The 57,671-nt window shown below is 69.7% G+C and carries 50 protein-coding genes and 2 pseudogenes (1 of these 52 running past the window's edge); 35 read left to right on the forward strand and 17 right to left on the reverse strand.

What is annotated here, in order from left to right; genetic code table 11:
- Positions 1 to 81, forward strand: a pseudogene (locus AB0B28_RS19445) (30S ribosomal protein S3); the annotation flags it as partial.
- Positions 82 to 117: 36 nt separating this feature from the next.
- On the opposite strand, the gene AB0B28_RS19450 reads toward AB0B28_RS19445, so the two are convergent.
- On the reverse strand, positions 118 to 1,827 hold the full coding sequence (locus tag AB0B28_RS19450; protein WP_360123194.1) for a DEAD/DEAH box helicase: 1,710 nt from the start codon (positions 1,825 to 1,827) through the stop codon (positions 118 to 120).
- A gap of 409 nt (positions 1,828 to 2,236) precedes the next feature.
- Between AB0B28_RS19450 and AB0B28_RS19455 the strand changes: the two genes are divergently transcribed.
- The 5 genes from AB0B28_RS19455 to raiA all read left to right on the forward strand — a co-directional run bounded on the left by AB0B28_RS19455 (position 2,237) and on the right by raiA (position 7,479).
- Positions 2,237 to 2,920 (forward strand): ferritin-like fold-containing protein, encoded by a 684-nt coding sequence (locus tag AB0B28_RS19455; RefSeq protein WP_360123197.1) that lies wholly within the window; start codon positions 2,237 to 2,239, stop codon positions 2,918 to 2,920.
- 80 nt (positions 2,921 to 3,000) lie between these two features.
- Positions 3,001 to 4,281, forward strand: coding sequence for a hypothetical protein (locus AB0B28_RS19460; protein ID WP_360123200.1), 1,281 nt, complete (start codon positions 3,001 to 3,003; stop codon positions 4,279 to 4,281).
- Positions 4,281 to 5,651 carry an ABC transporter permease gene (locus AB0B28_RS19465; RefSeq protein ID WP_360123204.1) on the forward strand — a complete coding sequence of 457 codons (1,371 nt, stop codon included), beginning with the start codon at positions 4,281 to 4,283 and terminating at the stop codon, positions 5,649 to 5,651. The genes AB0B28_RS19460 and AB0B28_RS19465 overlap by 1 nt, the downstream gene beginning before the upstream one ends.
- Before the next feature lie 112 nt (positions 5,652 to 5,763).
- Complete coding sequence (locus AB0B28_RS19470; RefSeq protein WP_360123207.1) at positions 5,764 to 6,402, forward strand: phosphoribosyltransferase family protein; 639 nt, start codon at positions 5,764 to 5,766, stop codon at positions 6,400 to 6,402.
- A 408-nt stretch (positions 6,403 to 6,810) separates the two neighbouring features.
- Positions 6,811 to 7,479 carry a ribosome-associated translation inhibitor RaiA gene (gene raiA / locus AB0B28_RS19475; RefSeq protein WP_360123210.1) on the forward strand — a complete coding sequence of 223 codons (669 nt, stop codon included), beginning with the start codon at positions 6,811 to 6,813 and terminating at the stop codon, positions 7,477 to 7,479.
- Between the two features lie 132 nt (positions 7,480 to 7,611).
- Here raiA and AB0B28_RS19480 read toward each other — a convergent pair whose 3' ends face one another.
- The 3 genes from AB0B28_RS19480 to AB0B28_RS19490 form a co-directional block, all read right to left on the reverse strand.
- Positions 7,612 to 8,754 carry an Ig-like domain-containing protein gene (locus AB0B28_RS19480; RefSeq protein WP_360123442.1) on the reverse strand — a complete coding sequence of 381 codons (1,143 nt, stop codon included), beginning with the start codon at positions 8,752 to 8,754 and terminating at the stop codon, positions 7,612 to 7,614.
- Positions 8,755 to 8,838: 84 nt separating this feature from the next.
- Positions 8,839 to 9,822: a GNAT family N-acetyltransferase gene (locus AB0B28_RS19485; RefSeq protein ID WP_360123213.1), complete on the reverse strand. Its 984-nt coding sequence runs from the start codon at positions 9,820 to 9,822 to the stop codon at positions 8,839 to 8,841.
- Between the two features lie 132 nt (positions 9,823 to 9,954).
- Positions 9,955 to 11,082: a GNAT family N-acetyltransferase gene (locus tag AB0B28_RS19490; RefSeq protein ID WP_360123216.1), complete on the reverse strand. Its 1,128-nt coding sequence runs from the start codon at positions 11,080 to 11,082 to the stop codon at positions 9,955 to 9,957.
- Positions 11,083 to 11,193: 111 nt separating this feature from the next.
- Here AB0B28_RS19490 and secA point away from each other — a divergent pair, with 111 nt between their 5' ends.
- On the forward strand, positions 11,194 to 14,103 hold the full coding sequence (gene secA / locus AB0B28_RS19495; RefSeq protein ID WP_360123219.1) for a preprotein translocase subunit SecA: 2,910 nt from the start codon (positions 11,194 to 11,196) through the stop codon (positions 14,101 to 14,103).
- A 4-nt stretch (positions 14,104 to 14,107) separates the two neighbouring features.
- Positions 14,108 to 14,584 carry a hypothetical protein gene (locus tag AB0B28_RS19500; RefSeq protein ID WP_360123222.1) on the forward strand — a complete coding sequence of 159 codons (477 nt, stop codon included), beginning with the start codon at positions 14,108 to 14,110 and terminating at the stop codon, positions 14,582 to 14,584.
- Here AB0B28_RS19500 and AB0B28_RS19505 read toward each other — a convergent pair.
- A complete protein-coding gene (locus tag AB0B28_RS19505; RefSeq protein WP_360123225.1) occupies positions 14,551 to 15,525 on the reverse strand; it encodes a hypothetical protein in 975 nt (324 codons plus the stop codon). The genes AB0B28_RS19500 and AB0B28_RS19505 overlap by 34 nt on opposite strands.
- A gap of 203 nt (positions 15,526 to 15,728) precedes the next feature.
- On the opposite strand from AB0B28_RS19505, the gene pruA reads away from it, so the two are divergent.
- The 17 genes from pruA (at position 15,729) to AB0B28_RS19590 (ending at position 34,811) form a co-directional block, all read left to right on the forward strand.
- Complete coding sequence (gene pruA / locus AB0B28_RS19510) at positions 15,729 to 17,354, forward strand: L-glutamate gamma-semialdehyde dehydrogenase (RefSeq protein ID WP_360123228.1); 1,626 nt, start codon at positions 15,729 to 15,731, stop codon at positions 17,352 to 17,354.
- A gap of 55 nt (positions 17,355 to 17,409) precedes the next feature.
- A complete protein-coding gene (locus tag AB0B28_RS19515) occupies positions 17,410 to 17,694 on the forward strand; it encodes a DUF397 domain-containing protein (protein WP_360123231.1) in 285 nt (94 codons plus the stop codon).
- A gap of 328 nt (positions 17,695 to 18,022) precedes the next feature.
- Positions 18,023 to 19,579, forward strand: a complete 1,557-nt coding sequence (locus tag AB0B28_RS19520; protein ID WP_360123234.1) for a S8/S53 family peptidase — start codon at positions 18,023 to 18,025, stop codon at positions 19,577 to 19,579.
- A 4-nt stretch (positions 19,580 to 19,583) separates the two neighbouring features.
- A complete protein-coding gene (locus tag AB0B28_RS19525; RefSeq protein WP_360123237.1) occupies positions 19,584 to 20,198 on the forward strand; it encodes a sigma-70 family RNA polymerase sigma factor in 615 nt (204 codons plus the stop codon).
- Complete coding sequence (locus tag AB0B28_RS19530) at positions 20,188 to 20,718, forward strand: carboxypeptidase regulatory-like domain-containing protein (protein WP_360123240.1); 531 nt, start codon at positions 20,188 to 20,190, stop codon at positions 20,716 to 20,718. Before AB0B28_RS19525 ends, AB0B28_RS19530 begins: the two co-directional genes overlap by 11 nt.
- A gap of 181 nt (positions 20,719 to 20,899) precedes the next feature.
- A complete protein-coding gene (locus tag AB0B28_RS19535) occupies positions 20,900 to 23,242 on the forward strand; it encodes a CHAT domain-containing tetratricopeptide repeat protein (protein ID WP_360123242.1) in 2,343 nt (780 codons plus the stop codon).
- Between the two features lie 96 nt (positions 23,243 to 23,338).
- A complete protein-coding gene (locus AB0B28_RS19540) occupies positions 23,339 to 24,577 on the forward strand; it encodes an MFS transporter (protein ID WP_360123245.1) in 1,239 nt (412 codons plus the stop codon).
- Between the two features lie 24 nt (positions 24,578 to 24,601).
- Positions 24,602 to 25,027, forward strand: coding sequence for a protein-tyrosine phosphatase family protein (locus AB0B28_RS19545; RefSeq protein WP_360123248.1), 426 nt, complete (start codon positions 24,602 to 24,604; stop codon positions 25,025 to 25,027).
- 90 nt (positions 25,028 to 25,117) lie between these two features.
- Entirely contained in the window at positions 25,118 to 25,840 is a 723-nt protein-coding gene (locus tag AB0B28_RS19550) for a DUF4129 domain-containing protein (protein WP_360123251.1), read from the forward strand.
- Positions 25,837 to 26,346 carry a hypothetical protein gene (locus tag AB0B28_RS19555; RefSeq protein WP_360123254.1) on the forward strand — a complete coding sequence of 170 codons (510 nt, stop codon included), beginning with the start codon at positions 25,837 to 25,839 and terminating at the stop codon, positions 26,344 to 26,346. Before AB0B28_RS19550 ends, AB0B28_RS19555 begins: the two co-directional genes overlap by 4 nt.
- Positions 26,346 to 27,344, forward strand: coding sequence for a MoxR family ATPase (locus AB0B28_RS19560; RefSeq protein WP_360123257.1), 999 nt, complete (start codon positions 26,346 to 26,348; stop codon positions 27,342 to 27,344). The genes AB0B28_RS19555 and AB0B28_RS19560 overlap by 1 nt, the downstream gene beginning before the upstream one ends.
- Positions 27,341 to 28,699 carry a DUF58 domain-containing protein gene (locus AB0B28_RS19565; RefSeq protein WP_360123260.1) on the forward strand — a complete coding sequence of 453 codons (1,359 nt, stop codon included), beginning with the start codon at positions 27,341 to 27,343 and terminating at the stop codon, positions 28,697 to 28,699. Before AB0B28_RS19560 ends, AB0B28_RS19565 begins: the two co-directional genes overlap by 4 nt.
- A complete protein-coding gene (locus AB0B28_RS19570; RefSeq protein WP_360123263.1) occupies positions 28,696 to 29,310 on the forward strand; it encodes a hypothetical protein in 615 nt (204 codons plus the stop codon). Before AB0B28_RS19565 ends, AB0B28_RS19570 begins: the two co-directional genes overlap by 4 nt.
- A gap of 11 nt (positions 29,311 to 29,321) precedes the next feature.
- Positions 29,322 to 30,707 carry an FAD-dependent oxidoreductase gene (locus tag AB0B28_RS19575; protein ID WP_360123445.1) on the forward strand — a complete coding sequence of 462 codons (1,386 nt, stop codon included), beginning with the start codon at positions 29,322 to 29,324 and terminating at the stop codon, positions 30,705 to 30,707.
- Positions 30,708 to 30,780: 73 nt separating this feature from the next.
- On the forward strand, positions 30,781 to 31,470 hold the full coding sequence (gene mtrA / locus AB0B28_RS19580; protein ID WP_030155693.1) for an MtrAB system response regulator MtrA: 690 nt from the start codon (positions 30,781 to 30,783) through the stop codon (positions 31,468 to 31,470).
- A 19-nt stretch (positions 31,471 to 31,489) separates the two neighbouring features.
- Positions 31,490 to 33,109: an MtrAB system histidine kinase MtrB gene (gene mtrB / locus AB0B28_RS19585; protein WP_360123268.1), complete on the forward strand. Its 1,620-nt coding sequence runs from the start codon at positions 31,490 to 31,492 to the stop codon at positions 33,107 to 33,109.
- Entirely contained in the window at positions 33,093 to 34,811 is a 1,719-nt protein-coding gene (locus AB0B28_RS19590) for an LpqB family beta-propeller domain-containing protein (RefSeq protein WP_360123271.1), read from the forward strand. The genes mtrB and AB0B28_RS19590 overlap by 17 nt, the downstream gene beginning before the upstream one ends.
- Before the next feature lie 149 nt (positions 34,812 to 34,960).
- Here AB0B28_RS19590 and AB0B28_RS19595 read toward each other — a convergent pair whose 3' ends face one another.
- Together AB0B28_RS19595 and AB0B28_RS19600 are read right to left on the reverse strand one after the other, a co-directional pair.
- Positions 34,961 to 35,188, reverse strand: coding sequence for a DUF3107 domain-containing protein (locus AB0B28_RS19595; protein ID WP_360123274.1), 228 nt, complete (start codon positions 35,186 to 35,188; stop codon positions 34,961 to 34,963).
- A 42-nt stretch (positions 35,189 to 35,230) separates the two neighbouring features.
- Complete coding sequence (locus AB0B28_RS19600; RefSeq protein ID WP_360123276.1) at positions 35,231 to 35,911, reverse strand: TetR/AcrR family transcriptional regulator; 681 nt, start codon at positions 35,909 to 35,911, stop codon at positions 35,231 to 35,233.
- Positions 35,912 to 36,087: 176 nt separating this feature from the next.
- Here AB0B28_RS19600 and AB0B28_RS19605 point away from each other — a divergent pair, with 176 nt between their 5' ends.
- The 6 genes from AB0B28_RS19605 (at position 36,088) to AB0B28_RS19630 (ending at position 43,234) form a co-directional block, all read left to right on the forward strand.
- On the forward strand, positions 36,088 to 37,986 hold the full coding sequence (locus AB0B28_RS19605; protein ID WP_360123279.1) for a hypothetical protein: 1,899 nt from the start codon (positions 36,088 to 36,090) through the stop codon (positions 37,984 to 37,986).
- A 5-nt stretch (positions 37,987 to 37,991) separates the two neighbouring features.
- On the forward strand, positions 37,992 to 38,981 hold the full coding sequence (locus tag AB0B28_RS19610) for an alpha/beta fold hydrolase (protein ID WP_360123282.1): 990 nt from the start codon (positions 37,992 to 37,994) through the stop codon (positions 38,979 to 38,981).
- Between the two features lie 69 nt (positions 38,982 to 39,050).
- Positions 39,051 to 39,902 carry a DUF3152 domain-containing protein gene (locus tag AB0B28_RS19615; protein WP_360123285.1) on the forward strand — a complete coding sequence of 284 codons (852 nt, stop codon included), beginning with the start codon at positions 39,051 to 39,053 and terminating at the stop codon, positions 39,900 to 39,902.
- Between the two features lie 99 nt (positions 39,903 to 40,001).
- The gene (gene moeZ, locus AB0B28_RS19620; RefSeq protein ID WP_360123288.1) at positions 40,002 to 41,180 is read left to right on the forward strand and encodes an adenylyltransferase/sulfurtransferase MoeZ; all 1,179 of its coding nucleotides are present in this window, start codon (positions 40,002 to 40,004) and stop codon (positions 41,178 to 41,180) included.
- 153 nt (positions 41,181 to 41,333) lie between these two features.
- Positions 41,334 to 42,221 (forward strand): serine hydrolase, encoded by an 888-nt coding sequence (locus AB0B28_RS19625; protein WP_360123291.1) that lies wholly within the window; start codon positions 41,334 to 41,336, stop codon positions 42,219 to 42,221.
- Between the two features lie 137 nt (positions 42,222 to 42,358).
- Complete coding sequence (locus tag AB0B28_RS19630; RefSeq protein WP_360123294.1) at positions 42,359 to 43,234, forward strand: hypothetical protein; 876 nt, start codon at positions 42,359 to 42,361, stop codon at positions 43,232 to 43,234.
- A gap of 49 nt (positions 43,235 to 43,283) precedes the next feature.
- Here AB0B28_RS19630 and ahcY read toward each other — a convergent pair whose 3' ends face one another.
- Positions 43,284 to 44,729 carry an adenosylhomocysteinase gene (gene ahcY, locus AB0B28_RS19635; RefSeq protein WP_360123297.1) on the reverse strand — a complete coding sequence of 482 codons (1,446 nt, stop codon included), beginning with the start codon at positions 44,727 to 44,729 and terminating at the stop codon, positions 43,284 to 43,286.
- Positions 44,730 to 45,096: 367 nt separating this feature from the next.
- On the opposite strand from ahcY, the gene AB0B28_RS19640 reads away from it, so the two are divergent.
- Positions 45,097 to 46,125, forward strand: coding sequence for a GNAT family N-acetyltransferase (locus AB0B28_RS19640; RefSeq protein ID WP_360123300.1), 1,029 nt, complete (start codon positions 45,097 to 45,099; stop codon positions 46,123 to 46,125).
- 70 nt (positions 46,126 to 46,195) lie between these two features.
- Here the strand turns inward: AB0B28_RS19640 and manA are convergent, their stop codons facing one another.
- The 5 genes from manA to AB0B28_RS19665 all read right to left on the reverse strand — a co-directional run bounded on the left by manA (position 46,196) and on the right by AB0B28_RS19665 (position 50,925).
- On the reverse strand, positions 46,196 to 47,344 hold the full coding sequence (gene manA, locus AB0B28_RS19645; RefSeq protein ID WP_360123303.1) for a mannose-6-phosphate isomerase, class I: 1,149 nt from the start codon (positions 47,342 to 47,344) through the stop codon (positions 46,196 to 46,198).
- A gap of 156 nt (positions 47,345 to 47,500) precedes the next feature.
- Entirely contained in the window at positions 47,501 to 48,697 is a 1,197-nt protein-coding gene (locus AB0B28_RS19650; protein WP_360123306.1) for an SIS domain-containing protein, read from the reverse strand.
- Between the two features lie 111 nt (positions 48,698 to 48,808).
- A complete protein-coding gene (locus tag AB0B28_RS19655) occupies positions 48,809 to 48,985 on the reverse strand; it encodes a Trm112 family protein (protein WP_360123309.1) in 177 nt (58 codons plus the stop codon).
- Positions 48,986 to 48,988: 3 nt separating this feature from the next.
- Positions 48,989 to 50,368 carry a phosphomannomutase/phosphoglucomutase gene (locus AB0B28_RS19660; protein WP_360123312.1) on the reverse strand — a complete coding sequence of 460 codons (1,380 nt, stop codon included), beginning with the start codon at positions 50,366 to 50,368 and terminating at the stop codon, positions 48,989 to 48,991.
- A gap of 92 nt (positions 50,369 to 50,460) precedes the next feature.
- Positions 50,461 to 50,925: a DUF3499 domain-containing protein gene (locus AB0B28_RS19665; protein WP_360123314.1), complete on the reverse strand. Its 465-nt coding sequence runs from the start codon at positions 50,923 to 50,925 to the stop codon at positions 50,461 to 50,463.
- Between the two features lie 121 nt (positions 50,926 to 51,046).
- Between AB0B28_RS19665 and AB0B28_RS19670 the strand changes: the two genes are divergently transcribed.
- Positions 51,047 to 51,478, forward strand: coding sequence for a metallopeptidase family protein (locus tag AB0B28_RS19670; protein WP_360123316.1), 432 nt, complete (start codon positions 51,047 to 51,049; stop codon positions 51,476 to 51,478).
- 577 nt (positions 51,479 to 52,055) lie between these two features.
- Here the strand turns inward: AB0B28_RS19670 and AB0B28_RS19675 are convergent.
- The 3 genes and pseudogenes from AB0B28_RS19675 to AB0B28_RS19685 form a co-directional block, all read right to left on the reverse strand.
- Positions 52,056 to 52,307, reverse strand: a pseudogene (locus AB0B28_RS19675) (WhiB family transcriptional regulator); the annotation flags it as partial.
- Between the two features lie 315 nt (positions 52,308 to 52,622).
- Positions 52,623 to 53,144: a hypothetical protein gene (locus tag AB0B28_RS19680; RefSeq protein WP_360123319.1), complete on the reverse strand. Its 522-nt coding sequence runs from the start codon at positions 53,142 to 53,144 to the stop codon at positions 52,623 to 52,625.
- 8 nt (positions 53,145 to 53,152) lie between these two features.
- The gene (locus AB0B28_RS19685; protein WP_360123322.1) at positions 53,153 to 54,241 is read right to left on the reverse strand and encodes a sugar phosphate nucleotidyltransferase; all 1,089 of its coding nucleotides are present in this window, start codon (positions 54,239 to 54,241) and stop codon (positions 53,153 to 53,155) included.
- A gap of 175 nt (positions 54,242 to 54,416) precedes the next feature.
- Between AB0B28_RS19685 and AB0B28_RS19690 the strand changes: the two genes are divergently transcribed.
- Both AB0B28_RS19690 and AB0B28_RS19695 read left to right on the forward strand, forming a co-directional pair.
- Positions 54,417 to 56,492 (forward strand): alpha-galactosidase, encoded by a 2,076-nt coding sequence (locus tag AB0B28_RS19690; RefSeq protein ID WP_360123325.1) that lies wholly within the window; start codon positions 54,417 to 54,419, stop codon positions 56,490 to 56,492.
- Between the two features lie 162 nt (positions 56,493 to 56,654).
- A complete protein-coding gene (locus AB0B28_RS19695; protein WP_360123327.1) occupies positions 56,655 to 57,032 on the forward strand; it encodes a hypothetical protein in 378 nt (125 codons plus the stop codon).
- Positions 57,033 to 57,087: 55 nt separating this feature from the next.
- On the opposite strand, the gene nucS is transcribed toward AB0B28_RS19695, so the two are convergent.
- Positions 57,088 to 57,671 carry the 3' portion of an endonuclease NucS gene (nucS, locus tag AB0B28_RS19700; protein WP_360123329.1) on the reverse strand. It continues 82 nt past the right edge of the window, so the window shows 584 of its 666 coding nt (coding positions 83–666); its start codon lies beyond the right edge, outside the window; it ends in the stop codon at positions 57,088 to 57,090.

A 57,671-nucleotide genomic window follows, 5' to 3' on the forward strand; every position in this document is an offset into this window, starting at 1 on the left:
GTCCAGCTGAACATCATCGAGGTCAAGAACCCCGACATCGATGCGCAGCTGGTCGCCCAGGGCGTCGCGGAGCAGCTGTCCGAATCCAAAGGATTCGAGGGCCGCTCCCGTTGCTTGCTAGCCGTCGGTTGACGGGCGGTCGTTTTCTCCGGTTGGGCGGCGGCGCCTGCGGCGGCGGCGGGCCGGGGCCTCGCCGTCTGCCGTGGGGGCTGTGGCCGGGGCCGGGTCTTGGGCCGCTTGCTGGCGGGGGGCCGTGGCCTCGGGGGAGGCGTCGGCTTCCACGCGGCGGCGGCGGCGCTGGCGGGTCCTGGGGGGCGCTTCGCCGCCCGCGGCGTCCGCGTCGCGGACGCTGGAGCCGCTCGCGTCGTTTCCGCGACCGTCGTTCCGGCTGTCGTTTCCGCGACCGCCCGACCTGCCGCCTTCGCGGTCCGGCCTGCGCTCACCTCGCTGACGATCCGAGCCGCGCCTGTCGCCGCCTCGGCCGCCACCGCGGTTGCCGCCGCGGTTGCCGCCGCGGCCGCGGCCCTTCTTGCGGGCCTCGCCTTCGACGTTCTCCTCGCGCTCGGCGCTCAGGCCGTCCCTCTTGCGCAGCTCGCTGGGAAGCGAGGCCGGAGCGCCCTCGGGGATGTCGAGGTCGGAGTACAGGTGGTCGGAGGTGTGGTAGGTCTCCAGAGGATCGCCGAGATCCAGGTTGTTGGCCTTGACGATGATCTTCCAGCGCGGCACGTCCTCCCAAGTGAGGAACGTGACCGCGATGCCCGTCGCGCCCGCGCGGCCGGTGCGGCCGATGCGGTGCACGTAGGTCTCGGCCTCTTCGGGCGCGTCGTAGTTGATCACGTGCGTGATGTCGGGGACGTCGATGCCGCGCGCGGCCACGTCCGTCGCCACCAGCACGTCGATCTTCCCCGAGCGGAACGCCCGCAGGGCCCGCTCGCGCGCGTTCTGACCCAGGTCGCCGTGGACCGAGCCCACCGCGAACCCGCGGAAGTCGAGCTCGTCCGAGAGCTTCTGGGCCGCGCGCTTGGTGCGGCAGAAGATGATCGTCAGGCCGCGCTCGCGCGCCTGGAGGACCCGGGCGGTGACCTCGGCCTTGTTCATCGCGTGCGTCATGTAGACCAGCTGGCGCGTGTTGTTCGCGGCCTCCAGGTCCGGGGCGCTCACGTCGGCGGCCACGGTCATGGGCCGGTGCATGTGGCGCCTCGACAGCGACATGATCGTGTCGGGCATGGTCGCCGAGAACAGCATCGTCTGACGCTGCGTCGGCAGCAGCTTGAGGATCTTCTCGACGTCCTCGGAGAACCCGAGGTCGAGCATCCGGTCGGCCTCGTCGAGCACGCAGTGCGCGATCTCGTCGAGCTTGATGTGCTTCGACTTGTAGAGGTCGAGCAGCCGCCCGGGGGTGCCGACGATGATGTCGACGCCCGAGCGCAGCGCCTCGACCTGGGGCTCGTAGGCGCGGCCGCCGTAGATCGGCAGGACCCGGATCGAGCGGGTCTTGCCCGCGTCCTCGAGGTCCCGGGCCACCTGGAGGCCCAGCTCGCGGGTCGGGACCAGGATCAGCGCCTGCGGCTTGCCGCTCGCGCCCTCCTCGGCGGAGGTGATCTGGTCGATGATCGGCAGGCCGAACCCGAAGGTCTTGCCGGTGCCGGTGGGGGCGCGGCCGATGATGTCCGAGCCGCGCAGTGCGATCGGAATCGCGTACTCCTGGATCGCGAAGGCCCGCTCGATGCCAAGCGCCGCAAGCGCTTCGACGGTCTCTTCTCGAATGCCCAGGGCCGCGAAAGTCGGCCCGTCGTTCTGGGGCCGGTCGTTGTTCACTTCGTTCACTCTGTTCACCTCGTGGCGGAGGACGTCACCAGATCCGGGGAACTCGGCGCCACATCATGTCTCGTTACACAGCGGCGACGACCGCCGGATTCGGAGAGTCGCCGCTTCGCAGGAGCGGATCGGCGCGAGGCGCCGACACCGCGTGAGGACCGCATTCGCAATGTCGAACTCCGGGGGCCTCGGCCCGCCGGTTTCACAAGGGGAACGCCACCTGGTGGCAGCGGTCGCTCCTGTCCATCGTACGCTCCCCGGACCCGATCGTCTCGCTGTGCCGCTGCGACCGGGGCCTCCATGCGGGCGGACTCACCCGTTCGTGTGGGTCCTGGCCTGCGAAGACGTCTCGCAACGTCCGGTTGGCGACAAGCCCGTGAAGGCGAAGGCCACTCCGGGCCAGTGGTAACCTGCCCCGGTGTCCGAGACTACTGAACCCGCCGCAGCGCAGGCCCCCTCCGCACCGGCCCCCGGCCGTGAGTCCGTCATCGATCTCCTTGGGCTGCTTGCCCTCGGCGAACTCCTCGCCTTCGAGCGGATGGTCTTCGACGCCCGACTGGCCCCCGACCTCGGCCGCCGCGCCGCGCTCTCCGAAGCGGCCGTGGGTGAGATTCGCAACTACCGGGCCCTCGCCGACCGCCTGACCGAGCTCGGCGCCGACCCCGCCGAGGCCATGGCCCCGTTCAAGGAGGCCTTCCGCTCCTTCGACGCCTCCACCTCGCCCCGCGACTGGCTCGAAGCCCTGGTCAAGGTCTACCTCGGCGACGCGGTCGCCGACGACTTCTTCCGCGCCGTGGCCGAAGGGCTCGAAGCGGGCGACCGCGCCCTCATCGAGACCGTGCTCGCCGAGACCGGCGCCGCCGACCTCGCCGCCGAGGAGCTCCGTGCCGCCGTCGAGGCCGACCCCTCCGTCACCGGCCGCCTCTCGCTGTGGGCCCGCCGCCTGGTCGGCGAGGGCATCAACCGCGCCCAAGGGGTCGCCGCTGCCAACGAACGCCTCACCGCGCTCATCGTCGGCGGCGAGGGCACCCTCGACGCGCTCCTGCGCCGCCTCACCCGCGCGCACCAGGACCGTATGAAGTCCGTGGGCCTGAACAACTGAGGCCGTTACCGAATCGAGACGATTCGGTCGCAACTCCACCCTTCCCTCCACGCGTCTTGGGGGCGGAGGAGGACACAAACATGCGGCTCACGAAAAGCCATGTCGTCAGCGGGGTGCTCGCCGTCGCGCTACTGGGCGCGACAGTCACCGCCTGGTACTTCGCGGCGCAGGCCCGAACCCCGGCGCAGCGCGCCGAGGAGACGAGCGAACCCGACGACTCCGTCATCAGCGTCCGGGTCGACCAGGACCAGCTGATCGAGACGATCGACTTCGACGCGGTGCTCGACCGGACCGGGGACTTCAAGGTCCCCGCGCCCTCGGCGCCCGAGGGGATCGAGACCGCGCTGGCCTCGAAGATCCCGCTCAAGGTCGGCGACGAGGTCAAGGCCGGGACGGTCTTGCTCGAAGTCTCCGGCCGCCCGATGATCGCCCTGGAGGGCGACGTGCCCGCCTACCGCGACTTGCAGGAAGGCGACACCGGCCCCGACGTCGAACAGCTCCAGTTGGCGCTCCAGCAGATCTACGGGACGCCCAAGACCGGCACGTTCGACTCGCGCACGGCCTCGGACCTGAAGAAGCTCTACGACCACGCCGGGTACACCCGGGCCACCACCGAGGAGGTCGTCCAGGACGACACCTCGGACGACGACGAAGGTTTCGTGGACACCGGCGACGACGCCGAGTCCGAGGGGAACACCGGCGGCGCGCAGACGTCCACGGTCGTCCGCGGCGCTCTGCCGGCCTCCGAGGTCGTGTTCCTGCCCGACCTGCCCATGCAGGTGGGCAAGATCAACGCCAAGCAGTCCGCGCCGCTCTCGTCCGAGGAACCGGTGATGGTCCTCGCCTCGGGCGACTGGAAACTGGAGGCCGAACTCCCCGACGCCACCGCCTCGGAGCTCTCCAAGCTCGGTGCCGACGCCGAACTCGAATTCGGCTCCGGCCCCTTCCAGGGCCTGCCGGTCGGCGAGTTCGAGCTCGAGACCCGCGAGGTCGAGGGCGAAGCAGACCGCTGGGGCGAAGGCGAGACCCCGATGGTGGAGAAGACCTTCGCGGTCTTCGCGTTCGACAAGAAGGTCATCGAAGAGGCCGACGACCTCGCCCCCGGCGAGAAGCAGAAGGTCACCCTCGTGCTCGCCCGCTCCGCCGAGGACGCGCTCATCGTGCCGCTCTCGGCACTGTGGACGGACGCCGAGGACCGGACCATGATCACCGTCCTCGAAGGCGAGAAGGAGACCGAGCGGCACGTCGAGGTCAACGTGACCCTGCGCCACGAAGGCCGCGGTGTGGTCGAGCCCGTCGACGGCGAGCTCGCCGAGGGCGACAAGGTCGTGATCGCCTGGCGCGACCGGGGCAACGGCTGATGGCACGCAAGCGCCGCGAGCCGGAGACTGACACCGAACTGCTCGAATACGTCTCACCGGACGCATCGGGCGACGGCGATGCCGAGGAGCCCACCGGCCGCGCGGCCCGCAAGGCCGCCAAACGGGCCGCCAAAGCCGAGCGCGCCGCCTCGAAGCAGGCCGCGAAGGACATTCCGAAGGCCCCGGGCCGCTTCGGCATCCGCAGCATGGGCATCGCCTACGAGGCGTTCCAGTCCCTGCGCGGGCGCTCGATGCGCACCTGGATGACCGCGATCGGCATCGCCTTGGGCATCGCCGCCACGGTCGCCACCGTCGGGCTCTCGTCCACTTCGGCCGCCGCGATCGCCGAGCGCTTCGACGCCACCGAGGCCACCCAGGTCACCATCTCGTTCTCCAACTCGATGCGCGACGCCGGATACGCCCCCGACCTGGAGGCCTCCGAACGCGTCCGCGGCATCAACGGGGTCGCGAACGCCGGGATCTTCTGCGCCTCGGGCGAGGACATCGACGCCTCGCGCACCGCCACCCAGGACTACGTCCGCGCCGTGCCGGTCTTCGGCATGGAACCGGGCGCGATGGACGCCTACGGCTTCGAGTTCACCCAAGGCGCGTCCTTCGACGCCGGGCACGTCGCCCGCGACGACCGCGTCGCGATCGTCGACGAGTCGGCCGCCCGCGACCTGGGCTACTCCTCGCTCGACGGCGGGCCCATGATCTACCTGGGCGGCGAGGGCTACGCGCTCGTGGGCATCTACAAGGCCCCCGAAGGCGAAGCCAAGCTCACCGGCGCGGTCATCATCCCCCCGACCCCCTGCACCGCCGCCGACAAGGAGTACGGGGCCGCGCAGGTGTTCATCCGCACCGACCTCGGCGCGGCCGACAAGGTCGCCGACACCGCCCCCACCGCGGTCTTCCCCGAAGGGGCCGACAACCTCTCGGTCTCCAAGCCCTCCGACCTCCGCTCCTTCCGCAAGGGCGTCGAGAACGAGATGCAGGCCCTCCTGCTGGGCCTCGCGGCCGTCTCGCTCGTCATCGGCGCGGTCTCGGTCTCCAACACCGCCCTCGTCTCGGTCATGGAGCGCCGCTCCGAGATCGGGCTGCGGCGCGCGGTCGGGGCCGCCAGACGGGCGGTGGCGATGCAGTTCGTGTGGGAGTCCACGCTCATCGGACTCATCGGCGGGCTCTTCGGCACGGTCCTGGGCGTCAACGTCACCGCGGCCGTCTCGCTCTTCCGCGACTGGCAGATCGTGTTCGACCCGGCCCTGTTCGCGGCCGGACCGGTCATCGGCGCGGTCGTCGGGGTCGTGGCCGGGGTCTACCCGGCCTGGCGCGCCAGCCGCATCCCCCCGGCGGTCACCCTCCGGGCCTGAGCCTGGACCCGGACGGTGGACGGGGCCTCGCATCCGAGGTGCCGCGACCACCGCCCGGGACCTTCGGGGCCGCCGGGCGGTCACCGCCGGTCCCGACCCTCGTTAGTCCCGTATGAGACTCATCGAAGGCGCCAGGGAACTGTTCCTGCCCGCCGCCTGCGCCTCCTGCCGGAGCGCGCCGGCGGCGGGCTTCGGTCTGTGCACCGGCTGCGACGCCGAACTCGCCGCCATGCGGCCCGTCCTGGCCGCTCCGCAGGCCGCCTCACCGCCCACCGTGGCCGCGGGGCCCTACGCGGGCGCTCTGGCCGAGGCCCTCAACGAGTACAAGGAACGCGGCCGCCGTGAACTCGCCCCGGCCTTCGCCGCGCTCCTGGCCAGGGCCCTCGCCGTCGTCGCGTCTGAAGTCTCCGGCGCGGTGCTCGTCCCGATCCCGTCCACCGGCGCGGCCCGCCGCGCCCGCGGCTTCGACCACGTGGCCGCCGCGTGCCTGGGCCTGGGGGACCTGCGGCCGTGCCTGCGCGCGCGGCCCCGTCCCGACTCGGTGGGCCTGACGCCGCCGGAGCGGGCCCTCGCCGCCCGCGAGAGCCTCCGCGCCGTCCCGGCCCGAGCCGGAGCGCTCGCGGCCTCGGGCAGATCCGCGATCCTCGTGGACGACATCGTCACCACCGGAGCGACGCTCGCGGCCGCCGCCGAGGCCCTCGACGCGTCAGGCGTGCGCGTGCGGGCCGCGATCGCCATCGCCGCAGCGTGATGCGGGTGTGGTTGGTGAGGCGCCCGATTGGGTACCTCTCGGTGTGTCAAGTAGCCGACAGACGGGAAGTCGACGGTTCGCCCATGAATGCGAAGAGTTATTTCGAGTACGCCGGAATTCGCACGCGCGCACCTCGCCGCATTGGAGAATTCCCGTAGCCGAAGGGTCGACTTTCAGTGATCGAGGGGATAGTCTCAAAATCTCAGATCGGTAACGAGACGGCTGAGGCCAGGTGGACTATCGCTTGACCGAAAGTGAACTCCCGCAGGGCGTTCCGGATCCCATGTCGTCCCTTCCGTGAGAGGAGGTCACTCCATCCGCCGTACCGGAACTTCGGCTCCGGACCCAGCAACAACTACGTCAGCATCGCCGCCGCACTCGCGCGGGATGCATCTGGGAGGTTCAGAGGTGGACATCGTCGTCAAGGGCCGCAACGTGGAGGTTCCCGACCACTACCGCGAGCTCGTAGCGGAGAAGATCGAATCCAAGATCGCCAAGTACCTCGCCCGGTACGACGGGGAGGCGATCGCCATCGACGTCGAGCTCTATCACGAGCCCAACCCCCGGCAGGCCGATCACGCGCAGCGCGTAGAGATCACGTGCCGTCCCAAGGGGACGGTCATCCGCGCCGAGGCCTGCGCCGGAGACTTCCGGTCCGCGTTCGAACTGGCCGTCACCAAGCTCGGCCACCAGCTCCGCAAGACCTCCGATCGCAAGCGCATCCACCGCGGCGGCTCCAAGACGCCGATGTCGGTGGCCGAGGCGACCTCGAACGGCAACGGACGCGGCCCCGCGGGCACGCTCCTGGCCGAGCGCGAGGGGACCGAGCGGGCCGCGGCCCGATTCGTGTCCGAGGACGTCGACCACTACGAGGGCCTGGTCGAAGAGCACCTTCCCGGCCGCATCGTGCGCGAGAAGATCCACCCGGGCGAGCCGATGACCGTCGACGACGCGCTCCAGAACATGGAGCTGGTCGGCCACGACTTCTACCTGTTCCACGACAAGGAGAGCGGACGCCCGTCCGTCGTCTACCGCCGCAGGGCCTTCGACTACGGGCTCCTGCGACTCGACCTCTAGACAGCCGCGCCCCGCTCAGGGGCGCAACGCCACACTCCCACGGTCTGGATGCATTGAGGGGTGGTATCCGGATCGGCCGCGGCCCCGGGCGAGAGCCCGGGGCCGCGGTCTTGACGTCACTTCAGGTCGACGCTAGAGCGCCGAACCCTCCTGCCACTCTTCCCAGGACATGATCCAGAAGCCCCAGCCGTTGTTCCACGGCATCTCGCGCGGGGAGCCGATCACGTCGACCGGGTCGCCGCGCTGGGCGATCTCGTAGAACCACTTGGCGTCGGCGTCGCTGGCGTTGACGCAGCCGTGCGAGAGGTTCGCCGAGCCGAGCTGGTTGTTCCACGGCGCGCCGTGGACGAACTCGCCCGAAGAGTTGATGCGGGTGGCCCACTTGACGTCGGTCGAGTAGTAGCCCTCGTCGCCCTCTTCGCGGCCGGGGGAGACCATCGTCTTGTCGGCGAACTTCTCCATCACCAGGTGCACGCCGGTGGCGGTGTAGTACTCCCACTCGGCGCCGGAGCCGCCGCTGATCTGGAGGACCTTGGCGACCTCGCCGTCGATCTCCACGGTCATGGTGTGCGCGTTCAGGTCCACCAGGGAGACCTGCGACTCGCCGATGACCATCTCGGCGGTGTAGTCCTCGCCGCCCCAGGTGTCCTCGCCGAGGTGCTCACCGGCGAACTGCGCGGTGAAGGTCACCGTCTGGTGCGGCTCCCAGTACTCCTTGGTGCGGTAGATGACCTGGGTGTCGCTGATCCAGTGCCACGCGCCCTCGTGGCCCTTCTCGGACTCGACGATCAGGTGGCGCTCGACCTCGGCGCGGTCGGGGGCGCTCTCGGAGAAGTTCACGATGATCGGCGCGCCGACGCCGACCTCTTCGCCTTCGACGACGGGGGTCACGTCGACGACCTCGAAACCGGAGCCCTCACGGGCCTCGGTGGTGAACTGCTGCTCGAACTCGGTCACGGTGCCGTCCGAGCTGACGGCCTTGGCCACGACGGTGTGCGTCGAACCGGCGTTGAGGATGCCGCTGGAGGTCCAGCTGGTCAGGTCGGAGGAGAAGTCGCCCTCGATGGTCTCGGAGCGGTCGGAGGTCACGTTGACCTCTTCGAGGATGCCGTCCACCACGGACAGGGTGAACGGCGCGGTCGGGTCCTGGTCTTCGATCGCGTCGAGCGCGACCACCGGGACGATCGGAGCGGGCGTGAACGTGCCGGTCTGGGGTGCGCCGCAGGCTCCCATGACGAGCACCAGGGACAGCACCGCCAGAGCACGCGCGGGCATGAGCTTCAAAGGGGGTTCCTCCACAAGGCGAAGTGACGAGATCACTATATCTTCGACGCCCAGGCAGGCCTTTCGGGTTGCACGTCAATCGCTACTTAGCGCAGCCCACACCAATGTGTCCCGTCTCCTGCCCGTGAGTGTCGGCAGACCGCCCCTTTCGAGGCCTTCGAGGCGGAATCCGGCCCTTCTGAGGACGGCCTGGGACGCGGTGTTGTGGATGTCGGTTCCCGCCCAGACCCGGTCGAGACCGACCTGCGCGAACGCCCAGGCCCGCACCAGGCGCACCGCCCGAGTCGCGTAGCCCTTCCCGCGGGCCTCCGGGCGCAGGTCGTAGCCGATCATCCCGATCCCGGTGACCCTCGCTACCTGGTAGAGCCCGATCGTGCCCTGGTAGCCGGTGCCGTCGTCGATGACCATCAAGGCGCTGTGCCCCCGCAGCCAGTCGACCGCGGCCCGCCACTCGCAGACCTCGCGGGCCTCGGCCGCGCTCGGCGGCAGCGGCAGGGCCGCGCCCGCGAACACGTCGGGGCTCGAGCGGTGGCGCAGGTGCGCCTCGAAGTCCTCGGGGACGAGCGGCCGCAGCGCCACCGGGCCGTCTTCGAGCCTCCCGCCGGGAAGGTCGGGCAGTATGCGCGGGAACGCGCCGGGTCCGTCCCCGGGCAGCAGCCCGAGCACCAGGGCGTCGGTCCCGTCCCAGGCCCCGCCCCTCGACACCCCGCCGTCGGGTCGGAAGCCCGCGCTCAAGGCGGCGCGGATCGCGGCCTGGTCGCGGACCGGGGGCCGGGCCTCCAGGCGGCGCGCGCCCGAGGTGAACAGCGTGGGCGAGGCGGCGCGCAGCATCGCGGCGGCGATCTGCCTGCCGCGCCGCTCGGGGGCGACCCAGCAGCGGACGCCGACCACGCCGTCCCATTCGTCGAAGGACAGCGCGCCCCAGACCGCCTCGTCCTCGACGCCCATCGCGGCCACGTCGGGGCGGAAGGTCCCGCCCGCGAAGCCGTCGATCTTCAGGGTCTCGGGGGCCGGACGCAGCGCGAACGCCGTCGTCTCGACGGGTTCGAAGAAATGCACGCACTCAGACAAGCAGGTCGGAGGCGGTGCGTCAACTGCCTGGGGGCCCGAAAGGTTCGCAGGCGCGGCTTTTCGCCCCGGCTCGGCCTCAGACCACCGACCCCATAGGATATATCCTATATCGTATAGGATTCAGGCGAGGTCGGCCGGGAACAGGCTGCCGACCCACGAGTCCACCCTGCCGTCCGTGCCGTGGCGCAGGCCCCGGCGCACGCCCTCGATGCTGAACCCGGTCTTCTCGGCGACCCGCCGGGACGCGTCGTTGCCGACCACGGCCCGCCACTCGATCCGCTCCAGGCCGAGATCGTTGAACCCCAGACGGCACAGCGCCCGCGCCGCGGCCGTGGTCCAGCCGCGACCCCGCGCCCACGGCGACGTGAAGTAGCCCAGCTCGGCCTCGCCGATCTCGCGCCCGCCGAGCATGAGCTCGATCGAACCGCAGTACCGGTCGTCCTGGTCGGCCATCACGTACAGCACCGAATCGCCGCGGTCCCAACGCGAGCGCACCACGCCGATCCACTCCTCGGCGTCGGCCCGCGTATACCCGCGCGGCAGCGGCACCCACCGCTGCACCTCGTCCTCGGCGCAGGTCGCGGCCAGATCGTCGAGGTCGCTCTCCTGGAGCGGGCGCAGCCGCTGCCCGGCCGCGCCGGTCTCCAGGACCGGCTGGTCGGCCAGGAAGAACCCGGCCTGGCGCTTGGCGAGGTCGTAGTGCGCGGGCGGGTCGCCCGCGTCGCGGATGTCGCCGGGGAGCATCCCGCCCACCCAGCAGTCGCGTGAGACCCCGCGCTGGGTCACCCCGCTGCGGGCGATGCCCTCCACGGTGAACCCGGCGCGGATCGCGGCCAGGCGCGAGGCGTGGTTGCCCACGATGGCGTCCCACGCGATCCGCTTGCAGTCCATGGCCTCGAACCCGAACCGGGCCGCCGCGCGGATCGCGCGCTGCGCGACCCCCCGGCCCCGGGCCCACGGCGCGGTCACGTAGGTGATGGTCATCTCGAACGGGAAGGACTTCGTGAGCGCCATCGACCCGACCAGCGCCCCGGTCTCGTCCTCGACCGCCCAGCGCGGGTTGCCCGCGGCCCAGCGCCGCTCCTGCGTCTCCACGTACCGGTCGCGCGCGTACTTGCTCCACGGCAGCGGCATCACCAGGAACCGCTCGATGAGCGGGTCGGCGTAGATCTTGGTGAGGTCGGCCAGGTGGCGTTCCTCCCAGGCGACCAGTCGCAGGCCGTCGGCTTCGAGGGTGACGGGATCCATAGCCACCGATTGTGCCGCACCGGCTGCGATGGGGGCCAGTCGCGTCCACGCGTAGTATTGGCCGGGAAATCCACCCGATCTGGTCAAGACGTTGCTGGGAGCTGATCTTCCGTGTCTCTGTTCGAGAAGGTACTGCGGGCCGGCGAGGGTCGCGCGGTGAAGCGGCTCAACGCCATCGCCGACGCGGTCGACTCCCTGGAGGACGAGTACGCGGCGCTGACGGACGCGGAGCTCCGCGGCCTGACCGACGAGTACAAGGAGCGTCTGGCCGACGGCGAGACCACCGACGACCTCCTCCCCGAGGCCTTCGCCACGGTTCGCGAGGCCGCCAAGCGCGTCCGCGGGATGCGGCACTACCACGTCCAGATCATGGGCGGGGCCGCGCTCCACCAGGGCAACATCGCCGAGATGAAGACCGGTGAGGGCAAGACCCTCGTCTCCACCCTCCCGGTGTACCTCAACGGGCTCACCGGCAAGGGCGTCCACCAGGTCACCGTCAACGACTACCTGGTGCGACGCGACGCGGAGTGGATGGGCGAGATCCACCGCTTCCTCGGCCTGAGCGTCGGCGTGGTCCTGCCCGGCGAGGGCTCGGACAAGCACCGCGAGGCCTACCTGGCCGACATCACGTACTCGACCAACAACGAGCTCGCGTTCGACTACCTGCGCGACAACATGACCTCCTCGGCCGACAACCTCGTGCAGCGCGGCCACAACTTCGCGCTCGTCGACGAGGTCGACTCGATCCTGGTCGACGAGGCCCGGACCCCGATCATCATCTCCGGCCCCGCCGAGCACTCCAAGCGCTGGTACTCCGAGTTCGCCAAGATCGTGCGCTCGATGAAGCGCGACGAGCACTACGAGGTGGACGAGGGCAAGCGCACCATCGCGATCTCCGAGTCCGGGGTGGCCCGCGTCGAGGACCGCCTGGGCATCGAGAACCTCTACGACTCGGTGAACACCCCGCTCGTGGGTTACCTCAACAACGCGATCAAGGCCCAGGAGCTGTTCGAGCGCAACCGCGAGTACATCGTCTCCGAAGGCGACGAGGTCCTCATCGTCGACGAGTTCACCGGCCGCGTGCTGCCGGGCCGCCGCTTCAACGAGGGCATCCACCAGGCCATCGAGGCGAAGGAAGGGGTGGAGATCAAGCAGGAGAACCAGACCTTCGCCACCACCACCCTCCAGAACTACTTCCGCATGTACGACAAGATCGCGGGGATCACCGGTACGGCCCAGACCGAGGCCTCGGAGTTCAACAACGTCTACGGCATGGGCGTCATCCCGATCCCCACCAACAAGCCGATGATCCGCCGCGACGAGTCCGACGTGATCTACAAGACCGAAGAGGCCAAGTACCAGGCCGTCGTCGACGACATCGCCGAGCGCCACGAGACCGGCCAGCCGGTCCTGGTCGGCACCGTCTCGGTCGAGAAGTCCGAGATGCTCGCGCACCTGCTCAAGAAGCGCGGCATCCCGCACAACGTGCTCAACGCCAAGAACCACGCCAAGGAAGCCGACATCATCGCGCAGGCGGGCCAGAAGGGCGCGGTCACCGTCGCGACCAACATGGCCGGTCGAGGCACCGACATCCAGCTCGGCGGCAACCCCGAGTACCTCGCGGCCACCGACCTGCGCAACCGCGGGGTCGACGAGGCCGAGGAGGAGACCTACGCCGCCGCGTGGGCCGAGGCCCTGGCGAAGTTCGAGGAGACCACCAAGGCCGAGGCCGAAGAGGTCAAGGACGCGGGCGGGCTCTACGTCCTGGGCACCGAGCGCCACGAGTCGCGGCGCATCGACAACCAGCTGCGCGGTCGCGCGGGCCGCCAGGGCGACCCCGGCGAGTCCCGGTTCTACCTCTCGCTCTCCGACGACCTGATGAAGCGGTTCAACGCCGACGCCGTGCGCGCCATGATGAACCGCCTGCGCGTCCCCGACGACGTCCCGATCATCTCCAAGATGGTCACCAAGCAGATCGAGTCGGCCCAGTCCCAGATCGAGGGCAACAACGCCGAGATCCGCAAGAACGTCCTCAAGTACGACGAGGTCATGAACAAGCAGCGCACCGTCATCTACGACGAGCGCCGCAAGGTTCTCAACGGAGAGGACGTCTCCGAGCAGATCGAGCACTTCCTCGACGACGTCCTGGAGGCCTACGTCGCGGGCGCCACCAGCGAGGGCTACGCCGACGACTGGGACCTCGACGAGCTCTGGAGCGCCTTCAAGCAGCTCTACCCGATTCGCGTCTCCCACAAGGAGGTCGTCAAGAAGGTCGGCGGCCTCGACAAGCTCGACGCCGAGAACCTCCTCGAAGCGGTCATCGAAGACGCCCGCGGCGTCTACGCCGCCCGCGAGGAGGAGTTCGGCGAGGAGGTCCTGCGCAAGCTGGAGCGCCGCGTGCTGCTCCAGACCATCGACCGCAAGTGGCGCGAGCACCTCTACGAGGTCGACTACCTCAAGCAGGGCATCAGCCTCCGCGCCTACGCGCAGCGCGACCCGGTCATCGAGTACCAAAAAGAAGCGTTCGAGATGTTCCAGACCATGCTGGACGGCATCAAGGAGGACACCGTCAGGTTCCTCATGAACGCCGAGCTCAAGCAGAAGTCGGACGACGCGGCCGCCGAGCCCGAGGCCCAGATCCGCGGCCTCGAACCGCTCCGCAAGCCCGAGCGCCTGCTCCAGTCCGCCCCGTCCATCGACGGCGCGGCCGGGACCGGCACCGCCCAGATGGAGGCCACCGACGAGGAGGGCACGGTCTTCAAGCGCCCGCCCAAGCCGGTCGCCGGACAGAAGCGCGACGTGCGCCGCACCCCCGGCGCGGGCAAGAAGGGCGCCGCCAAGGTCGCCCCCAAGTCCGCCCGCTCGGCCGGTCCCCGCAAGGCCGCCACCGCGCCTCCCGCGCAGCAGGCCAACCCGGGCCAGCGCCACTCCGAGAAGGTCGGCCCCAACGAGCCGTGCCCGTGCGGCTCGGGCAAGAAGTACAAGCGCTGCCACGGCGCTCCCGGCGCGGCCGCACAATAGGGACATGACAGCGAGAGGCGACCGGCGGGTCTATGTGCCCGCCACCGCGGCGATGGTGCGGACCCTGGCCGAGACCGGCGAGCTCAAGCCGGCCTCGGCGGTCCACACCGTCACCTCCTGGCTCCGGCGCGAAGCGCCCGGCGCCGACGACGAGGACCTGGAGTACACGGCGTTCGCCTACGCGGCGATGGCCTCACTCCCGCTGCTGGTCGGTGGTGTTCCCAGGCGCGTGGTGATCTCGGCCGATGTGCCCGGCGACCGCGTTGCCGAGCACGATGAGGGCACCGGAGCCGACTTCGACGGCGACGTCAAACGCAAGCGGGTCGCGGCGATCCACGCCGATGACTCAGGCGGCGCGGCGGCGGTGGCCGCGGCGCTGGCGGCCGAGGAACCGGACTTGGACGCGGTCGAGGCGAACGTGCTCGACTGGTACGCGCCCTCGGAGCTTCAGGAAGTCTTGGCGGTCTTGTCCGAGGGCTGATCCTTGTCGGGGAACGACACGATCGTGTTGACCCGCTTGATTTTCGGGGCCCTTGGGATGAGCAGCCCGTAGGCCAGGACCGCGCACAGGGCCCCGGCGAACAGGGCCGTCATCGACCCGTTGTACTGCCATTGGAAGCTCAGCGCGAGGAACGCCGCGTCGAGCTGCCCGAGTTCGCCGACCCCGATCCCGAGCACCACTTCGACGCCGATCTGGGCGACGATGGTGGACACGAGCCAGATCGCGCCGGGGATCGCACCCGCCACGAGGTGGCCCAGGAGCTTGACGCCGGACTTCTTGGCCCGCAGGTACGCGAACGCGGCGAGGCCGCAGGCCAGACCGGCCGCGAACGGGATCGCGCTGCCGAGGGCGCCGTACTGGTCGAGCGGGTCGGAGAACAGGCTCACCGAGGTGGCGGCCTCGAACAGGCCGCGCCCGAACATGAACGCCAGGAGCAGCAGCGTGGCGACGAGTCCGGCCGCGACCGTGACGCTGCGTTTGGGCAGCGCGAACAGTCCGCCGAGGACCGCCGAGCCGAACATGACGAGCCCGACCGCGAGTGCGATGTCGGGGTCGACGCTGAAGCTCGCGTAGGCCACGACGCCGCTGACCATGCCGATGAGGACGGCGCCGAGCATCGCGAACGCGCGGCGCGGGCCCTTGAAGACCCGCGTCATGACCAGGCCCGCCACGGCCCCGGCGTAGGCGGCGACGATGATGGGGCTGAACAGGCTGAACGCCAGGATCACGACCCCGGTCTCGTCGAGGCCGTCGGCCATGCCGGTGAGCTGGTACAGGGAGTAGACGACGCCGCCGAGGGCCGCGAGCGCGGCGATGCCGAGGACCCAGAGCGTGGGCCGCCCGGGCTCGGCCGGGGCCTGGCGCGCCGGTGCTTCCTCCCGCTGCGTTTCCTTGGTCTTGGTCTCCTGCGAGTTCGTCACCGGTCCAGCGTACGGACCGCCGCCGGTCGGGTCCTGCCCGGAGGCGCGGTTGTGGCCCGCCTTCCGGTGCGCGTCGATTTGTTCGCATCGCAGCAGGTCGCCAGGCGCGAACTGTGCGAGGATGGCGGGTGAGAGCACGGTCTTGTAACCTACTGATCAAAGACCTTCATCATCAGTAGCCATCGAATCAATGGGAGGGTGCGATGGACGCCTTGTTTACGGTACCTACGCCGGAGAATGAACCGGTCAATTCGTACGCACCGGGCACACCCGAGCGCGAGAGCCTCCAGAAGAAGCTCGCCGAACTCGCGGGAACCCAGCTCGACCTGGACCTCAACGTCTCCGGCGAATGGCGCCGCGGCGCGGGCGCCGAGCTCAAGGTCGTCCAGCCGCACAACCGGGCGCACGTCCTGGGCGTGACCCGCGAGGCCACCGCCGCCGAATGGGCCGACGCGGTGGCCGCGGCCAAGGCCGCCCGCCACGACTGGATCCGCACGAGCTTCGCCGACCGCGCCGCGATCTTCCTGCGCGCCGCCGAGCTCATCTCCGGTCCCTACCGCGACGTGCTCAACGGCGCCACGATGCTCGGCCAGTCCAAGACCGCGGCCCAGGCCGAGATCGACGCCGCGTGCGAGCTCATCGACTTCCTGCGCTTCAACGTCAGCTTCGCCGAGGGGATCTACCGGCAGCAGCCGAACTCCTCCAAGGGCCTGTGGAACCGCATGGACCACCGCCCGCTCGACGGGTTCGTGCTGGCGATCACCCCGTTCAACTTCACCGCGATCGCCGGCAACCTCCCCACCGCCCCGGCCCTCATGGGCAACACGGTCGTGTGGAAGCCCTCGGTGACCCAGCAGTTCGCCGCCCACTTCGTGATGCAGGTGCTCCTCGAGGCGGGCCTGCCGCCCGGGGTCATCAACATGGTCACCGGCGTGGGCGAGCACTCCGAGGCCGCGCTGCTCGACCCCGACCTGGGCGGCATCCACTTCACCGGCTCCACCAAGACCTTCCAGCACCTGTGGAAGACGGTGGGCGAGAACATCGCCGGGTACCGCACCTACCCGCGCCTGGTCGGCGAGACCGGCGGCAAGGACTTCATCATCGCCCACCCGAGCGCCGACCTCCAGACGCTCGCCGTGGCGATGGTGCGCGGCGCGTACGAGTACCAGGGCCAGAAGTGCTCGGCGCTGTCGCGGACCTACGTCCCGGCCTCGCTGTGGCGCTCGGGCCTCAAGGACGCCGTGGTCGGGATGACCGAGGACATCACCTATGGGGACGTCACCGACTTCACCAACTTCGGCGGCGCGGTGATCGACGAGCGGGCCTTCGCCAAGCACACCGCGCTCTTCGAGCGCCTGCGAGGGGACTCGAAGGCCACCGTGGTCACCGGCGGCACCGCCGACGACTCGCAGGGCTTCTTCGTGCAGCCCACGCTGGTCGAGGCCACCGACCCGACCCACGAGCTGTTCTCCGAGGAGTACTTCGGGCCGATCAACGGCGTCTACGTCTACGAGGACGCCGACTTCGACGCGGTCGTGCGCCAGGCCGCCGACATCGCCCCGTACGCGCTCACCGGCGCGGTCTTCGCCACCGACCGGGCCGCCATCGCCCGTGTGAGTGAAGAACTGCGCTACGCCGCGGGCAACTACTACATCAACGACAAGCCCACGGGCGCGGTCGTGGGCCAGCAGCCGTTCGGCGGCTCGCGCGGCTCGGGCACCAACGACAAGGCCGGGTCCTGGCAGAACCTGGTCCGCTGGGTCAGCCCGCGCTCGATCAAGGAGAACTTCGTCCCGCCGACGGAGTACCGCTACCCGCACCAGGGCTAGCCGAGTGACGTGAGGGGCCTGGACCGCGAGGTTCGGGCCCTTTATGCTTCGCATCATGACCAAGCGTGAGCACCCGCTCAAAGGCGAGTTCGACACCGCCACTGCCCGTTGGGAACGCACCACCCACGAGGACGGCACCCCGGCCGCACTGGAGATCGGCTACGCCGACAACGGCCTGGTGGCCCTGCGCATGGCCGAGGACCCCGAGGGCGACGTCCTCATCTACACCCCGGCCGAATGGGACGCCTTCGTGGCGGGCGTGCGCGACGGCGAGTTCGACCTGGAGACCTGGGACGAACCGGAGGCCGAGGCCGACGAGGACGAACCCGCCCCCAAGTAAGGGCCCCAACCGAATCCGACACCGCACGGCCGCTCCTCCCCGCCGGGGACGGGGCGGCCGTCCGATTTTCACCCCCGGTGCGAACGTGCCAACCCGAGAAACCCGGACGAAGCGTGTATCCGGCCGGTAAGTCACGTCTCTTCCCAGGTGAACGCCGCGACAACCGCCCACCAGGCGGTGATCGCGGCATTCAGAGCCCGAGTGCCACCCGACTATCGGAGCGGGCGTGTACCCCACGCCCGGCGCCGGGTGGGGAGAATCGTACGAGAGAAGATCCCCCTCCTCACCCGGACGACCGCATAGACCCCCAACGAGCAGAGGAGCTCCCATGCGATTGGTGTTCGCCGACCACGAACCCCATCTCAAGCCCAACCCCCGCCGCGATCACATGAGCGGCGTGCCCGAACTGTCGTACTCGACGCTGGACCGCCACGGCGGCAGGGTCCTGGCCCCGGGACAGGTGGTCCGCACGGCGGGCCGCTCGGCCCCTGTCGGGACGATCTATCGATACGACCGCCTGCTGGTCGACGAGTCGGTCATACGGGACGCCGAGGTTCGAGAGAAGCTCGAAGGAGCGATCCGCCCGACAGGCATGTCGCTTGAGAGCCAAGCGGCAAGCTCGATCGTCCCGGGCCAAGGCTCATACCGAGTTCCGGTGGTAAGCGGACACGGCGACCAGGCAGCCGTAGATGCCTGGTCACTGCTCCAACGGCTGCGCACCGACACGAGCGAATCCGGCCTCCCCGGTGGACTGCTCGACAAGGTTCGCCTGGAGCACTTGATGGTGTGCTCAAAAGGCGGCGGTTCCGGCATCGGCAGCGGTGAACCGCCCATCGGTGATGCACGATCGGCGTCGCTCGGTCGCATCCCCGTGGACATGGTCAATCCCATGCCCAGCCGCAAGAAGCTCGACAGGCGTATGCGCGTGGCGATCCTCGACACGGGGGTGCCGACCAAGCACTCGGCGTTCGACGTCTCGGATAGCTCTGAAGGTGATGACACTTTCGTGGTCGTCGATCATGCCTTCCAGACCAAGCTCGGTGAGCACTCGGACTCTCCGGCCATTCCCCTGGACGACCCTTGGGAGGGCCCGGTGCACGAGCCGACGCTCGTCGGCGAGGTCGCGAGCCACTTCGGCCACGGCACGTTCATGACCGGGTTGCTCCGGCAGATGTCGCCAGACGTTCAGGTGTACTCGCTCCGAGTCGTCCACAACGACGGCTTGGCGTACGAACACGAGGTCATCGCGGCCCTGCACCATGTCGCGGACCAGGTAGAGGCCGCTCGCCGGGGGGAGCCCAACGTGGTCGGCGTCGATGTGGTCGTTCTCGCGATGGGCTATGTGGACGAGAACCCGAACGACCAGCCCGGCGGCTGGATCGGCGAGGCGGTGCGACGCCTCGCAGTGTTGGGCATTCCTGTGATCGCCGCAGCCGGGAATCAGTCCTCCGACCGCCCGTTCTATCCTGCGGCCTTCGCGGCGCACCCGCAGCAGGATCGCGCTGCGCCCATCCTGAGCGTCGGAGCTCTGAATCCGAACCGGCACATCGCGATGTTTTCGAACGAGGGCCCGTGGGTCTCGTGCTACGCCACCGGGGCCGGGTTGGTGAGCACGTATCCGCGCGAGGCAAAGGGGTCGCGAATGCCGGACCGGCGGTCGAAGTCCACATTCCTCGATCGCCACAGGGAGAGCCATGATCCAGACGACTTCTCCTCAGGATTCGCGGTGTGGAGCGGCACTTCGTTCGCAGCGCCCCTCGCTGCGGCCTTCCTGGTGAACACCATGGCGGAAGTCGAGATGGAAGCGAGCGGGTCCGACGATTCCGTCAGGGCGTCCATGCGTGCCCACGAGGCCTTGAAACGGCTGAAGAAGCAGCTAGCCTGAATTCATGAACGCGACTTCGGCTCACTCGGTGGCCGCCGTGGATTACGACCGGCGCGCGCAGCTCTATCTCGCTGCGCGCGCCGGGGACCGCCCTGCGCAACGAACGCTCGTTGAAGAGCTCAATGGATTTCTTTGGCGGGCTGCCCGTCGTGCAGGCCTGGACCGAGAGAGTGCTTCCGACGTGGTGCAAACCGCGTGGCTTCGATTGTGGCACAACGAGAGAGATCTGGATCAACCTCGGGCACTGACCAAATGGATGTTGACGACGGTCAATCGCGAAGCCTGGAAACAGATCAGGCTCGCGAGACGAGAGGTCGCCGCCGACCCGATCGACATCCAGGAGCCGATCATCGACGGTATCGAGGACGGCTTGGTCCGCGATGCCGAACGGGAGGCGGTGCGCCGTGCCTTCCTCGCCCAATCCGAACGTTGCAAGCGCCTGCTCGCGATTGTGGCTGCGGCGAATCGACCCGATTATGAATACATTGCCGAATCACTGGGCATGAAGAGGGGGAGCATCGGACCCACCAGGGGCCGTTGCTTGGACAAATTGAGGGCGGCGCTTCTAGGCGACCCGTCCTGGGGTGAAGGTGAGGGGCAGGATGAACATGCGACCTGAATTCGAGGACCAGAATGAATACGGGCCATTCGACTCCTGCGACGAGCGGATCCTAGCGGTCATCAACGAGCTGCATCACCGTGATGACCCATTGCCTGAAGACCTCAATGAACGAGTGCTCTTCGCCCTCGAACTCGAGGCCGCTCTTGACGCCAGAGTCGCGAGCATTTCGCGACCGACAGCGCTTGTACTGACTCGAAGCGATACCGAACTGTCTGTGGAGCAGGGTGATCCAGCTTCGATTACCTTCGACTGCGAAACGGTGACAGTCATGGTCACGCCGCGGCCATCGACACTTCGTGAGTTGCGACTGGACGGATGGATAGGTCCAGAAGGGATTTATGAGGTGGAACTCAGAAGTTCCGAAGGGTCGAAACTCGCCTCTACCGACGAGTCCGGCCGGTTCGTTCTCGAAGGGCTCCCAGGGGGCCAGATGTTCCAACTCGTGATCCGCCCGGACGAGTCGCTTCAGCGAGACGGCCTGCCCGCCGTCGTTGTGACCCCGGCGGTCCGTCTGTAACATGTGAGGAATGCTTCATCGCGCTTGGCGCTTGTTCGCACGGGGTCAGCGTTTGAATCGCCGGGGCCGAGTCGCCGAGTCCGCAGCAGTACTGGAAGAGGCGCTGAACCTTCTCGAGTGGGACCTTGAGCGACCACCCAACGTTGGCACCGCCCGTGCCCGGCTGACCGCCAAGGTGCTTATGTTGCTCGCGATCAACCTCGCGAGCAACGGTCAATCCGGCGAAGGCCAACGGCTGCTCAAACAAGCCGACAAGCTCGTGTTTCCCGACGATCGGGGAACCCTGCTGCACCAGCGAGCCCTGATCCTTTGGCAGAGCGGTCGACTTTCCGATGCCCTCCGCTGGTTCGACGCGGCAGAGCCGCTGCTGGCGAGATACGGCCCCGACAACTTCTATGCGGCCCTGTTCCACAACCGAGCGCTGGTGTGGCGTGACCTCGGAGAGTTGCACGAGGGAATGGAGAGCATCCAGCGGGCGCTGGAACTCTATGACCGCATCGACGTCCCCGCGAATCGAGCCAAGGCCGCGCACCTGGAAGCGCTGTTGTGGCTGGACCTCGGCGAAGTCACCAAGGCGCTCCAAGCCTTCGATGAAGTGCGGGACCAATTTCGACTCTTCGCTCCGGAGCACGAGTCGTTCGTCGAGGCCTCCTACGCTGAGGCGTTGCTCAACGTGGGCATGTATCGGCAGTCGGCGAAGCGTTGGTCGGAAGCTGTTGCGGCCCAGCGACTAGCGGGTGATCATCGCAGCGCCGCAATCTCGGAGTTCTGGTGTGCGGTCGCGGCGTTCGAAGACAACCGGTTTGAAGTGGGCGAGCGCTGGGCTCGCCAGGCGATGGAGTCGCTCTACGAACAGGGCAATGAGCCGATGGCCGTTCTGGCCCGCCTGCTGATCCTCCAGGGGCAGTTCGACTCAGGACACGCGGGCCCGGATTTCGCCGACAAGGTGGTGCGGCTCTGCGACGCGCTTGAGCAGCGGGGATGGGCGCTTCGCCTCAACCAGGCGAAGATTCTCACGGCCCGCGCCAAGATCGAGGCTAAGACGTTCGAAGGCGTCGAAGAGTTGCTCAACGGCGGGTCCGGTGGCCCCGGGCACGACGCGCTGGCTGAGGACCTTGCCCGGTACCTCGCGAAGGCTGAACTCGCGATAGCGCGCGAACAGGACCCCGTGCCGGAATTGCTCGCTGGCCTTGACCTGCTCGACGGCTATCGGATGACCTTCGGTTCCGTCGAGTTCCAGGCCGGGGTTTCCGCGCTCGGGGTGCAGCTCTCCAATAAGGGATTGGGGTATGCCACGAGCCACGGCGGTCCGGCCGAAGTCTTGTGGTGGGCCGAGCGTTCGCGGGCTCAGTCGTTGCGTGTTCCGCCGGTGAAGTCTTCTGCTGACCCCGACGCCCGAGAAGCGCTCGGCAGGCTTCGTCAAGCTCGCCAAGAGCTCTGGGACCTTCAGGTCGAGGGGAAGGACGCCGAGGAGGCGCTTGCGCGTGTCTCCGAGCTTGAGACGGGGATCCGCGACTACGACCGAGCCAAATCCGGCCCGGGGGAGCAAGCGGTCCGGATCGCCCCAGAGAAGATCCACGAACTCGCGAACTCGCGGGACACCGTGTTGGTCAACATGTTCCACGTCGATGACACCTTGCAGGCCGTACTGGTCGGTGGCGATGGGTTCCGGCGTGTGGATCTCATGTCCCTTGAGGCGGCGATCGAACTCGAACGTCGCATCGGTGCCGACCTCGACGCGTTGAGCAGGACGTTCAAGTACCCCGAGCGGCTCCGTCGTAGCGTCGAGGGTTCGATGCGGCGCAATGCGTCGGCGCTCGCGGCCGGTATCTGGGATCCGATCGCCGAGTACGTCGGCGACCGGAGGCTCGTCGTGGTCCCGCACAGCAAGCTCGCCTGGGTCCCTTGGCCTTTGCTTCCTCCGCTTCGCGGGCGTCCGGTCACGGTGTCCCCTTCGGCCGAGGTCTGGTGGCGGGCGGTTCGACGGCCCGCGGCCACCGGTTCGGCGATCGTCGCCGCGGGGCCGCGGCTGGTCCGGGCGGACAGCGAGATCGCGTCGGTCGGCGCGCTGTACCCGGATACGGAGGTCATCTGGGCCGAGAGGTCCGATCCGGAGATGGTCCTCAAAGCCCTCGACGGCGCTTCCGTCGCCCATCTCGCCGCGCACGGCCATCACGAGCCCGACAACGTTCTGTTCTCGCGCTTGGACTTCGGGCTCGGCCCGCTCAACGCGTACGAGCTCCTCAGCCTCGACCAGCCGCCCACACATGTGGTGCTGTCTTCGTGTGACCTCGGCCGCTCGACCGTCGAAGTCGGGAACGAGACCCTCGGGTTCACCGCGGCGCTGCTCCACGCCGGAACCTCGACCGTCGTTTCCAGTCTTGCGAAAGTCCCCGACGACATGGCCGCCGAGATGATGATCGAGTACCACCGCCGCTGCGCCGCAGGCGCGACTCCCGCCGAAGCCCTTGCGGCCGTAGGCGAGCACCGTCCGTGGCACCCGTTCGTCGCGTTCGGGGCCTAAGCTCGGACTCGTCCCTGTCTTCCGACGCGCCCAACCGCCCCGAAATCCACCCCGCGAAAGGCCCGCCCCCGATGACCGTCCACCCCGGCTGATCCCGTGTTCCGCAACGCAGACCACCGACTCCTCTTCACCTCCGTCGCGACAAGCCAAGTGGGCCTTCAAGTCGCCTACTTCTCGATCTCGATCATCGCCGTCGTCGTCCTCGAATTCAGCGAGGCGCAGATCGGGATCCTCAACGCCATGGACCAGATCGCGCTGGTCATGTTCGGGCTCCTGGTCGGCGCGTGGGTCGATCGGGTGCGGCGCAGGCCGGTCGTGGTCGTGGCCGAGACCTGCAGAGCCCTGATCATGCTCAGCGTGCCGGTCGCGTGGGTCTTCGACGCGCTGACGCCCTGGCACCTGTTCGCGGTGATGTTCCTGCTCGGACTCGCGTCGATGTTCTTCGACATCGCGCAGGTCAGCTTCGTGCCCATGATGATTGACAACGACCGGCTCGCCGGGGCCAACTCGCGCATCCAAGGGATCAGGTCCGCGTCCGACACTGGCGGGCCGGTCCTGGCCGGGCCGCTGGTCGCTCTGCTCACCGCGCCCATCGCCCTCGTGGCGTCGGTGGTGACGTTCGCGGTGTCGGCGTTCGCGTTCTCGCGCATCCGGTTCCACGAGGCCGAACCGCAGCGGCAGGAGAAACCGCACCTGCGCACCGAGATCTCCCAAGGCGTCAAGTTCATCTTTCATGACCCGATCATCCGGACCGTGGCCTTCGCCAGCGCCTGGTGCAACCTCTCCGTAGGCGCCTACCAGGCGATGCTCGTGGTGTTCCTGATCCGCGACGGCGGGCACTCCGGTGCGATCGTCGGTCTGGTCCTCGCAGGCTCGGGCGTCGGCGGGATCCTCGCGGCGATGCTCGTCGGGCGGATTTCGGCGCGGGCGGGGATGGGGCCGACCGCCCTGGTCGCGCTCGCGTTGTCGGGGCCGGGCATGGCGGTGATCGCGCTGTCGGGTCCCGGCTGGGGTGCGGTGGTGGCGTTCGCGGGGCAGCTGGTGTACGTGGCGGCGATCGTGGTGTTCAACGTGAATGTGGTGAGCTACCGCCAAGCGGTCACGCCCGACACGATCCAAGGCCGAGTCAATGCGTCGCAGAAGGTGATCAGCTGGAGTTCGATGGCGGTCGGCTCGATCGGCGGCGGTTTCGCCGGCGAGGTCATCGGCGCCCGGTACGTGCTGTTCATCGCCGCCGGGATGCTCCTGGCCGGTTGCCTGGTCCTGCTGCGGACCCCGATCCGCACGCTCCGCGAACTCCCCGAGGAAGGCACCGGACTGATCGAGGTGCGGTAGGGCGCCCCGGAGTATCGTCGGACCATGACTTGGGAACCGGAAACCGTTGGGCTGCTGCGACTTCCGTCCGGTCGGCTGGTGCGGGGCCGCGGCCTCGGGCACCCGATGCCCGAAGGCCAGAAGCCGGAGTTCGCGCTCTACCTCTTGGGCAACGAGCCCCCGCAGGTCGAATGGGAGTCCGTGTGGGTCCGCTGGAAGGACTTCCGCCTCCCCTCCGACAAGGACGACTTCACCGCCGCCCTCCGCCGGGCCTGGACTCGCAGCGAGACCGAACGCGTCGAGCTCGCCTGCCACGGCGGCCACGGCCGTACCGGCACCGCCCTCGCCTGCCTGGCGATCCTCGACGGCGTCCCCGCCGCCGAAGCCGTCGCCTACGTCCGCGCGAACTACCGCAAACGTGCCGTCGAAACCCCCGGTCAGCGCCGCTTCGTGAAGCGCTTCGCGGCCTGAGGGCCCCGAGCGTGGACGGTGGGGCGGGTGGGGTTGGCATAAGGTGGGGCCCGTACCCCTTGCATCCGGTCTTCTCGTTGAGGTTCACATATGGCGCACCCCGATCGGCCCTCTCGCGGGCGGCTCTGGTCGCCCGTCCTCCTGGTCGTGGCCGCGCTGCTGGTGGTGGGCATCGCGGCGCAGGGAGCGGGCGTCGAATGGGGCGAGTCGAGCCTGCCCGAGGGGCTCGGCGGCACGATGGAGCCGCCGCCGCTCACTGAAGAAGAGTTCGAACTGCCGACCCGGGCCGAGTTCGACCAGACCCAGGAGGATTTCACGATCCCCTCGTGGGTCACCTGGCTCGTCCTCGGCGTCCTCGTCGGCATCCCCGCGCTCCTCATCCTGATCTTCCTGGCCCGCCGCCTCGTCGACTGGCTCCTGGGAGCCGACCCCGACGGCGGCAAAGAGGACCCCGAAGCCCAGTACCTGCACCGCGACATCGCGCTCGTCGAGGACGCCGTGGCCGCCGCGCTCGCCGAAGTCGACCTCGGCGACGACCCGCGCACGGCGATCATCGCGTGCTGGGTCCACTTCGAACGCGCCGCCGCGGCCGTCGGGATCGAACGCGAGCACTCCGACACCCCCGCCGACCTCGTACGCAGGCTCCTCGAACGCCACGACCTCGACGGCCGGGCGCTCACCCGCCTCTCGGAGGCCTACCTCAGGGCCCGCTACTCGCCCCACGACGTCGACGAGACCGACCGCGACCGGGCCCGCGAGGCGCTCGTGGCCCTCAGCGCCCAACTCGGCGACAGCGCGAAGGCGGCCCGGTGAAGGCATTCCTCGCCCCGTTCGGGCGCCTCAAGCTCTGGCCCGCCTTCGGCGCGGTCGCCGCGGCCGTGTTCTTCTGGTCGGTCGCGCTCGTCTCCGGCGTCGACTTCGCGCTCTGGCAGCTCGTGCTCCTCGCGCTGGCCGCGCTCGTGGCGGGTTCGATGATCAGCGGGATGCGCGCCGACACCGAACCGAACCCCGACCTCGTCGTCCGCACCGTCAACGAACCGAGCTGGCGGCCCTTCGCCGAGGTCAACCGCTGGGAGGACCGGTTCGTCTTCGCCGAGGCCAAACCCGGGCGCTTCGGCACCTCCAACGCGAAAGCCCAGATCGAAGAGGTCGCCGCCGAACGGCTGCGCCTGCGCCGCGGCCTGAGCCTCGCGGCCGACCCCGAGGCGTGCCGAGCGCTCCTGGGCGAGGCCACGTTCCACTTCCTGACCCGACCGGTCCCCGACTGCCCCAGCCCCCGGGAACTCGCCGAACACCTGAAAACCATCGAGGAGATCTAATGTCCGACGCGTCCCGCATCAGTCTCGACCAGGTCGCGCACCACGCCGGAGCGGTCCTCAAGTCCGTCCAGTCCGTCATCGTCGGCAAAGAGGAGCCCCTGCGCCTGGTCCTGGCCGGAATCCTCGCGGGCGGCCACATCCTCCTCGAAGACCTCCCCGGCCTCGGCAAGACCCTCACCGCCCGCTGCTTCGCCCAAAGCCTCGGCCTGGACTTCCGCCGCCTCCAGTTCACCCCCGACCTGCTCCCGGCCGACGTCACCGGCTCCCTGCTCTACAACCAGAAGTCCGGCGAGTTCGTCTACCGCAAGGGCCCGGTCCACACCAACCTCCTCCTCGCCGACGAGATCAACCGGACCCCGCCCAAGACCCAGTCCGCGCTCCTCGAAGCGATGCAGGAACGCCAGGTCTCGGTCGAAGGCGAGACCCACCTCCTGCCCGAGCCGTTCACCGTCCTCGCCACCTCCAACCCCGTCGAGTTCGAGGGCACCTACCAGCTCCCCGAAGCCCAGCTCGACCGCTTCCTCCTGCGCGTCTCCTTCGGCTACCCCACCCCCGACGAGGAGTGGGAGGTCCTCCAGCGCCGCATCCTGCGCCGCGTCGAGACCGTCGACCTCGCCCCCGTCATCGACGCGCCCACCCTCGTCGGGATGCAGCGCGCCCTCGAAGACGTCACCGTCGAGGACTCCGTGGGCCGCTACATCGTGGCCATCACCGCCGCCACCCGCGGCCACGCCCAAGTCCAGGTCGGCGCCTCCCCGCGCGGTTCGCTCGCGCTGCTGCTGGCCTCCCGCGCGCTCGCGGTCCTTGCCGGACGCGACTTCGTGACCCCCGACGACGTCAAAGGCGTCGCCGGAGCGGCCCTGTCGCACCGCATCTCACTCAAACCGGAACTGTGGATGCGCCGCATCGACCCCGCCTCGGTCGTGGCCGACATCTGCCGCGGCGTCGAAGCCCCGCAGACCGCCCAGTCCCCGACCCACGGCGTCCAGCCCCGATGACCCTCGCCGGCGACCCCGCGCTGCGGCTGCGCACCGACAACCCCCGGCCCGCGCGCCGGGCCGAGGCCGCGCCGCCGGTCACCTGGCGCCGCACCCCGGCCCTGACCCGGGCCGCGGCCCTGGTCGCGGTGTGCCTGCTCGTGTCCGTGGCCTTCGGCCGCGTCGACCTCGTGATCGTCGCCGCGCCCTTCGCGATCGGCACCGCGCTGCTCCTCCAGAAGCGCCCCGGCCCAGCCCCGCACGCCCGGATCGCCGCCCTCGACGACGCCTCGTGCGCCGAAGGCGCCACCGCCGCCGCGAGCCTGGTCGTGTCCAACGCGGCCTCGGTCCCGGTCACGACCGTCGTCACCGCCGCCGCCGACCCCTGGATCACCCTCCACACCGGCCGAGGCGACTTCGCCGAGACCATCCCCGCGGCCACCGCCCGCGACATGCTCATCGCCGGACGCGCCCGCCGCTGGGGCGGCCACCACCTCGGACCCGTCCACGTCCGCTCGATCGCCTGCGGCGGCCTCCTGGAGACCAACGTGCAGCGCCTCGCCGGAGCCACCGTCTGGGTCCTGCCGGTCCCCGACTGGTTCGAGTCGGCCGAATCCCTGCCCTTCGCCGACGGCGTCACCGGCGTCCACCGCTCCCGCCGCGGCGGCGACTCCGGCGAACTCGCCGAAGTCCGCCTCTACCAGCCCGGCGACCGCCTCCGCCGCATCGACTGGCGCACCTCCATGCGCAGCCAGGACCTCTACGTCAACGCCACCCTCTCCGAGCGTGACACCGACGTGGCCCTCATCCTCGACCTCCAAGTCGAAGCCGGAACCTCAGGCGGAGTGGACGGCCAAGCCTCGATCGCCGACCTCACCGTGCGCGCCGCCGGAGCCGTGGCCTCCCACTACGCCCTCCAAGGCGACCGCGTCTCATGCTTCGAATTCGGCGCCCACGCCCGCCGCCTGCGATTCGGCGCAGGCAGACGCCACGCCGCCGCCGCGCTCCACTGGCTCGCCGCCGTCGACATCCCCGCCGACCCCGTCCCGCCCTCGCCCGAACTCATGCGCCGCCAACTCGGCAACCACCGCGGCCTCACCGTGGTCTTCACCCCGCTGCTGACCGCCCGCGCCGTAGGCCTCCTGGCCTCCCTCGCCCGCGCCGGACGACCCGTGCTCTGCGTCGACACCCTCCCGCCCCACGTCACCCCGCCCCGGCGCACCCACTGGTCCGACGTCGCCCAGCGCCTCTGGCGCCTCGACCGCGCCAACACCGTCATGGAACTGCGCGACCTCGGCATCGCCGTCGAACCCTGGCGAGGCTCGGCCTCCCTCGACAACGTCCTCGCCGAACTCAACCGGAGGCGCCACCGATGAGCGACACCGAGCGCGGCCTCTGGCGAGCCGTCGCCGAAGGCACCCGCGACCGGGCCAGGGCCGGAGGCCGCCGCACCCGCACCTGGGCCCGCGGCATCGCCCCCGCGCCGACCCTCCTGCGCGTCACCGTCCTCCTCACCGTCTTCATCGCCGCCGAGATCGCCGTCCCCGTCGAATGGGCCGCCTCCGGCGCCTACATCGCCGTAGCCGCGATGTGCGCGCTGGCCGCCGCGCTCCTGCCCGGTGGCGCGGCCCCGCTCACCGCGATCGCGGTCGTGCTCGCCGCCTGGGTCATCAGCGGCCTCCTGGCCGGAACCGACCCCTCCCTGTGGACGGCCACGGCGCTCGCCTGCCTGCTGTACACCGCACACGCGGCCGCCGCGATCACGCAGCGGTTCCGAACGACTACCGCAATGGACGGTGAGATCATCCTCACCTGGGCGCGCCATGTCGGCCTCGTCCTGGCGTCGACAGTGGGCATCGCGCTGACCCTGGCCCTGTTCACCGCCTATTTCACCGGTCTCACCGCAGGTCTGGCCATCGGCGCGGGCATCGTGGCGGCCGTCGCCGTGATCTACGTCCTTGCGCGTTCACTACACAAGCAACCCTGAGCAAGGCCAGAATTGAACACGTGAAACGTATAGTCGTGATAGGTGCCGGTCACGTCGGTTTTTACGTTGCCGAACGCTTGAGCAAGCTGCTGAAGGGCGACATCAAGCGCGGTCAAGTTGAACTGATGGTCATCGACCCCAACCAGCACATGACCTACCAGCCGTTCCTCCCCGAGGCGGCTGCTGGATCCATCTCCCCGCGACACGGTGTTGTGCCGCTCCGACAGGCCCTCAAGTACTGCACCATCCTCACCGGTGCGGTCACCGAGATCAAACACGCCGAGCGCAAGCTCACCGTGCAGCCTTTCGCCGGTCCCACCCGCGAGGTCGAGTACGACGAGGTCATCGTCGCCCCCGGCTCCGTTTCCCGGCCCCTTCCCATTCCCGGCCTGGCCGACACGGCCATCGGCATCAAGTCGATGGGCGAAGCCATCTGGCTGCGCAACCACGTGCTCCAGCGCTTCGACATCGCCGCCACCACCGAGGACCCGGACGTGCGCCGCAAGGCCCTCACGTTCCTGACCGTCGGCGGCGGCTTCGCGGGCGCCGAGACCCTCGGCGAACTCGAAGACCTCACGGCGAACATCGTCAAGAACTACCCGATGCTCGACGCCTCCGAGATCAAGTGGTACCTCGTCGAGTACGCCAACAAGATCCTCCCCGAGGTCGGCCCCGAGATGGGCGCCTACGCGGCCCGCGAGCTCACCAAGCGCGGCGTCGATATCCGGCTGGGCACCACGCTCAAGTCCTGCGAGGGCGGCCACGTCGTCCTCACCGACGGCGAGGAGTTCGACTCCGACACCATCATCTGGACCGCCGGCGTCATGCCCCACCCGCTGGTCAAGCAGTCCGACCTGCCGATCGGCCCGCGCGGCCACCTGGAGTGCAACACGCGCCTCCAGGTCGCCTCCGGCGTCGAGGCGGGCAAGGACACCCTCGGCGAGGTCATCGAAGGCGCCTGGGGCGCGGGCGACTCCACGCAGGTCCCCGACACCTCGGACTTCCCGATGGACTGGTGCACGCCTTCGGCGCAGCACGCCGTCCGCCAGGCCAAGGTCCTCGCCGACAACGTCTACGCCAAGCACGTCGGCCGCGCGCTCAAGCCGTACGAGCACAAGTACATCGGCTCGGTCGCCGGCCTCGGCCTGTACAAGGGCGTGGCCAACACCTACGGCTTCAAGGCCAAGGGCCTGCTCGCCTGGCTCATGCACCGCGGCTACCACCTGTCGCGCGTGCCCGGGACCGGCCGCAAGGGCCGCATCCTCGCCGACTGGATCGTCGGGTTCTTCACCAAGCGCGAAATGGTGCAGCTCGGTGAAATCCAGGCGGGACGCGAGCCGTTCGAGGCCATCGCCGCAGGCACCGACCCCGCTCGGGCGGTCAAGTCCGTCGGTTAGTCGTTACAGTTAGAGCACCACGGGTGTCCACCCGTGGTGCTCTGGCCTTTTGCGAGGTGGAAAACTGGTGTCCATGAGAGCACGTGTACTCGTCGTAGACGACGACCCGGCCCTGGCGGAGATGCTCGGCATCATCCTCAGGACCGAAGGCTTCACCCCCACGTTCGTCACCGACGGGGAGAAGGCGCTCGCTGCGTTCAAGGAGCACCGGCCCGACATCGTCCTGCTCGACCTCATGCTCCCGGGCATGAGCGGCATCGACGTCGCCAAGGCCATCCGCGGCGAGTCCGGCGTCCCCATCGTCATGCTCACCGCCAAGTCCGACACCGTCGACATCGTCCTCGGCCTCGAATCGGGCGCCGACGACTACATCGTCAAGCCGTTCAAGCCCAAGGAGCTCGTGGCCCGCATCAGGGCGCGCCTGCGCCGCGGCGACGACGTCACCCCCGAACGCCTTGAGATCGGCAAGCCCGGCCTCCAAGTGCAGATCGACGTCCCGGCCCACCAGGTCACCCTCAACGGCGCCGAAGTCAAGCTCACCCCGCTCGAATTCGACCTGCTCGTGGCCCTGGCGCGCAAGCCCCGCCAGGTGTTCACCCGCCAGGTCCTGCTCGAACAGGTCTGGGGCTACCGGCACTCCGCCGACACCCGCCTGGTGAACGTCCACGTCCAGCGTCTGCGGGCCAAGATCGAACCCGACCCCGAGCGCCCGCAGCTCATCCAGACCGTCCGCGGCGTCGGCTACAAGGCCGGCCTGGGCTGATGCCCTACCGGAGCACGCATTGACCGAGCGCCAGGACCGGCTTCATCCGAAGCCGGCGAGGATCAGACGACTCGCGCGTTCGTTCACCGGCTTCGTCGGCCGCGTCTCCGGGCCGCTCGTCGACCGCTTCCGCGCGTCGCTGCAACTGCGCGTGGTCGCCTCGACCCTGATCGCCTCCACGATCCTGGTGCTCATCTTCAGCTTCGTGGTGGCCGGATCGTTCACCTCGCGCCTGCTCGACGAGCGCCGCGACACTGCCGTCGAGGAGACCGAGAACGCGGTCGAGCGCGCCGCCGAACAGCTCGCGACCTACACCTCCACCTCCGACAACGCGCTCGCGATGACCATGCAGCGGATCGTCAACGAACTCGGCGAGGACCCGGTCTACGCGCCGTACATCCTGCTGCGCACCGGAGACGAGGCCGTGGCCAAGACCCACCCGGTCTCCAACGGCGTCGAGCCGCCCGCCGCGCTCCAGGCCGCCGTGGCCGAGCACAAGATCGCGACCCAGTACGAGACGTTCTCGGTCGACGGCGACGACGCGGCCCCGTTCCTGGTCGTGGGCTCGTTCATCGACCTCAGCGTCGACTACGAGCTGTACGCGTTCTACCCGCTCGACTCCCAGCAGGACGCGATCAGCCTCCTGCGCACCAACCTCGCCCTCGCGGGCGTGGCCCTGGTGCTGCTCCTCGGCGTCATCGCCGCCCTGGTCACGCGCCTGGTCGTGACTCCGGTGCGCGAGGCCGCGCGCACCTCGCAGCGCCTGGCCGCCGGGCTCCTCCACGAGCGCATGGAGGTCCGCGGCTCCGACGACCTGGCCAGGCTCGCCGGCTCGTTCAACCTCATGGCCGAGAACCTCCAGAGCCAGATCAGACGCTTGGAGGAGATGTCGATGATGCAGCGGCGGTTCACCTCCGACGTCTCCCACGAGCTGCGCACCCCGCTGGCCACGATCCGCATGGCCGCCGACCTGCTCTACGACAACCGCGACGACTTCGACCCGATCACCAAGCGTTCCACCGAGCTGCTCCAGCACGAGATCGACCGCTTCGAGGACCTGCTCCAGGAGCTCCTCGAAGTCTCCCGGTTCGACTCGGGCTTCGCTTCGCTGGAGGTCGAGGCCGTGGACGTGGGCCGCATCGCCCACGACGTGGTCGAGGCCCTCGCGCACCTGGCCGAGGACTGCGGGGTGAGCGTCAGCCTCACCAAGCCTCCCCGGCGGGTCATCGCCGAGGTCGACCCCAGGCGCGTCCACCGCGTCCTGCGCAACCTCGTGTCGAACGCGATCGAGCACGCCGAAGGCCGCCCGGTGGAGGTCACCGTGGCCGAAGGCGACACGGCCGTGGCCGTGGCCGTGCGCGACCACGGGGTGGGCCTCAAACCCGGGCACGCCGAGCGGGTCTTCGACCGGTTCTGGCGGGCCGACCCCTCGCGGACCCGCCGCACCGGCGGCACCGGCCTGGGCCTGGCGATCAGCCTGGAGGACGCGAAGCTCCACTCGGGCACGCTCCAGGTCGTGGGCGAACCCGGCGAGGGCACCCTGTTCGTGCTCACCCTCCCGCTCCAGTCGGGCAACCGCGTGATCTCCTCGCCGATCCCTCTGCGTCTGAAGGAGGCCCCGCATGCAGCGCAGGACTAGCCTCGCCGCGGCACTCGCCGTGAGCACCGCGTGGGCGCTCGCGGCCTGCGGCATCCCCTCCGGGAAGGCCCCCGAGATCGTCGGGGACGCGCCGAGTGACTTCGACCAGTCCACCGGCACCGAGGTCGAGCCGTTCGCGCCGACCACCGAACCCGACAGCACGGTCCAGAACTACCTCAAGTCCGCCGCGGGCGACCCGGACGGCCTGCCCGACCGCCTGTACGCGTTCACCACCGACGACCGGGTGTTCTCCGACGCCGCCTCGGGGATCGACCTGCTCTCGCGCGTCGAGGTCACCACCGTGACCAACACCGTCGAGGCCGCCACGGTCCGCGTCACCGGTTCGGTGATCGGTCGCTACCTGCCGGACGGCTCGGTGCGCATGAGCGCGGCGCCGCGTCAGTACGAGGAGGAGTTCGCGCTCGACCGCGAGGGCTTCCAGGACGTCTGGAGCATCACGTCCCTGCCCACGCAGGTGATCCTCGACTACGGGCACTTCGACGCCACGTACGATCCCGCGCCGCTGTACTTCCAGGCCACGCAGGAGGAACTCCTGGTGCCCGACCTGCGCTGGGCCTACAACGACCTCAGCGCCGACGCCGACCGGCGGCTGCGCCTGGGCTGGCTGCTCCAGGGCCCCTCGGACTTCGCGCGCTTCTCGGCGCGCAACGCGATCCCCGAGGGCACGATCGGCAAGCCCTCCACCGGCGAGGGCGGCGAGGTCCACATCGAACTCTCGCCGGGCGAGACGGTCGAGCCCGACACGGTCGACGCGATCGCCGCGCAGATCGCCTGGAGCCTGGGCCTGGAGTCCGACTTCGTGCTCACCGTGGACGGCCAGGACGTCTTCGAAGGCAGCCTGAGCGACTGGCGCACCTGGAACGCGATCCCCGACGACGTGCCCGAGACCGGGTACTTCATCGCCGAGGAGACCGTCTGGGAGTACACGAGCAGCAGACCGGTCACCACGGTCTCGGCCGAGCACCCGTGGGTCGGCTTCCACGTGGACGGGCTGCGGCAGGTCGCGGTCGGCCCGGGATCGCAGATCGCGGCGATCGTGCAAGGCCCGGACGGATTCGTGCTCCAGGTCGGCACCGACGAGGAGTCGATGCGCACGATCGACGGCCTCAGCGCCGACCTCGCGTCCCCGCAGTGGCTCGCCGACGGCACGGTCCTGGTGATCGACGCCGGGGTCCCCACCGCGGTCGACCCGATCTCCCGCTCCAAGCAGGTCCTCCAGGTCGGCGAGGGCGTGACCTCGATGGCGATCAGCGCCGACGGGCTGCGCCTGGCGTTCGTGGCCGACGGCTCCGCGTGGGTCGCACCGCTCAGCGTCGACCTCGACGGGAACATCCAGGCCGGCGAGCCGCGACTGATCGGCCCGCAGATCACCGCCGTGACCGCGGTGGCCTGGAGTTCGGAGAACTACCTGTGGGTGGCCGGGGTCAGCGGCGACGACCGCCTGTTCCGCGTCGCGCTCGACAACTCGCACATCGAGCCCCAGACGGGCACCGCGGGCCTGGTGTTCGCCCAGATCGCGGCCAGCCCGGCCGACCCCGAGTCGCCCACCAACAACCGCGGCGAGCCGGTGCTCGTGGTCGCGAACTCCTCGCTGTACCGCGTCCACACCACGCTTCAGGTGGTCGAGAACGATTCGCAGGCGGTCGCGGCGACCGCGCCGTTCACGGTCCTCAACTCCTAGACGAAAGGCCCGGGGCGCGAGCCCCGGGCCTTCGACGTCATCGCTCTACTTGTCGACGGTGCTGTGCCTCTTGTTCACGGCCCGAGCCCTCGCAAGCTCAGGCGTCGACCGTGCTGTGCCTCTTGTTCACGGCCCGAGCCCTCGCAAGCTCAGGCGTCGACCGTGAAGCCAACGGACCGCACGGTCGAGGCGGCGATCTCCACGTACGCGATCTTCTCGACCGGGACGATCACCTGGCGGCCCTTCTCGTCTTCGAGCCGGAGGACCCCGCCGTTCGTGACGGCCTGGTCGATCGTCTCGGACAGGTCCTTCGGCGAGAGCTTGCTCTCCAACACCAGTTCGCGCGGGGCGTACTGGACACCGATCTTGACCTCCACGGGCCCTCCTCAATCGAAATACTCCTGGACGCCCCAAGCCTACTAGCGGCGAGCGCCCGCCACCCGCACGGCGCAGTGCGCCGAGAGCGAACGCGGGACCCGTAAGGCGGGTTCTCCCTCTCTGGGGAAGTGAGAGATCCCGCGCCATGCCAGCGAGCTCATCAGCTGCACGGCCTCTTCCTTGGGGATCGCGCGGCCCGAGGCGATCCACTTGCGGGCCGCGACTTCGGCCGCGCCGACCAGGCCGGTGGCGAGCAGTTCGGCGCGGGCCTTGTCGACGTGGGCGTCGGCCATGATCGTGTCGGCCATCGCGGCCACGCACTCGGCCTCCATGCGCAGCACCCGCTCGGCGACCTCGGGGTCGTTGCGCTGGTCGGACTCGAACACGAGCCGGAACGCCTCGCCTTGGGCGTCGACGAAGTCGAAGTAGGCGCGCATGGCGCCGTTGACTCGTTCCTTGTTGTCCTCAGTGGACTCGATCGCCTCGCGCACGTGCCCCACGAGCTCGTCGGCCCGCCCGTCGAGCAGCGCCAGGTACAGCTCCAGCTTCGACGTGAAGTGCTGATACAGCACGGGCTTGGACACCCCGGCATTGTCGGCGATGTCGTCCATGCTGGTGTTGTGGTAGCCCTTGGAGACGAAGATGTCCTGAGCGGCCCGCAGCAACTGCGCCCGGCGTTCGCTCCTGGGCAGTCGGACCCGCCCCTCACCAGCGCTGTTCACTCCGGCACCTCGATTCCGCTCATGTCGGCCATCCGTCAGTCGCGGGCTCTTGCGACCTGAAGGAAGTTTACGGAAGCCTGAATACAGTCTCCCAGCGTACGGGGGCGACAAACGCGGGTTCGAGTCACTGGGCGCGCCACGGTACCTTGAGGGCGGGAATATGAAGGAGTTGTCTAGTGGTGTATGACCAGAACCGTCCGGATGAGCCGCAGCGTCCGAGCGGGGAGGACCGTCCGGCCCGCAGGCGCATCGGCAGGTCGTGGGGCCCGCCCACCGAGGAGGCTCCCGACCCCGCGGAGGAGGCCCGCCAGCCGATGGGGCAGGCGCCCGAGCAGTACCGCTTCGATCCCGACCGCGGCCGCCGCCACCGCTACAGCGAGGACCCGACGGGGCAGATGCCGAACGTCGAGATCGCCGAGACCGGCCCCAGCGTCCCCGCCACCCGCCGCCCTTCGCCCGGCGACCAGTTCGAACCCATCCCGCAGGCCCCCCAGACGCCGCAGGCCCAGCACCCGGAGCAGCAGCCGTCGCCGTTCGCGCCGCCAGGTGCGAACCAGGAGCGGAGTGCGCCGCCAGGTGCGAACCAAGAGCGGAGTGCGCCGCCTGGTGCGAACCCGAACGGCTCCGGTCCGATCCAAGATCGGAACACCCCGCCGGCGGCGAACCCGAACGGCTCCGGTCCGATCCAAGATCGGAACACCCCGCCAGCGGCGAACCAGAACGCCCCCGCCTCGAACCACGACCGCCCGGCCCCGCCCGCGGCGCAGTCATTCGCGCCCCCGCAGCAGGACCAGGCCGCCCCGGATTTCGGTGCGCCCCAGCAGCACCCCGGTTACAGCGCCCCGCCCGCGTCCGCCGACTTCACGCCCCAGCAGCCGAACCAGGCCCCGCAGCAGGACTTCGGCGTCCCCCAGCAGCCCGCGCCGGACTTCGGGGTCCCGCAGCAGTTCAGCGCCCCCGCGCCCCAAAGCGCGCCGCCGCAGAACTTCGCGCCTCCCGCGACGCCCGCGAACCCGCAGTACAGCTCCCCGCCCGAGCCGAGCGCGCCGCAGACCTTCGCCGCGCTCCCCGGCGCCGCGCAGGAATACAGCGCCCCGGCCCCGCCCACTCCGCAGGAGGCCCCGGTCCCGCCGCAGGTCGACCCCCACACCGGCCCGATCGAGATGCCGCCCCAGCAGCCGCCGGCCGTCCAGCACACGCCGGTCCACCAGTTGCCGATCCCGGCGAACGAGCAGCAGACCGACCAGTTCCCGATCGTGCAGCAGCCGGTCACCGAGGTCTCACCCGAGGCCGTCCCCAGCCCGCCGGTCACCGAGCAGGCCGCGCTGCGCACCCCGCCGCAGCACCGGCCCCCGGTCGCCGAGCCCACCCCGCCCGCGACGGTCGAGAAGCCCGCGCCCCTGCCCGCCCCGGCCGAGGACCCCGAGTCCGCGCGCCTGGTGGACGCGGTCCGCGGCGTGCCCGGTGTGCGCGATGCCTTCCACGTCACCGGCCCCGACGGCGCCTCCAGTCTCAGGCTCGAACTCGAAGAGGGTGTCGACCCCGACGAGGTCCACGCCGTGGTCTCGCGCGTCGTGGCCGAGCAGCGCGCCGTCGAACCCGGCCCCCAGTCCGCCGACGAACCCGGCAGGCAGATCCAAGGCGCGCAACTGCACACGCCCGTCGAGACCACCGCCGAAGTCGACCTCCCCGACGTCGGCCCCGTGGAACTGCGGCGCGTCGAGATCGAGTCCGCCGGCCTCGAAGCCGAAGTGAGCGTCACCCTCGCCCTCGGCGGCGGCGAGTCCACCGGCAAGGTCGCCGTACCGCCGATCGACTGGCACATTCAGCACGCCGCCGCGCAGGCCACAGTGGAGGCGTTGCGGCCGCGCCTGGGCGCGAACGACGTGCGCGTCGAGGTCGAGCACGCCTCGATCGTGGCCACCGGGCCGGTCAAGACCGCCGTGGTGGTCATCCTCTGGCTCGACGGCCAGGCCGTGCGCCGCCTCTCCGGGGCCTCCGTGGTGACCGCGGAGCGTTCGCGCGCAGTCGTTTCGGCTACTTTGGGCGCGCTCGCCGCCGAGGTGGCACACTAGCTCCCATGAAACGGGCACGGCTGGCAGACGCCGACGGGGTGCGCAACCCCGAGCGTCCGCACCCGCCGTGGCCCGGTATAGAACACCAGCTCAGCCGCCGCAGGCTCTTCATCAGGCACACCCCGTCGACCGCGCCCGGCGCGGAGCCGGCGGTGTTCGTGCACGGCCTCGGCGGCTCGGCGCAGAACTGGACCGACCTGGCCGACGCGCTCTCCGACCGCCTCGCCCCCGACGCGGTCGACCTGCCCGGATTCGGCCACTCCGCGCCGGCCCCGCGTGTCACGATCCCGCTGCTGGCCCGCGACGTGGCCGCCTGGATCGAGGAGTCCGGACGCGGCCCGGTCCACCTCGCCGGGCACTCGCTCGGCGGCGCGGTCGCGGTCTACCTCGCGGCCACGCGGCCCGCGCTGGTCCGCACCCTCACGCTCATCTCGCCCGCGATGCCCTTCGCGAACCCCCGCCGCTCCCACCAGTCCCGCTTCGTGCCGATGCTGGCCGTGCCCAACATGGCCTGGTTCGCCGACCGCGCGATGCGCTCGCGCACCCCCGAGCAGGTCGTCGACGACATCATCCTCGGCACCTGGGCCGATCCTGACCTCATCCACCCCCAGCGCCGCGAGGAGGCCATCGAGGAGGCCCGCCGCCGCCTCTCGGTCCCCTGGAACTCCCGCGCCTACATCCAGACCTACCGCGGCCTCATGGCCTCGTTCTTCCAGGCGTTCGTGCCCGGCACCCACTCGCTGTGGCGCCTGGCCCGGGAGCTCCAGTGCCCCGCGCTCGTGGTGTGGGGCAAGCAGGACCGCGTGATCGACGTGCGCCAGGCCCCGCCCACGGCTCTGGCGATCCCCGACTCGCGGCTGCTCATCCTCGACCAGACCGGCCATGTGGCGATGATGGAGCGCACCCAGGCGGTCGCGCGCGCGATGGCGGCGATGTTCGACGAGGTCAGCGACGGTGTAGCAGACGATTCGCGTGACGTGCTGTCCGCATTGTGAACTCGAATCAGACCACACAAAAACCGGGGCCGGGCCTGTCAGGGCCCCAGTTGTCCTAGACTCGCCGGTGTGACCGAAGGACGGCTGGATCGCAATCGCAGGCTCCGCAGGAGGCGCCGTTTCGTGTTCTTCGCGATCCTGGTCCTCATGGCGGGCGCGGGCCTCTACTTCGCGCTCGGTCCGACCGACGACGAGCGCCCGCAGGCCCTCGACGAGGACGAGCAGATCCCGCCCAGCTCGGTCGCGGCCCCGCTGCCTTCCGAGGACGGCGTGCTGCTGGCCGAACCCGAGCCCGAACCGGACGTGACCCCGCCGCTGTACTTCTCGGGCTCCGGCACCTGGACGTACGCGACCCCGGCCGACGCCGAAGTGTTCGGCACCGCCGGGACGCTCCTGACCTACGACGTGGCCGTCGAGAACGGCCTCGAACTCGACGCCGCCGAGTTCTCCGAGTTCGTGCACGCCACGCTCGCCGACCCGCGCTCGTGGACCGCCGGCGGCGGCTGGCGCTTCCAGCAGGTCCCCGGCGGCGGCGGCGCGGACTTCACGATCTACCTCGCCAGCCCCGAGCAGCGCGCCTACCTGTGCGGCTCGCAGAACACCACGGTCTCGTGCCGCAACGGCGACAACGTCGTCATCAACTCGGCCCGCTGGATCACCGGCGTGGACCACTGGGACGACACGCTCGACGCCTACCGCCAGTACGCGGTGAACCACGAGGTCGGCCACCGGCTCGGCCTCGGCCACGAGGTCTGCCCGGCCGAAGGCGAGCCCTCGCCGGTGATGGCCCAGCAGACCTTCCAGCTCGCCGGCTGCACCGGGAACTCCTGGCCCTTCCCCGACGGCGAGACCTACCTGTCGGGCCCGGCGGGGGACTACAACGGCCCCGACCTCCCGCCCGACGACTTCGTCGACCGCTAGCGTCCCACAGAACGGGACGATCCGTCCCACGCGCGTGAAGCGCCGCACACCGCGCTTCCCGGTGGAATATCCACACCGTGGACGGGCATTATTGGAGGCATGAGTTTGCCGCCGCTGGTCGAACCAGCCTCCGAGCTGTCGGTCGACGAGGTGCGCCGCTATTCGCGCCACCTCATCATTCCCGACGTCGCCATGGACGGTCAGAAACGACTCAAGAACGCCAAGGTGCTGTGTGTGGGCGCGGGCGGCCTCGGGTCCCCCACCCTGATGTACCTGGCCGCGGCCGGGGTCGGCACGATCGGCATCGCCGAGTTCGACACGGTCGACGAGTCGAACCTCCAGCGCCAGATCATCCACGGCCAGTCCGACATCGGGCGCCCCAAGTCCGAGTCCGCGGCGGCCTCGATCCGCGAGATCAACCCGTACGTCGACGTCGTCATCCACAACCAGGTGCTCGACAACGACAACGTGTTCGAGGTCTTCGAGCCGTACGACCTCATCATCGACGGCACCGACAACTTCGCCACCCGCTACATGGTCAACGACGCGGCCGTCCTGTCGGGCAAGCCCTACGTGTGGGGCTCGATCTTCCGCTTCGACGGCCAGGCCAGCGTGTTCTGGGCCGACCAGGGCCCGTGCTACCGCTGCCTCTACCCCGAGCCCCCGCCGCCGGGCATGGTGCCCAGCTGCGCCGAGGGCGGCGTGCTCGGCGTCCTGTGCGCCTCGATCGGCGCGATCCAGACCACCGAGGCCATCAAGCTGCTCACCGGCATCGGCGACCCGCTGGTCGGCTCGCTCATGGTCTACGACGCGCTCGAGATGACCTACCGCAAGATCAAGGTCCGCAAGGACCCGAACTGCGCGGTGTGCGGTCCGAACGCGACGGTCACCGAGCTCATCGACTACGAGGACTTCTGCGGTTCGGTCACCGACGAGGCCGCCGAGGCGGTCGTGGGCTCCACGATCACCGCGCGCGAGCTCGCCGAGTGGATCAAGGAGGGCCGCGACATCGACCTCATCGACGTGCGCGAGCCCGCCGAGTACGAGATCGTGCGCATCCCCGGTTCGCGGCTGATTCCCAAGGGGGAGATCGTGTCCGGTGCGGCGCTGTCGCAGCTGCCCACCGAGCGCCAGGCCGTGTTCTACTGCAAGGCGGGCGTGCGCTCGGCCGAGGCGCTGGCCGCGGCCAAGGCCGCCGGCCTCAAGAACGCGGTCCACGTCCAGGGCGGCGTGCTCGGCTGGATCAACCAGGTCGACCCGAGCCTGCCGGCCTACTAGAACCACTCCACAAAGGGCGTACAGCTTTCGCTGTACGCCCTTTGCCGTGCTTTCGGTTGCTTCGAGGCGGTATGAGATTCCAGACAGGCTCCGTGCGTCGAATCCGCTCGTGAGGCATTGACTCCTCCTTGACCGATTCCCTAGCCTTGCACGATGATCCGCAAAAGTGAAGCAAGCTCTCTTCGCCTGCGCCCGTCCCGTCGCGCACTCCTGCTCGGCGTCCCCGCGGCGGCCGTCCTCATCGGAGGCGGCGCGGTCGCCACGGTGGCGGCAAACGCGGAGGACGGCCTCGGCTCGATGTTCGGGCCCTCCCGTGAGGAACTCGAAGCGGAGCTCGCGGCCCGGATCGACGAGTACCTGGCCCAGAGCGGCACCGCGGTGGAGGCCTCGGTCGCGATCGAGCGCGGCGACGTGCGCCTGGACTACAACCCCGGCCAGACCCACATCACCGCCTCCATCGTCAAGGTCGAGATCCTCGCGATGGTCCAGCAGTACTGGGGCTCGGTGGACGCCATCCCCGCCGACCACCGGGACCTGTTGGAGCGCATGATCACCGAGTCCGACAACGGCGCGGCCAACACGCTCTACAACTACCTCGGCGGCGCGGCGGCCCTGGAGGCCGCCCACGAGCGCTACGGCCTCTCGAACACCACATTGGACCCCGACGGCCGCTGGGGCGTCGGCTGGTCCAGCGCTTCCGACCAGCTCATCATCACCGACCTCAACCTCTACGAAGGCGTCCTCGACACCGCCCAGACCGACCTCGCCAGGCATCTCATGGGCAACGTGATCGAAGACCAGGCCTGGGGCATCTCCGCCGCCGCAAGGGAAGGCGAGACCGTCTGGCTCAAGAACGGCTGGGACGTCGAAGCCCAACTCGACGGCCTCTGGGTCGTCAACTCCATCGGCGTCCTCGCCGGAGACTCAAGCACCCCAACCAAACTCGCCATCCTCACCAGCGGCGCGGTAGACGACATCGAAGGCATCCCAGTAGTAGAGGAAATCGCCAAGATCGCCAGAGAGGTCATCGAAACCGCCTGATCGGATTCGGCGCGAGCGGGCGGCCTGCCACCCCCGCTCACGCCGAATCGGCAGGGTCCCCATCAGACGGAAGAATCGGCCCTTGATTGGCCACACGGACTATTGTGAGAATTGCACGGATTCCGTAGCCTGGCTTGATGATTCGGCACGACCACCCCCACGCACTCCTTCAGCGCCCCCGCCCCTCTCGGCGTCTGGTACTCAGGTCCGTCCTGCCCGCGGCCGCCGCGCTCGCCGGCGCGACCGCCTGGCAGAGCGCGGCACAGGCTCAGGGCCCCACCGACGCTGCGCTCTCCGTGGAGCTCTTCGAACGCGTCGAGGCCTACCGCGCGACCACGGGCACGCAGATGGAGGCCTCGGTGGTGGTCTCGCGCGGATCGCGCCTGGTGAGCACCTACGCCCGCAGAATCCACGACACGGCCTCGGTCGTGAAATTGGAGATCCTGCTGATGCTCCTGGAGAAGTACAGCTCGATGGCCGCGATTCCGCAGCTGAGAAAAGACCAGGCGCGCAACATGATCGTCTGGTCGGACAACGACGCGACCACGGCGCTCTACAACTTCCTCGGCGGCTGCGACGCGCTCAAGGCCGCGCATGTCCGCTACAAGCTCACGTACACGAAGTCCTCACCGGACTGCCGGTGGGGCCTGACCACGACCAACGCGGGCGACCCGATCCTGGTGCTCAAGGAGCTGCTCTCCAAGGGCCGGCTCTCGCAGGAGAAGGTCGACTACGTCCGCTGGCTCATGGGCGGCGTGGCCTACGTCCAGGCCTGGGGCATCCGCGCCGCCGTGCGCGAGGGCGAGAAGTCGCTGGTCAAGAACGGCTGGGACACCCGGGCGTCCCTCGGGGGCCTGTGGGTCGTCCACTCTGTCGGCGCCATCGCCAGGCCGGGTAAGGAGGACATCCGCATGTCGATCCTGACCAGCAAGGCTCCCAACCAGACCAAGGGCATCGCGATGGTCGAGGAGATCGCCAAGATCACCCGCTCGGTGATCGACAAGGCGGTCTAGCGGCGAAACGGCCCGGACCGAATGGTCCGGGCCGTGTGTCGCTATAGGACTAGTAGCGGTAGTGGTCGGGCTTGTAGGGGCCCTCGACCTTGACGCCGATGTAGTCGGCCTGCTTCTTGGAGAGTTCGGTGAGCTTGACGCCAAGGGCGTCGAGGTGGAGGCGGGCGACCTCTTCGTCGAGGTGCTTGGGGAGCGTATAGACGCCCACCGGGTACTCGTCGAGCTTGGTGTGCAGCTCGATCTGCGCCAGCACCTGGTTGGTGAAGCTGTTGCTCATCACGAAGCTCGGGTGGCCCGTGGCGTTGCCGAGGTTGAGCAGGCGGCCTTCGCTGAGCACGATGATCGAACGGCCGTCATCGAACTGCCACTCGTGGACCTGCGGCTTGACTTCGAGCTTCTTGACGCCGGGCTCGGCGGCGAGGCCGGCCATGTCGATCTCGTTGTCGAAGTGGCCGATGTTGCCCACGATGGCCTGGTGCTTCATCCGGCGCATGTGGTCGATCGTGATCACGTCGCGGTTGCCGGTGGTGGTGATGAAGATGTCGGCGTACTCGACCGCGTCTTCGAGCGTGAGCACCTGGTACCCGTCCATCGCGGCCTGGAGCGCGCAGATCGGGTCGACCTCGGTGACGATGACGCGCGCGCCCTGGCCGCGCAGCGCCTCGGCCGAGCCCTTGCCCACGTCGCCGTAACCGCACACGACCACGGTCTTGCCGCCGATGAGCACGTCGGTGGCCCGGTTGATGCCGTCGGGCAGCGAGTGCCGCACCCCGTACTTGTTGTCGAACTTCGACTTGGTCACCGAGTCGTTCACGTTGATCGCCGGGAACGGCAGGCGCCCTTCGCGTTCGAGCTCGTACAGCCGGTGGACGCCCGTGGTGGTCTCCTCGGTGACGCCCTTGATCTCGGCGGACTTGCGGGTGAACCGGGTCGGGTCCTCCTTGAGCGAGCGGGCCAGCAGTGCGAGCACCACGGCCTCCTCCTCGCTCTCGGCCGAGGCCGCGTCCGGCACGGTCCCGGCGGCCTCGAACTTCGCGCCGTTGACCACGAGCATCGTGGCGTCCCCGCCGTCGTCGAGGATCAGGTTCGGCTCCTCGCCGCCCCAGTCGAGCGCGCGCTCGGTGCACCACCAGTACTCCTCCAGCGTCTCGCCCTTCCAGGCGAACACCGGGACGCCCTGCGGCGCTTCGGGAGTGCCCTGGCCGACCGCGATCGCGGCGGCCGCGTGGTCCTGGGTGGAGAAGATGTTGCACGAGGCCCAGCGCACCCGCGCGCCGAGCGCGGTGAGCGTCTCGATGAGCACCGCGGTCTGGATCGTCATGTGGAGCGACCCGGTGACGCGCGCGCCCTCCAGCGGGCGGGACGCGCCGAAGCGCTCGCGCAGGGCCATCAGGCCGGGCATCTCGTGTTCGGCCAGACGGATCTCGTGGCGGCCGAAGTCGGCCAGCTTGAGATCGGCGACCTTGTAGTCGTCGGCTCGCAGCGTGTTCGTCATGCCTGAAATGCTACGCGCCGCCCCCGGAGTCCCCCGCCAACGCCGCAGTGGCGGCCGACACGTACGAAACCGCAGGTGAGAGCCACGTCAATCCCTGAGGCGAGTGACACGGAAAAAATATCCGGCGCAACCCGTGTTTCTGCTTGACACTGCTGAGGCGTTGAGTAATATTGCAGATACGCAGCGTCACGGAGATGCGGGAAGGCCCACAGGGTCGGAACCTTCACCGAGACGCCGGGGAATACCAAACCGGGGGGAGTGCCGGGCGGTCTGGGGTGGCCGCCCGGCACATTTTCGTGCCCGGGCTTCTCCGTGTTCCCGTAATTCGATTGCGCCCACCTCTCGGGTACGAGACCGTACAGGGACCATGAGCGACATTGAAATTCTCCCGATCGATCCTCTCGACGCCGAACTCGTCGGGGCGTGGATCACCATGCAGAACGCCGTCATCGCGCACGACACGCCCGGCGACGCTCCCTACGCCGTCGCCCACCAGCGCCTGCGCCTGGCCCTGCATCCCTCCGCCGTCGACGTCGAACGCTACGTGGCGAGAATCGACGGCAAGGTCGTCGGCGCCACCGAACTGGTCCTGTTCCTCGCCGACAACCAGCACCTGATCGGATTCGAGCTCGAGGTCCACCCCGACCACCGCCGCCAGGGCATCGGCACCCGCCTCCTCGAATTCGTCGAGCGCCGCGCCGCCGAGACCGGCCGCGACACCCTCCTGACCGGCGTCGTCGACTCCGTCGAAGACGGCCCGAAGATGGACCACGCGGGCCAGGCGTTCGCGGGGGCCCGCGGCTACGCCTCGGTCGACAACGAGATCCACCGCCGCAACGACCTCTTCGCGGTCGACGACGACGACCTCGCCAAGCTCTACGTCGACGCGTGGGACAAGGCCGCCGGATACGAGCTGATCCAGTGGGTCAACCACGCCCCCGACGACCTCGCCGAAGGCATCGCCGCCATGCGCGCCCGCATGTACACCGACCCGCCCATGGGTGAAGAGCTCGACATCCGCCCCGCCGTCTACGACGTGGCGCGCGTCCGCGACGAGGAACGCGTGTGCGCCGAACGCGGCGAACTCCAGCTCGCCGCCGCCGTCCGCGAGGTCGCCACCGGCGAGATCGCCGGACTCACCGACATCCTCGTCTTCCCCGGCCAAGAGGAGCACGCGGGCCAGAACGACACCATCGTCGACCCCGCCCACCGCGGCAAGCGCCTCGGCACGATCCTCAAGATCGCCAACCAGCGCCTCCTGCGCGCCTACCGGCCCAAGCTCCGGTACGTCCACACCTGGAACGCCGAGGTCAACACCCACATGATCGCGATCAACGAAGCGATCGGCTACCGCCGCTTCTGCCGCGACATCGAAGTCCAGAAGAAACTCTCGTAACCCGATTTCCCGCGTTGCAATGGGAACCGGCCCGACCGCTCAGCGGTCGGGCCGGACTCGTCTCTCGAGGTCACGCGCTGGCGATGAACAGCTCGCCCTCGCCGGACGCGGTGATCGCGCCCGCGGTGCCGGCCGAGAACGCGGCCCGGCCCGGGGACAGGGCCACTTCGCCGTCGTCGTCGGCCACCGTCACCGAACCGCCGGTGCTCAGGCAGATCCGGGGGCCCTCGATCGCGAGCGTCAGCGGCTCGCCGGTCAGCGTCACGCGCTTGAGCGAGAAATCGTCGATCGGGACCGGCCAGGTGCGCACCGGGCCCTCGTCCTCGATGGCCGCGTTCGGCTCGTCGATCGCCTGGAAGTCCAGTACTCGCAAGAGTTCGGGCACGTCGACCCGCTTGTTCGTCAGGCCCCCGCGCAGCACGTTGTCGCTGGCGGCCATGATCTCGACCCCGAAGCCGCGCAGGTACGCGTGCAGGTTCCCCGCGGGCATGTAGACCGCCTCGCCGGGCTGGAGCGTGATGTGGTTGAGCAGCAGGCTGACCAGCACGCCCGGGTCGTCGGGGTAGGAGCGCGCCAGCGACACCAGGTCGGCCCCGTCGGCCGTGTCGAGCTCGGCGGCGGCCTTCGCCGCGGCGGCGATGATCGACCGGCACTCGTCACGCGGCAGCCCCAGCAGGTCCGGGACGGCCCGGCGCAGCCCGGCCTTGCGGTCGCGCAAGGTGGCGACCAGGGATTCGAGCTCGGGGACGTCGAGCGATTCGATGTCGTCGGCGGCCGCGAGCGGGTCGCGGAAGCCGCACATCGCGCGGAACTCGGTGAGCGCCACCAGCATCTCGGGCTTGTGGTTGTCGTCCACGTAGTTGCGGAACGCCGCGTCGATGCCGATGCGCAGCTCGCGCTGGTGGCCCGAGTGGGCCTGGCGCGAGTTGGGGTGGGCCTGGAGCGAGAGCGGCTTGCCGGCGGCGAGCAGCTTGAGCAGGAACGGCAGCTTCGGGCCGAAGCGCTCGAAGGCCCGCTCGCCGAGGAGCTCGGCCGGAGCGGACGCGATCGCGTCGTCCAGCGGGCGGCCGTCGTGGAGGGTCGAGGGGGCGCTGTGGTGCGCCCCGAACCACTCCTCGGCCTCGGGGAGGTCGGCCGGGACCTCCCGGCCCTGCAAGCGGGCGATGTCGTCCTGCGATCCCCACGCGTAGTTGCGGATGACGCCGTAGAGCCCCTGCACCGCCGCTCCTCACTATTTCCGATCCGGTGGACCCAACTCTAACGGTTGTCCCAGCGCACTCCGAAACCCCGCCCGCGCGGGTGCCGGAGCCGACAGCGGTACGCCGAAGGCCGCAGGCCGTGCACCGGCCTGCGGCCCCGTTTCCCCTTGCGCGCCTTATTCGGCGCCGAGGGTCAGGTCCTTCATCTCCGAGACGGCCGGGACCCGCATCGGGTCGAGGCCGTGCGCCAGCGCCAGGTAGACCGACGCGAAGTCGGGCACGGCGATGAGCGAGGCGAGGCGCTCCAGCGAGCAGCCGCCCTCGGCGGGGAGCACGTCGCAGCGGATGCCGCGGCTTTGGGCCAGGTCGGCCACCGCGTCGGCGCGCCTCGTGTCCGGCTTGGGGGTGGAGTCGTCGCCGTCGAGGCCGTCGTCCCTCATGAGCACGATCCGCAGCCGCGTCAGCTCCTCGTCCTCGTCCGGGTCGGCGAAGATGTCCTTCTGGCCTTCGGCGAGCGAGCCGAACACGCCGTCGAGCAGGCCCACCCGGCCGCGGCCGACCTCGCCGAGCTCGCCGGAGACCACCGGGTAGCGCGAGTTCGCGGCGAGCATGTCGCCGAAGCGGCGGGCCGCGACGCCCGCGAGCGGGCTGGAGCCCCACACGACCGGGATCGACCCGGCCAGGTTCATCGCCAGTTCCTTCGCGGGGTTGACGTAGGCGTCCGCGTCGGGACGGCACCGCTCGGCGTCCTCGTCCAGGCGCCGCGCGGTCTCGGCGATGTCGGCTTCCACGAGGCTCACCAGGCCGAGTTCCCTGGCGGCCATGAGGACCGGGACGGTGAGTGCCCACAGGCTGAGCCGGGCCGGGGCCCGGCGGGGCACGGCCACGAACGAGGCGCGGGCCCGTTCGGCCAGCGATTGGAGCTCCGAGTCGGGCGCGCCGATCGCGACCAGGCGAGCGCCGCGGCGCTGCGCGGCCTCGGCCGCGGCCAGCGCCTCGGGGCTGCGACCGGACGCCGAGACGGCGATGACCACGTCGGCCGCGCCGACCCAGCCGGGCACGCCCGCGGACCGGTGGCCGAGGATCGGGACGGGGCAGCGCGGGCCCGCGACGGTGGCGAGGATGTCGCCGGTGCGCGCGGCCGTGCCGACGCCCGCGACCACGACCGCCCGGGGGCGGCCCTCCTCGGCGAGCGCGGCGAGCCCGGCGTCGGCGGCCAGCGCGGCCGACTCCCGCAGCTGCGGCCCGGCCGAGGCCAGCGCCCACAGTGCCCCGCCGGGCCGGATCGCCTCGGTCAGGTCGCCTTCGATGCGGCGTTCGTCGGGGAGCCGGTCGCCCAAGATCCCGGCCACGCCCTCGTCCTCAAGACCCATCCTGTGTTCCTCCTTGGCCTTCAGGGCGCGCATCGTGATGCGGCCCTTGGCGGTTCGCTTCGGTTGCCGGGGGAGCGGGCCGCCCGGGGCGGCCGGTGGTCGTCGGCCTCGTCAGTCGCCGGAGCCGTCGAGGAGCATCACCGGGATGCCGTCCTCGACGCGGAAGACCTTCGCGCATTCGGAGCAGGTGAGCGCGTTGGCCTCGCGGTCGTACGACAGCGGGGCGTGGTGGGGTTCGGGGCAGCGCAGCAGCTCCAGGAGCACTGGCTTCGGTGCGGTGGCGGGCATGGGCTAGTTCCTAACGATGCGGAGGATGTCGTCGCGCAGCCCTTCCATCGAGGCCTTGTCGGGGCCTTCGACGTTGAGCCGCAGCAGCGGTTCGGTGTTGGAGGGGCGCAGGTTGGCCCAGGAGCCGTCGCCGAAGGCGAGCGTGAGGCCGTCGAGCCGGTCGGTCTCGACGTCGTCCTGGGCGTCGAAGTGGGTCGCGACCTCGTCGATCTTCGCGTGCGGGTCGGCGACCTTGGAGTTGATCTCGCCCGAGGCGGTGTAGCGCACGAACTCATCGGAGAGCTCCGACAGGGACCGGTCGGTCTCGCCCGCGGCCGCGAGGACGTGCATCGCGGCGAGCATGCCGGTGTCGGCGAACCAGAAGTCCCTGAAGTAGTAGTGCCCGGAGTGCTCGCCGCCGAAGACCGCGTCCTTCTCGGCCATCACGGCCTTGATGTAGGAGTGGCCCACCCGGGTGCGCTCGGGAGTCCCGCCGTGCTCGGCCACGATCTCGGGGACGGCCTTGGAGCAGATCAGGTTGTGGCACACCGTGCTGCCGGGGTGCTTGGCGAGTTCACGCGTGGCGATGAGCGCGGTGATCGTCGAAGGGGCGACCGGCTCGCCGTCGGCGTCGACCACGAAGCAGCGGTCGGCGTCCCCGTCGAAGGCCAGACCGAGGTCGGCCCCGACGACCCTGACGCGCTCCTGGAGGTCGACGATGTTCGCCGGCTCCAGCGGGTTCGCCTCGTGGTTGGGGAAGGAACCGTCCAGTTCGAAGTACAGCGGGTCGATCTCGATCGGCAGCCCCGCGAGCAGCTGGTCCCCGAGCACGGCCGGGACGGTGTGCCCGCCCATGCCGTTGCCCGCGTCCACCACGACCTTCAGCGGTCGGATGCCGGACAGGTCCACCAGCTCCCGCATGTACGCGGCGTACGCGGCCAGGAAGTCCTCCTGTGTGACCGTCCCCGGGGTCTGGGCCTCGGGGGCCGGCTCGCCGTCGAGGATCGCCTGCGCCCGGTCGCGGATGTCGGCCAGGCCCGTGTCGAGCCCGATCGGCCGCGCGGCCGGCAGGCACAGCTTGAGCCCGTTGTACTCGGCCGGGTTGTGGCTCGCGGTGAACATCGCCCCGGCCACGTTCCGCTGCCCGGCAATGAAGTAGAGCATGTCGGTCGAGCACAGCCCGGCCTCGACCACGCTCGCGCCGGCCTTGACCGCGCCGCGCGCGAACGCCTCGGCGAATCCGGGGCCCGAGTCGCGCATGTCGTGGCCCACGGCCCAGGACCGCTCACCGGTGACGGCCACGGCAGCCGCGCCTATCGCCTCCATGACCTCGGGCGTGAGCTGCGAACCGACGAGTCCTCTGACGTCGTAGGCCTTCACGAATTCACTGAGCTGGGGAGCCACGGGTCAAGCCGCCTTTCCGGTGTGTCGGGGGCCGGTCCGGAAGTCGCCACCGCGGCGGTCTGGCCGCCGCGACACCGCTTCCCGTGACGAGACTAGCGCTGCGCGTCCTCATCGCCGGACACGACCCGGAGGTGACGCCGGGCACCGAACTGCGGCGCGGCGGGGCGCTGGCCCCCGCGCTGCGACGGCTCGGCCTCGGCGGCCAGGCGGCGGCTCGCGAGCGTCGCGGCGTCCTCTTCGCGGGAGTGGTCGGTGAGCGTGCCCGGCTCGCCCTCGTGCCGCTCGCCGACCGCTGCTTCACGCACGGCGTTGGCCAGGGCGACGAGGTCGTCGTCGGTGGGCATGGGCACGGCGTAGTCGCCCTGATGGCGGACCAGTTCCCAGCCGTGGGGCACGGTGAGGCGCCGGGCGTGCGCATCACACAGGTCATAGCTGTGGGGCTCCCGATTCGTCGAGAGCGGGCCGACCACAGCGGTCGAATCCGAGTAGATATATGTCAAAGTGGCCACCGCAGGCTGGCGGCAGCCGTTCCGGGAGCAACGCCGATCCGACCTCACCCCACGAAACTACCACTCGCGGTGATGAAGTCGGCGACGCTGAGCTGTGCTCCGATGAGGATTCGCGGCGCGGGGCCTCGCGGGGCCCGTTTCGGTCGGTCCCGGACGCTAAGGTGGCCCCATGCGCAGAGATCGACACGGACGGGGGATGCGGGGGCCGCTGGCGCCCCGGACGCTGCCGCTGCGGCGCACCCCGGTCGAGGAGTTCGACGCGCTGGTCATGGGATCGGTGGTCGCGATCGAGCGGCGCCTGGCCGAGACCCTCGGCTCGAAGTTCACCGACCTGCGCCACATCGAGTTCGCGGTCGACGAGGTCCCGCCGGAGCCGAAGAACTACGACGCCGAGGTCATCGAGTACCAGGGTGTGCCGCTCTCGCGCATGTACCCGGCCCAACCGGGCACGACCGCGGCCGCGCCGCGGATCGTGTTGTACCGCAGACCGATCGAGCTGCGCGCTCACGACAAGGCCGAGACCGAGGCCTTGGTCCGCTCGGTCCTGGCCGAACAACTCGCCTCGCTGCTGAACCTGCCTCCGGAAGACCTGGAGACCTGAGGCTCGCTCGCGTCACAAGGAGTGTCGTACCCACGGCGTAGAGTTAAAACAAGGGGTCCCCCTGGGGGGACAAATCGGAAATATCCGCTTTCATGTTTCCGGTGTGGGGATTCGCTTGCGCGGAAGCGGGGCGTGAACGCGCGGAGCGGGCGCGTGTGCGGAAGCGAGGTGTGGACGGGTGGAGCCGGCTCGCGCGGCGGGTCGCCTGCGGGGCGGCTTCACCGGCGGTCGCGAACCGGTCGGCCGGAATGTGCGAGTGCCGGTCGCTGGGCGCGAAAAGGCGGGACGCCGGTGTCCCGCCCTCTCATGCCTCTGTTCGCTAGGCGGCCACCGGAATGCGCTCGGATGCCGCGGGTTCTTCGATCAGTTCGCCGTTCAGCGGCTCGCCGAGGCGGGCGCCGACCAGTTCGTCCATCAGGTTGACCCGGCCGCCGAGGCCCGCGCCCACCAGGACCGGCTCGGCGTGGCGCTGTTCGGCCGCGAAGACGGTCTCCGCGGTCAGCGCGGGGTTGATCATCGGGGTCGGCAGGCACACCACCACCGGCAGGCGCTCGCTGCGGCGTCGCGCCGCTTCACGGGCCTGGCGCTTGATCTTGCGGCGCTCGCGCTCGGAGAGCCCGCCCCAGATCCCGAACCGCTCGTCGTGGTCGAGCGCGTAGTTCAGACAGTTCTCTTTGACCTCGCACCTCGCGCAGATGCGTTTCGCATCCCGCGTGGACCCCCCTTTTTCGGGGAAGAACGCCTCCGGATCGGTCTGCGCGCACAGTGCGCGAGCCTGCCACTCCGGAACGTTACCCAACAGGTCGGCCAAGTAGTCACGGCCGTCCATATACGTCCGCCTCCTCATTCGCGCACCGGTCGAACCGGTGCTCCCCCCTTGCAATCACTTGCGAGGCAACGGCATGAGTGCTGCGGCTGGACGCGTCCCCTCCCCTGAAACGCGTACGGCCCGGCTGCGGACGTACTGGTCGCCCGCTGCGTGGTGCAGTCCTGCATGGAATTCCGGTGCCCGCGGGCGGCCTGAAGATGGGGCCGCACCGCCGTGCTCATCTCTATGGACGATGAGTCTTCATCGCTATTCGATAACGGTTCGAGATCAGACGATAGCGCACTGTGATCTGATTGATGGAAGGACCCCTCAGACTCACGCTTGTGGGGGACTTAACTTGACAGGCTCCCGAGTGGAGGTTCGTTCGCGCGTCGCGATCCATCGAGTGGCGATGAGACCGATGACGGCCAGCGCCAACCACACCGCGTCGAGCAGCAGTCGTTCCACTGCGAAACGGGCGTCGATGAATACCTGTCCCTCCTCGGCCAATTGCCGCGCCTCGTCGAATCCGTACCTTGCCGCCGACATCGTCAGCAGCACTCCGATAACGAGATAGGCGACGTAAACGAGACGGGTCAGTCTGGTTATCACTCTTCCGGGGCGGGTGTCGGGTGCGATCAGTGCCGCGAGGGCGGGGAGTACGACCGGGAGGACCGAGAAGAGGGTGCGCCGGGCCTCGTCGGAGTAGCCGATGCCGGCGGCGCGGCGGAGGGTGTCGTCGCGGGCGTCGAGTCCGGCTCCGAAGAGCCACTGGGACACCGCGACCGCGATGACGACGACGGCGGAGGTGAGGAGGACGGTCGCGACGGCCGTACGCCCGCGTGACGAGAGCTGCATGGCCGCAATTAGACCAGATCGGTTCGGTTCGCCTGCTTGAGTTCGGCGACCAGGGACTTGACCTCTTGCGCCCGGTCGCGGGGGCATACGAGGAGCGCGTCGGGGGTGTCGACGATGATCATGTCGTCGACGCCGACGGCGGCCACGAGGCGGCCTCCGGCGGGGACCACGACGTTGCGTTTGGACTCGGTCAGGAGCGCTTCGCCCGAGCCGCGGGTCTCGACCACGACGTTGCCGACGCGGTCGGCGGCCTTGAGGACCTGGCCGAGGGTGTTGTAGTCGCCCACGTCGTGCCAGTCGAAGTCGCCGGGCACGACGCCGACCTTGCCCGCGGCGGCGGCCGGTTCCATGACGGCGTAGTCGATCGAGATCTTCTCCAGGGTGGGCCACAGCTGCGAGAACAGGGCTTCGCGGCCGGTGGAGTCCCAGGCCGCGGCGAGGGTGCGCACGGCGGTGTGGAGGGCGGGTCGGTGGCGGGCGAGTTCGGCGAGGAACGCGTCGACGCGCCACACGAACATGCCGGCGTTCCACAGGTGGTTTCCGGCCGAGACGTATTCGACCGCCGAGACCTGGTCGGGTTTCTCCACGAACGCTTCGAGCTGGTAGCCGGGGCCGACGGGCGCGCCGAGGCGGAGGTAGCCGTAGCCGGTGTCGGGGCCGGTGGGGTTGATGCCGATGGTCATGAGCAGGCCGGTCGCGGCCAGTTCCATCGCGCGTTCGACGGTCTTGGCGAAGGCCTCGCCGTCCTGCACGAGGTGGTCGGCGGCGAAGGAGCCCATGAGGGCCTTGGGTTCGCGTTCGGCGATGACGGCGGCGGCGAGGCTGATCGCGGCGGCGGAGTCGCGGGGGGAGGGTTCGACGAGGATGTTGTCGCCGGGCACGTCGGGGAGCTGCCTGGCCACGTCGACGGCGTGGGCGGCGCCGGTGACCACGTAGATCCGGCTGGGGTCGGACAGGAGCCGGACCCGTTCCACGGTCGATTGCAGCAGCGAGGCGTCCGTGCCGGTGAGGGGCAGCAGGAACTTGGGTCGTTGCGCGCGAGACAGGGGCCAGAGCCGGGTTCCGGAACCGCCCGCGGGGACCACCGCGTGAAGCATGCCATTAGTCTTGCACGCCGCTCCCACGTGCTCGTTCACCCCTGCGGCGGGCCTTCGGTTGTGACGGCGAGGTGAATCCGGTGTCAACAATCGCCCGCAATTGGGACGGACACCGCTTGCCGTGGAGTGTGCGGCCGTGCAGACTGGAGCCGATCCACATCGAGAGGGAGCCCTCATGCCCATCCGCTTCGACGAAGCCGCTCAATCGTGGCACCTCGCCGGGGCCGGCGTCTCCTACGTCGTCGGTCTCCAGAACGGCTCGCCGCGCCAGTTGTACTGGGGCCCTGCGATTCCAGGCGGGGCGGCGGCCTCGCTGGCGGTCGAGCGGCGCGAGGAGTACTCGTTCGACGACCGGCTCCACACCGGCACTGAGCTGCTCGGCGAGCTCGGGCCGCAGTTCGCGACCCCGTCGATGCTGTTGCGGCACCCCGACGGCGCGAAGGGCTTCGACTGGCACTACCGCGATTTCACCGCCTCGGGGGACGAGCTCGCGATCGCGTTCGGCGACCGGGGCCTCGAATTGACGCTGCACTACCGGCTCTGGGACACCGGGGTGCTCGACCGGTGGGTCTCGCTCGAGGCCGAGAGCCCGGTCGAGTTGGGGCGCTTGGATTCGGCGGCCTGGATGCTCCCGCATTGGGGCGACTACCGGCTCTCGCACCTCTCGGGCGAATGGGCCGGCGAGTGGCAGCTGCGCCGCGTCCCGCTCCCGGTGGGGGAGACCGTGCTCGGTTCGCGCCGCGGCAACACGAGCCACCAGGCCAATCCGTGGATCGCGCTGGACGACGGCACCGCCACCGAGACCGCCGGGCTCGTCTACTCGGCCAATCTCGCCTGGTCGGGGTCGTGGCGGGTGCAGCTGCGCCGATCCCCGCAAGGGCGTGTGACCGTGACCGGCGGGGCCGGGCAGGAGGGCCTGCGGTGGACCCTTGGGCCCGGCGAGAGGTGGACGACCCCGGTGTACTCGGGGCTGCTGAGCACTGACGGCTTCGGTGGGGCTTCGCGCGCTTGGCACGAGCACCTGAGGCGCCACGTGCTGCCCACGGCCGACGAGGACGCTCCAGTGCTGTTCAACTCCTGGGAGGCGGTGTTCTTCGAGGTCTCCGAGGAGAAGCAGCTGCCGCTGGTGGACTTGGCGGCGCGGATCGGCTGCGAACAGTTCGTGGTCGACGACGGCTGGTTCGGCAAGCGGCTGGCCGACAACGCCGGGCTCGGCGACTGGGACCCCAACCCGGACCGGTTCCCCAGCGGCCTCGGGCCGCTCATCGACGCCGTCCACAAGGCGGGCATGAAGTTCGGGATCTGGGTCGAGCCGGAGATGGTCAACCCCGACTCGGATCTGTATCGCGCCCACCCCGACTGGGTCCTGCACCAGGCCGGGCGCGAGCGCAGCGAGCTGCGCACGCAGCTCGTGCTCGACTACGGGCGGCCCGAAGTCGCCGAATGGGCGTACACCTGGCTGCACAAGCTGCTCGGTGAGAACGACGTCGACTTCGTCAAGTGGGACCACAACCGGCCCTTCACCGAGGTCGGCCGCCCCGGAGACGCCGATCCCGACCGCGCGTACTTCGAGCACGTCGAAGCGGTGTACGAGCTCAAACGGCGGCTTCGCCAGGCGCACCCGGACGTGCGCATCGAAGGCTGCGCGGGCGGCGGCGCCCGCGTCGACCCGGGCATCCTGCGGTACGTCGACCAGGTGTGGACCTCGGACAACACCGACGCAGGGGACCGCGTCAACATCCAGTTCGGTTTCAGCCAGGCGTATCCGGCGCGCGCGATGGGCGCGTGGGTCACCGACGAGCCCACCGGGCTCAACAGCCGCACGACCTCGCTGCGGTTCCGGTTCCAGGTCGCCAGCGCCGGGGTGCTCGCCGTGGGCGGGAACCTCTCCGAGTGGTCCGAGGCCGACCTGGACGAGGCCGCGGCGCACATCGAGGCGTACAAGGCGCTGCGTCCGGTGGTGCAGCACGGGACGCAGTACCGGCTCGGCGACCCTGAGCTCGAGACGCTCACCGGGGTCCAGTACGTGCTCGGCGACCGGATCGCGGTGCTGGCGTTCAAGACGCCGTGGCACTGCAACCGGCCGGTGCCGCCGCTGCGGCCCGCGCAGATCGCGTCGGATTCGCGGTGGATCGACGAGGACACCGGCGAGACCCATTGGGGCGCGACGTTGAACGCGCTCGGTCTGCCGCTGCGGTGGGCGAAGGCGGACTGGGACTCGGCGGTGCTGCGGTTGCGGAGGATCGAATAGCTTCGTGCACATAGGCCGGACACGTTGTGTGACGATCCTGGTCCGCAGTGTGCTGTTCGAGTCGGCTTCGATTGTCGAATGGCGCGGAGTGGTGCCGGTGTCATAGACTCGCCGCAGTTCCGCCCGAACTGACCTGTACATCGATTCCCATAGGAGTGCTCCGTGTCTTACCCGCCCGCCCCGGCGCCCGCCCCCGAGCCCGTTCCCGCCAAGCAGGGCAACGGCTTCGGTGTCACCGCGCTCGTGCTCGGCCTCGTCGGCCTCATCGTCTTCTCGTGGATTCCGGGGATCAACCTGGTCACCGCGATTCCGCTCGGCGTCCTCGCCGTCATCTTCGGCATCCTCGCCCTCGTCAAGTCCGGCTCGCGCGGCGGCAAGGGTAAGGGCACCGGTCTGACCGGTCTGATCCTCGGTGTGCTCACGATCATCGCGGCCATCGCGATCTACTTCGTGCTCCTCGGCATCGCCAAGGCCGAGTGCGAGGACCCCAACTCGGTGCTGTACGGCAGCTCGGACTGCGCCCAGATTCTCGGCGAGTAATCATCGCGCACGCGTAAGGGCCGCAGCGGATTCGCTGCGGCCCTTACGTTTTGCTCTAGAACAGTCGCGGCTGGCTCTCGTCGACCGCGCCGCGGAGGTCGTCGTAGTCGAGCACGACGCAGCGGATGCCGCGGTCCTCGGCCAGGACCCTGGCCTGCGGCTTGATCGCCTGCGCGGCGAACACGCCGTCGACCGGTGCCAGGAGCGGGTCGCGGTTGAGCAGCTCCAGGTACCGGGTCAACTGCTCGACCCCGTCGATCTCGCCGCGCCGCTTGATCTCGACGGCCACGTGCTTGCCGTCCGAGTCGCGGCACATCAGGTCCACCGGCCCGATCGCGGTCGGGTACTCGCGGCGCACCAACGACCACCCCTTCCCCAGCGGCGCGGTGTCGGCCGCGAGCAGCTCCTGAAGGTGCGCCTCGACGCCGTCCTTCTGCAACCCCGGGTCGACCCCCAGCTCATGGCTGGAGTCGTGGAAGACCTCCTCGATGGTGATCTTCAACTGGTCCCCGGACTTCTTCGACGTCACGGTCCACTCCGTGGCCCCCTCCACCACACTGCACGGCGGCGTCATCCAGTTCAACGGTTTGTACGAACCCCCATCGGCGTGCACCAGCACGCTCCCGTCCGCCTTCCAGA

Source organism: Glycomyces sp. NPDC046736, from assembly GCF_040645615.1.
Classification (GTDB): domain Bacteria; phylum Actinomycetota; class Actinomycetes; order Mycobacteriales; family Micromonosporaceae; genus Glycomyces.

Coding starts and splice junctions, on each gene's coding strand:
- AB0B28_RS19460 (WP_360123200.1), top strand. CDS start 3,001: ATGCGGCTCACGAAAAGCCATGTCGTCAGCGGGGTGCTCGCCGTCGCG.
- AB0B28_RS19465 (WP_360123204.1), top strand. CDS start 4,281: ATGGCACGCAAGCGCCGCGAGCCGGAGACTGACACCGAACTGCTCGAA.
- AB0B28_RS19470 (WP_360123207.1), top strand. CDS start 5,764: ATGAGACTCATCGAAGGCGCCAGGGAACTGTTCCTGCCCGCCGCCTGC.
- AB0B28_RS19480 (WP_360123442.1), bottom strand. CDS start 8,754: ATGCCCGCGCGTGCTCTGGCGGTGCTGTCCCTGGTGCTCGTCATGGGA.
- AB0B28_RS19490 (WP_360123216.1), bottom strand. CDS start 11,082: ATGGATCCCGTCACCCTCGAAGCCGACGGCCTGCGACTGGTCGCCTGG.
- AB0B28_RS19500 (WP_360123222.1), top strand. CDS start 14,108: ATGACAGCGAGAGGCGACCGGCGGGTCTATGTGCCCGCCACCGCGGCG.
- pruA (WP_360123228.1), top strand. CDS start 15,729: ATGGACGCCTTGTTTACGGTACCTACGCCGGAGAATGAACCGGTCAAT.
- AB0B28_RS19515 (WP_360123231.1), top strand. CDS start 17,410: ATGACCAAGCGTGAGCACCCGCTCAAAGGCGAGTTCGACACCGCCACT.
- AB0B28_RS19520 (WP_360123234.1), top strand. CDS start 18,023: ATGCGATTGGTGTTCGCCGACCACGAACCCCATCTCAAGCCCAACCCC.
- AB0B28_RS19525 (WP_360123237.1), top strand. CDS start 19,584: ATGAACGCGACTTCGGCTCACTCGGTGGCCGCCGTGGATTACGACCGG.
- AB0B28_RS19530 (WP_360123240.1), top strand. CDS start 20,188: ATGCGACCTGAATTCGAGGACCAGAATGAATACGGGCCATTCGACTCC.
- AB0B28_RS19535 (WP_360123242.1), top strand. CDS start 20,900: ATGTTGCTCGCGATCAACCTCGCGAGCAACGGTCAATCCGGCGAAGGC.
- AB0B28_RS19545 (WP_360123248.1), top strand. CDS start 24,602: ATGACTTGGGAACCGGAAACCGTTGGGCTGCTGCGACTTCCGTCCGGT.
- AB0B28_RS19550 (WP_360123251.1), top strand. CDS start 25,118: ATGGCGCACCCCGATCGGCCCTCTCGCGGGCGGCTCTGGTCGCCCGTC.
- AB0B28_RS19560 (WP_360123257.1), top strand. CDS start 26,346: ATGTCCGACGCGTCCCGCATCAGTCTCGACCAGGTCGCGCACCACGCC.
- AB0B28_RS19565 (WP_360123260.1), top strand. CDS start 27,341: ATGACCCTCGCCGGCGACCCCGCGCTGCGGCTGCGCACCGACAACCCC.
- AB0B28_RS19570 (WP_360123263.1), top strand. CDS start 28,696: ATGAGCGACACCGAGCGCGGCCTCTGGCGAGCCGTCGCCGAAGGCACC.
- mtrA (WP_030155693.1), top strand. CDS start 30,781: ATGAGAGCACGTGTACTCGTCGTAGACGACGACCCGGCCCTGGCGGAG.
- AB0B28_RS19590 (WP_360123271.1), top strand. CDS start 33,093: ATGCAGCGCAGGACTAGCCTCGCCGCGGCACTCGCCGTGAGCACCGCG.
- AB0B28_RS19610 (WP_360123282.1), top strand. CDS start 37,992: ATGAAACGGGCACGGCTGGCAGACGCCGACGGGGTGCGCAACCCCGAG.
- moeZ (WP_360123288.1), top strand. CDS start 40,002: ATGAGTTTGCCGCCGCTGGTCGAACCAGCCTCCGAGCTGTCGGTCGAC.
- AB0B28_RS19625 (WP_360123291.1), top strand. CDS start 41,334: ATGATCCGCAAAAGTGAAGCAAGCTCTCTTCGCCTGCGCCCGTCCCGT.
- AB0B28_RS19630 (WP_360123294.1), top strand. CDS start 42,359: ATGATTCGGCACGACCACCCCCACGCACTCCTTCAGCGCCCCCGCCCC.
- ahcY (WP_360123297.1), bottom strand. CDS start 44,729: ATGACGAACACGCTGCGAGCCGACGACTACAAGGTCGCCGATCTCAAG.
- AB0B28_RS19640 (WP_360123300.1), top strand. CDS start 45,097: ATGAGCGACATTGAAATTCTCCCGATCGATCCTCTCGACGCCGAACTC.
- AB0B28_RS19650 (WP_360123306.1), bottom strand. CDS start 48,697: ATGGGTCTTGAGGACGAGGGCGTGGCCGGGATCTTGGGCGACCGGCTC.
- AB0B28_RS19655 (WP_360123309.1), bottom strand. CDS start 48,985: ATGCCCGCCACCGCACCGAAGCCAGTGCTCCTGGAGCTGCTGCGCTGC.
- AB0B28_RS19670 (WP_360123316.1), top strand. CDS start 51,047: ATGCGCAGAGATCGACACGGACGGGGGATGCGGGGGCCGCTGGCGCCC.
- AB0B28_RS19680 (WP_360123319.1), bottom strand. CDS start 53,144: ATGCAGCTCTCGTCACGCGGGCGTACGGCCGTCGCGACCGTCCTCCTC.
- AB0B28_RS19685 (WP_360123322.1), bottom strand. CDS start 54,241: ATGCTTCACGCGGTGGTCCCCGCGGGCGGTTCCGGAACCCGGCTCTGG.
- AB0B28_RS19690 (WP_360123325.1), top strand. CDS start 54,417: ATGCCCATCCGCTTCGACGAAGCCGCTCAATCGTGGCACCTCGCCGGG.